Origin of the sequence: Lacrimispora sp. 38-1 (genome assembly GCF_049890855.1) — a bacterium.
In the GTDB taxonomy this organism is placed as follows: domain Bacteria; phylum Bacillota; class Clostridia; order Lachnospirales; family Lachnospiraceae; genus Lacrimispora.
On sequence record NZ_JBANEW010000095.1, the window covers coordinates 230,687 to 280,133 of the forward strand.

At 40.8% G+C, this 49,447-nt stretch carries 68 protein-coding genes and 1 other annotated feature (1 of these 69 only partly in view); of the genes, 60 read left to right on the top strand and 8 right to left on the bottom strand.

All coding sequences use genetic code 11. The features are described from left to right. A protein-coding gene (locus tag V7D18_RS24795) for a MurR/RpiR family transcriptional regulator (RefSeq protein WP_426158438.1) crosses the window boundary here: on the top strand, positions 1-691 show its 3' portion. The gene continues 164 nt to the left of window position 1, outside the view; the window shows 691 of its 855 coding nt (coding positions 165-855); its start codon lies off the left edge, out of view; it ends in the stop codon at positions 689-691. A 29-nt stretch (positions 692-720) separates the two neighbouring features. Then, on the top strand, positions 721-1,758 hold the full coding sequence (locus tag V7D18_RS24800; protein ID WP_426158440.1) for an acyltransferase family protein: 1,038 nt from the start codon (positions 721-723) through the stop codon (positions 1,756-1,758). 11 nt (positions 1,759-1,769) lie between these two features. On the opposite strand, the gene V7D18_RS24805 is transcribed toward V7D18_RS24800, so the two are convergent. After that, positions 1,770-2,639, bottom strand: coding sequence for a class I SAM-dependent methyltransferase (locus V7D18_RS24805; RefSeq protein ID WP_426158442.1), 870 nt, complete (start codon positions 2,637-2,639; stop codon positions 1,770-1,772). A gap of 566 nt (positions 2,640-3,205) precedes the next feature. Between V7D18_RS24805 and V7D18_RS24810 the strand changes: the two genes are divergently transcribed. The 42 genes from V7D18_RS24810 (at position 3,206) to V7D18_RS25015 (ending at position 29,629) form a co-directional block, all read left to right on the top strand. Beyond that, positions 3,206-4,558, top strand: a complete 1,353-nt coding sequence (locus V7D18_RS24810; protein WP_426158444.1) for a cell wall-binding protein — start codon at positions 3,206-3,208, stop codon at positions 4,556-4,558. 322 nt (positions 4,559-4,880) lie between these two features. Next, complete coding sequence (gene rpsJ / locus V7D18_RS24815; protein WP_013274341.1) at positions 4,881-5,198, top strand: 30S ribosomal protein S10; 318 nt, start codon at positions 4,881-4,883, stop codon at positions 5,196-5,198. A gap of 209 nt (positions 5,199-5,407) precedes the next feature. After that, a complete protein-coding gene (rplC, locus tag V7D18_RS24820; RefSeq protein WP_426158446.1) occupies positions 5,408-6,043 on the top strand; it encodes a 50S ribosomal protein L3 in 636 nt (211 codons plus the stop codon). 29 nt (positions 6,044-6,072) lie between these two features. Beyond that, positions 6,073-6,693, top strand: a complete 621-nt coding sequence (gene rplD / locus V7D18_RS24825) for a 50S ribosomal protein L4 (protein WP_117417308.1) — start codon at positions 6,073-6,075, stop codon at positions 6,691-6,693. Beyond that, positions 6,693-6,992: a 50S ribosomal protein L23 gene (gene rplW / locus V7D18_RS24830; RefSeq protein WP_104439456.1), complete on the top strand. Its 300-nt coding sequence runs from the start codon at positions 6,693-6,695 to the stop codon at positions 6,990-6,992. The genes rplD and rplW overlap by 1 nt, the downstream gene beginning before the upstream one ends. Before the next feature lie 121 nt (positions 6,993-7,113). Beyond that, positions 7,114-7,962, top strand: a complete 849-nt coding sequence (rplB, locus tag V7D18_RS24835; protein WP_097002542.1) for a 50S ribosomal protein L2 — start codon at positions 7,114-7,116, stop codon at positions 7,960-7,962. A gap of 19 nt (positions 7,963-7,981) precedes the next feature. Beyond that, positions 7,982-8,263 carry a 30S ribosomal protein S19 gene (rpsS, locus tag V7D18_RS24840; protein ID WP_024834874.1) on the top strand — a complete coding sequence of 94 codons (282 nt, stop codon included), beginning with the start codon at positions 7,982-7,984 and terminating at the stop codon, positions 8,261-8,263. Between the two features lie 77 nt (positions 8,264-8,340). After that, the gene (gene rplV / locus V7D18_RS24845) at positions 8,341-8,727 is read left to right on the top strand and encodes a 50S ribosomal protein L22 (RefSeq protein ID WP_097002540.1); all 387 of its coding nucleotides are present in this window, start codon (positions 8,341-8,343) and stop codon (positions 8,725-8,727) included. 11 nt (positions 8,728-8,738) lie between these two features. After that, positions 8,739-9,395, top strand: coding sequence for a 30S ribosomal protein S3 (gene rpsC, locus V7D18_RS24850; RefSeq protein ID WP_104439454.1), 657 nt, complete (start codon positions 8,739-8,741; stop codon positions 9,393-9,395). Continuing rightward, on the top strand, positions 9,395-9,820 hold the full coding sequence (gene rplP / locus V7D18_RS24855; RefSeq protein ID WP_097002538.1) for a 50S ribosomal protein L16: 426 nt from the start codon (positions 9,395-9,397) through the stop codon (positions 9,818-9,820). The genes rpsC and rplP overlap by 1 nt, the downstream gene beginning before the upstream one ends. A 2-nt stretch (positions 9,821-9,822) precedes the next feature. Further along, positions 9,823-10,029: a 50S ribosomal protein L29 gene (rpmC, locus tag V7D18_RS24860; protein ID WP_097002715.1), complete on the top strand. Its 207-nt coding sequence runs from the start codon at positions 9,823-9,825 to the stop codon at positions 10,027-10,029. A 96-nt stretch (positions 10,030-10,125) separates the two neighbouring features. Then, positions 10,126-10,380, top strand: coding sequence for a 30S ribosomal protein S17 (gene rpsQ, locus V7D18_RS24865; protein ID WP_024834879.1), 255 nt, complete (start codon positions 10,126-10,128; stop codon positions 10,378-10,380). Between the two features lie 26 nt (positions 10,381-10,406). Next, entirely contained in the window at positions 10,407-10,775 is a 369-nt protein-coding gene (gene rplN / locus V7D18_RS24870) for a 50S ribosomal protein L14 (RefSeq protein WP_097002536.1), read from the top strand. Positions 10,776-10,789: 14 nt separating this feature from the next. Then, on the top strand, positions 10,790-11,095 hold the full coding sequence (gene rplX / locus V7D18_RS24875) for a 50S ribosomal protein L24 (RefSeq protein WP_104439450.1): 306 nt from the start codon (positions 10,790-10,792) through the stop codon (positions 11,093-11,095). Positions 11,096-11,116: 21 nt separating this feature from the next. Further along, entirely contained in the window at positions 11,117-11,656 is a 540-nt protein-coding gene (gene rplE / locus V7D18_RS24880) for a 50S ribosomal protein L5 (protein ID WP_426158451.1), read from the top strand. 16 nt (positions 11,657-11,672) lie between these two features. Beyond that, positions 11,673-11,858 carry a type Z 30S ribosomal protein S14 gene (locus V7D18_RS24885; protein ID WP_002566501.1) on the top strand — a complete coding sequence of 62 codons (186 nt, stop codon included), beginning with the start codon at positions 11,673-11,675 and terminating at the stop codon, positions 11,856-11,858. A gap of 24 nt (positions 11,859-11,882) precedes the next feature. Then, positions 11,883-12,284, top strand: coding sequence for a 30S ribosomal protein S8 (gene rpsH / locus V7D18_RS24890; RefSeq protein WP_426158454.1), 402 nt, complete (start codon positions 11,883-11,885; stop codon positions 12,282-12,284). A gap of 67 nt (positions 12,285-12,351) precedes the next feature. Then, positions 12,352-12,894 carry a 50S ribosomal protein L6 gene (gene rplF, locus V7D18_RS24895; protein ID WP_426158455.1) on the top strand — a complete coding sequence of 181 codons (543 nt, stop codon included), beginning with the start codon at positions 12,352-12,354 and terminating at the stop codon, positions 12,892-12,894. A 17-nt stretch (positions 12,895-12,911) separates the two neighbouring features. Then, positions 12,912-13,280, top strand: coding sequence for a 50S ribosomal protein L18 (gene rplR, locus V7D18_RS24900; RefSeq protein ID WP_426158457.1), 369 nt, complete (start codon positions 12,912-12,914; stop codon positions 13,278-13,280). 18 nt (positions 13,281-13,298) lie between these two features. Beyond that, complete coding sequence (gene rpsE / locus V7D18_RS24905) at positions 13,299-13,808, top strand: 30S ribosomal protein S5 (protein ID WP_117417303.1); 510 nt, start codon at positions 13,299-13,301, stop codon at positions 13,806-13,808. A gap of 13 nt (positions 13,809-13,821) precedes the next feature. After that, a complete protein-coding gene (gene rpmD / locus V7D18_RS24910) occupies positions 13,822-14,004 on the top strand; it encodes a 50S ribosomal protein L30 (RefSeq protein ID WP_097002529.1) in 183 nt (60 codons plus the stop codon). Positions 14,005-14,030: 26 nt separating this feature from the next. Further along, on the top strand, positions 14,031-14,471 hold the full coding sequence (gene rplO / locus V7D18_RS24915) for a 50S ribosomal protein L15 (RefSeq protein WP_426158459.1): 441 nt from the start codon (positions 14,031-14,033) through the stop codon (positions 14,469-14,471). Position 14,472: 1 nt separating this feature from the next. Then, on the top strand, positions 14,473-15,795 hold the full coding sequence (gene secY / locus V7D18_RS24920; RefSeq protein WP_426158461.1) for a preprotein translocase subunit SecY: 1,323 nt from the start codon (positions 14,473-14,475) through the stop codon (positions 15,793-15,795). Positions 15,796-15,880: 85 nt separating this feature from the next. Beyond that, positions 15,881-16,525 (top strand): adenylate kinase, encoded by a 645-nt coding sequence (locus V7D18_RS24925; RefSeq protein ID WP_426158462.1) that lies wholly within the window; start codon positions 15,881-15,883, stop codon positions 16,523-16,525. A 3-nt stretch (positions 16,526-16,528) separates the two neighbouring features. Then, positions 16,529-17,299, top strand: coding sequence for a type I methionyl aminopeptidase (gene map / locus V7D18_RS24930; protein ID WP_426158463.1), 771 nt, complete (start codon positions 16,529-16,531; stop codon positions 17,297-17,299). A 4-nt stretch (positions 17,300-17,303) separates the two neighbouring features. After that, complete coding sequence (locus V7D18_RS24935) at positions 17,304-17,585, top strand: KOW domain-containing RNA-binding protein (RefSeq protein WP_426158465.1); 282 nt, start codon at positions 17,304-17,306, stop codon at positions 17,583-17,585. Between the two features lie 5 nt (positions 17,586-17,590). Continuing rightward, positions 17,591-17,809 carry a translation initiation factor IF-1 gene (infA, locus tag V7D18_RS24940; RefSeq protein WP_013274317.1) on the top strand — a complete coding sequence of 73 codons (219 nt, stop codon included), beginning with the start codon at positions 17,591-17,593 and terminating at the stop codon, positions 17,807-17,809. A 344-nt stretch (positions 17,810-18,153) separates the two neighbouring features. Then, positions 18,154-18,267, top strand: coding sequence for a 50S ribosomal protein L36 (rpmJ, locus tag V7D18_RS24945; protein ID WP_003497809.1), 114 nt, complete (start codon positions 18,154-18,156; stop codon positions 18,265-18,267). 27 nt (positions 18,268-18,294) lie between these two features. Beyond that, positions 18,295-18,663 carry a 30S ribosomal protein S13 gene (gene rpsM / locus V7D18_RS24950; protein WP_104439438.1) on the top strand — a complete coding sequence of 123 codons (369 nt, stop codon included), beginning with the start codon at positions 18,295-18,297 and terminating at the stop codon, positions 18,661-18,663. Between the two features lie 206 nt (positions 18,664-18,869). Beyond that, the gene (gene rpsK / locus V7D18_RS24955) at positions 18,870-19,271 is read left to right on the top strand and encodes a 30S ribosomal protein S11 (protein WP_006771855.1); all 402 of its coding nucleotides are present in this window, start codon (positions 18,870-18,872) and stop codon (positions 19,269-19,271) included. A 16-nt stretch (positions 19,272-19,287) separates the two neighbouring features. Further along, positions 19,288-19,881 carry a 30S ribosomal protein S4 gene (rpsD, locus tag V7D18_RS24960; protein ID WP_117417298.1) on the top strand — a complete coding sequence of 198 codons (594 nt, stop codon included), beginning with the start codon at positions 19,288-19,290 and terminating at the stop codon, positions 19,879-19,881. Between the two features lie 108 nt (positions 19,882-19,989). After that, positions 19,990-20,958 carry a DNA-directed RNA polymerase subunit alpha gene (locus V7D18_RS24965; protein WP_097002521.1) on the top strand — a complete coding sequence of 323 codons (969 nt, stop codon included), beginning with the start codon at positions 19,990-19,992 and terminating at the stop codon, positions 20,956-20,958. A gap of 97 nt (positions 20,959-21,055) precedes the next feature. Beyond that, the gene (locus V7D18_RS24970; RefSeq protein ID WP_117417297.1) at positions 21,056-21,592 is read left to right on the top strand and encodes a bL17 family ribosomal protein; all 537 of its coding nucleotides are present in this window, start codon (positions 21,056-21,058) and stop codon (positions 21,590-21,592) included. A gap of 194 nt (positions 21,593-21,786) precedes the next feature. Beyond that, positions 21,787-23,016: an N-acetylmuramoyl-L-alanine amidase family protein gene (locus V7D18_RS24975; RefSeq protein WP_426158471.1), complete on the top strand. Its 1,230-nt coding sequence runs from the start codon at positions 21,787-21,789 to the stop codon at positions 23,014-23,016. 21 nt (positions 23,017-23,037) lie between these two features. Further along, positions 23,038-24,060 (top strand): N-acetylmuramoyl-L-alanine amidase family protein, encoded by a 1,023-nt coding sequence (locus V7D18_RS24980; RefSeq protein WP_426158472.1) that lies wholly within the window; start codon positions 23,038-23,040, stop codon positions 24,058-24,060. Positions 24,061-24,253: 193 nt separating this feature from the next. Then, positions 24,254-25,159 (top strand): energy-coupling factor transporter ATPase, encoded by a 906-nt coding sequence (locus V7D18_RS24985; RefSeq protein ID WP_288828655.1) that lies wholly within the window; start codon positions 24,254-24,256, stop codon positions 25,157-25,159. Continuing rightward, positions 25,149-25,997 carry an energy-coupling factor transporter ATPase gene (locus V7D18_RS24990; protein WP_426158474.1) on the top strand — a complete coding sequence of 283 codons (849 nt, stop codon included), beginning with the start codon at positions 25,149-25,151 and terminating at the stop codon, positions 25,995-25,997. Before V7D18_RS24985 ends, V7D18_RS24990 begins: the two co-directional genes overlap by 11 nt. A gap of 13 nt (positions 25,998-26,010) precedes the next feature. After that, positions 26,011-26,823: an energy-coupling factor transporter transmembrane component T family protein gene (locus V7D18_RS24995; RefSeq protein ID WP_426158475.1), complete on the top strand. Its 813-nt coding sequence runs from the start codon at positions 26,011-26,013 to the stop codon at positions 26,821-26,823. Between the two features lie 16 nt (positions 26,824-26,839). Beyond that, entirely contained in the window at positions 26,840-27,880 is a 1,041-nt protein-coding gene (gene truA / locus V7D18_RS25000; protein ID WP_426158477.1) for a tRNA pseudouridine(38-40) synthase TruA, read from the top strand. Positions 27,881-28,141: 261 nt separating this feature from the next. Further along, complete coding sequence (gene rplM / locus V7D18_RS25005) at positions 28,142-28,576, top strand: 50S ribosomal protein L13 (protein ID WP_117417290.1); 435 nt, start codon at positions 28,142-28,144, stop codon at positions 28,574-28,576. A 28-nt stretch (positions 28,577-28,604) separates the two neighbouring features. Next, entirely contained in the window at positions 28,605-28,997 is a 393-nt protein-coding gene (gene rpsI, locus V7D18_RS25010; protein ID WP_104439428.1) for a 30S ribosomal protein S9, read from the top strand. Between the two features lie 314 nt (positions 28,998-29,311). After that, positions 29,312-29,629, top strand: coding sequence for a helix-turn-helix domain-containing protein (locus tag V7D18_RS25015; protein WP_426158480.1), 318 nt, complete (start codon positions 29,312-29,314; stop codon positions 29,627-29,629). Between the two features lie 319 nt (positions 29,630-29,948). On the opposite strand, the gene V7D18_RS25020 is transcribed toward V7D18_RS25015, so the two are convergent. After that, positions 29,949-30,842, bottom strand: a complete 894-nt coding sequence (locus V7D18_RS25020) for a LysR family transcriptional regulator (protein ID WP_426158481.1) — start codon at positions 30,840-30,842, stop codon at positions 29,949-29,951. Positions 30,843-30,964: 122 nt separating this feature from the next. Between V7D18_RS25020 and V7D18_RS25025 the strand changes: the two genes are divergently transcribed. From V7D18_RS25025 to V7D18_RS25040, 4 genes are all read left to right on the top strand, one after another. After that, complete coding sequence (locus tag V7D18_RS25025) at positions 30,965-31,996, top strand: homoserine dehydrogenase (protein ID WP_426158483.1); 1,032 nt, start codon at positions 30,965-30,967, stop codon at positions 31,994-31,996. A gap of 191 nt (positions 31,997-32,187) precedes the next feature. Further along, complete coding sequence (locus V7D18_RS25030) at positions 32,188-33,204, top strand: transglutaminase domain-containing protein (protein WP_426158485.1); 1,017 nt, start codon at positions 32,188-32,190, stop codon at positions 33,202-33,204. 74 nt (positions 33,205-33,278) lie between these two features. After that, entirely contained in the window at positions 33,279-34,139 is an 861-nt protein-coding gene (locus V7D18_RS25035) for an RNA polymerase sigma factor (RefSeq protein ID WP_426158487.1), read from the top strand. Beyond that, complete coding sequence (locus V7D18_RS25040; protein WP_426158489.1) at positions 34,136-34,453, top strand: hypothetical protein; 318 nt, start codon at positions 34,136-34,138, stop codon at positions 34,451-34,453. The genes V7D18_RS25035 and V7D18_RS25040 overlap by 4 nt, the downstream gene beginning before the upstream one ends. Before the next feature lie 9 nt (positions 34,454-34,462). Here the strand turns inward: V7D18_RS25040 and V7D18_RS25045 are convergent, their stop codons facing one another. Continuing rightward, complete coding sequence (locus V7D18_RS25045) at positions 34,463-35,365, bottom strand: helix-turn-helix domain-containing protein (RefSeq protein WP_426158490.1); 903 nt, start codon at positions 35,363-35,365, stop codon at positions 34,463-34,465. Positions 35,366-35,517: 152 nt separating this feature from the next. On the opposite strand from V7D18_RS25045, the gene V7D18_RS25050 reads away from it, so the two are divergent. Continuing rightward, a complete protein-coding gene (locus tag V7D18_RS25050; RefSeq protein ID WP_426158491.1) occupies positions 35,518-35,658 on the top strand; it encodes a hypothetical protein in 141 nt (46 codons plus the stop codon). A 200-nt stretch (positions 35,659-35,858) separates the two neighbouring features. Continuing rightward, positions 35,859-36,521, top strand: coding sequence for an HAD family hydrolase (locus tag V7D18_RS25055; RefSeq protein ID WP_426158493.1), 663 nt, complete (start codon positions 35,859-35,861; stop codon positions 36,519-36,521). Here V7D18_RS25055 and V7D18_RS25060 read toward each other — a convergent pair. Further along, positions 36,491-37,642, bottom strand: coding sequence for an alpha/beta hydrolase family protein (locus V7D18_RS25060; protein WP_426158495.1), 1,152 nt, complete (start codon positions 37,640-37,642; stop codon positions 36,491-36,493). The two genes, V7D18_RS25055 and V7D18_RS25060, sit on opposite strands and share 31 nt — an antisense overlap. 141 nt (positions 37,643-37,783) lie before the next feature. Between V7D18_RS25060 and V7D18_RS25065 the strand changes: the two genes are divergently transcribed. From V7D18_RS25065 to V7D18_RS25075, 3 genes are all read left to right on the top strand, one after another. After that, a complete protein-coding gene (locus V7D18_RS25065) occupies positions 37,784-38,329 on the top strand; it encodes a TetR/AcrR family transcriptional regulator (RefSeq protein WP_426158496.1) in 546 nt (181 codons plus the stop codon). A 75-nt stretch (positions 38,330-38,404) separates the two neighbouring features. Then, positions 38,405-38,989 (top strand): PadR family transcriptional regulator, encoded by a 585-nt coding sequence (locus V7D18_RS25070; protein WP_426158497.1) that lies wholly within the window; start codon positions 38,405-38,407, stop codon positions 38,987-38,989. Between the two features lie 88 nt (positions 38,990-39,077). Next, positions 39,078-39,884: a flavodoxin family protein gene (locus V7D18_RS25075; protein WP_426158499.1), complete on the top strand. Its 807-nt coding sequence runs from the start codon at positions 39,078-39,080 to the stop codon at positions 39,882-39,884. Here V7D18_RS25075 and V7D18_RS25080 read toward each other — a convergent pair. Further along, complete coding sequence (locus V7D18_RS25080) at positions 39,881-40,633, bottom strand: AraC family transcriptional regulator (protein WP_426158501.1); 753 nt, start codon at positions 40,631-40,633, stop codon at positions 39,881-39,883. The genes V7D18_RS25075 and V7D18_RS25080 overlap by 4 nt on opposite strands. A gap of 137 nt (positions 40,634-40,770) precedes the next feature. Between V7D18_RS25080 and V7D18_RS25085 the strand changes: the two genes are divergently transcribed. From V7D18_RS25085 to V7D18_RS25115, 7 genes are all read left to right on the top strand, one after another. Next, positions 40,771-41,790, top strand: a complete 1,020-nt coding sequence (locus V7D18_RS25085) for a glycoside hydrolase family 5 protein (RefSeq protein ID WP_426158503.1) — start codon at positions 40,771-40,773, stop codon at positions 41,788-41,790. 109 nt (positions 41,791-41,899) lie between these two features. Next, positions 41,900-42,152, top strand: a binding site (T-box leader). 111 nt (positions 42,153-42,263) lie between these two features. Then, positions 42,264-43,475: a tyrosine--tRNA ligase gene (gene tyrS / locus V7D18_RS25090; RefSeq protein WP_426158505.1), complete on the top strand. Its 1,212-nt coding sequence runs from the start codon at positions 42,264-42,266 to the stop codon at positions 43,473-43,475. A gap of 410 nt (positions 43,476-43,885) precedes the next feature. Beyond that, positions 43,886-44,896, top strand: a complete 1,011-nt coding sequence (gene rsgA / locus V7D18_RS25095; RefSeq protein WP_426158507.1) for a ribosome small subunit-dependent GTPase A — start codon at positions 43,886-43,888, stop codon at positions 44,894-44,896. Continuing rightward, complete coding sequence (locus tag V7D18_RS25100) at positions 44,897-45,886, top strand: GNAT family N-acetyltransferase (protein ID WP_426158509.1); 990 nt, start codon at positions 44,897-44,899, stop codon at positions 45,884-45,886. A 57-nt stretch (positions 45,887-45,943) separates the two neighbouring features. Then, complete coding sequence (locus V7D18_RS25105) at positions 45,944-46,801, top strand: AAA family ATPase (protein ID WP_426158511.1); 858 nt, start codon at positions 45,944-45,946, stop codon at positions 46,799-46,801. 39 nt (positions 46,802-46,840) lie between these two features. Continuing rightward, positions 46,841-47,299 (top strand): GNAT family N-acetyltransferase, encoded by a 459-nt coding sequence (locus V7D18_RS25110; RefSeq protein WP_426158512.1) that lies wholly within the window; start codon positions 46,841-46,843, stop codon positions 47,297-47,299. Positions 47,300-47,315: 16 nt separating this feature from the next. Then, on the top strand, positions 47,316-47,594 hold the full coding sequence (locus V7D18_RS25115) for a YciI family protein (RefSeq protein ID WP_426158513.1): 279 nt from the start codon (positions 47,316-47,318) through the stop codon (positions 47,592-47,594). A gap of 82 nt (positions 47,595-47,676) precedes the next feature. Here the strand turns inward: V7D18_RS25115 and V7D18_RS25120 are convergent, their stop codons facing one another. The 3 genes from V7D18_RS25120 to V7D18_RS25130 all read right to left on the bottom strand — a co-directional run. After that, the gene (locus V7D18_RS25120) at positions 47,677-48,564 is read right to left on the bottom strand and encodes a sigma-70 family RNA polymerase sigma factor (RefSeq protein WP_426158515.1); all 888 of its coding nucleotides are present in this window, start codon (positions 48,562-48,564) and stop codon (positions 47,677-47,679) included. 142 nt (positions 48,565-48,706) lie between these two features. Further along, the gene (locus V7D18_RS25125; RefSeq protein ID WP_426158517.1) at positions 48,707-49,282 is read right to left on the bottom strand and encodes a 50S ribosomal protein L25/general stress protein Ctc; all 576 of its coding nucleotides are present in this window, start codon (positions 49,280-49,282) and stop codon (positions 48,707-48,709) included. Then, the coding region (locus V7D18_RS25130) for a hypothetical protein (protein ID WP_426158519.1) at positions 49,264-49,447 on the bottom strand (184 nt) is incomplete at its 5' end. The genes V7D18_RS25125 and V7D18_RS25130, both read right to left, overlap by 19 nt.

Here is a 49,447-nt window from a genome sequence, read left to right on the forward strand (position 1 = left end):
CTTTTGTAAGACTTTGGAGTTGAAAGGGTATCAGGAATTTAAAATGCAGCTGTCTTTAAGTCTGCATGATGAAACCACCGGGCAGGGGCGTTTAGAGGGAGACATCAGCCTTAAGGACTCTTTTGCAGAGGTATCAAGGAAAGTACTCAATACAAATATGAGTGCACTTGAAGAGACATACTCGTTATTAAATGAGGAAAGCTTTGACCGTGTAATCCAGTGTCTTCATGAAGCAAAGAGGATTTGCTTTTTTGGAGTGGGAGCCAGTATGCTTTCTGCCATGAAGGCTGCTAATAAGTTTTTAAGGATTGAACCCAAGGTATCCTGTGTGTCTGATTCCCATATGCAGGCAATGGTAGCTTCCATGATGGGAGAAGGAGAAGTGGCTGTCATATTTTCCTATTCAGGCGCAACAAAGGATACCATTCATGTGGCAGAGCTTGCAAAGAAAGCAGGAGCTGCGACCATCTGTATCACCCGGTTTGTAAAGTCACCTCTTACCTCTTTTTCTGATGTAACTCTGCTTTGCGGAGCCAATGAAGGACCTTTGCAGGGAGGATCTACATCCTCGGAGATCAGCCAGCTTTTTTTAATTGATTTAATGTATACGGAATATTACAGAAGATATTTTGAAACCTGTAATCAGGTCAATGAGAGGGTATCTTCGTCTGTACTGGATAAAATGTGCTGATAGATATGCAGGAAAGAGAGGCGAACCCAATGGAAGAAAAATATTTTCGCAATAAGGTAATCTGGTTTACATTTCTATATAGTATTCTTGTAATCTGGGTTCATTCTTATAATGCAGTCTTATTTCTGGGAAAGACCACAATCGCTTACCGGGTGGATATGCTGGAGCGTTTCTGGGGGGACACAGTAGCCCAGATCGCAGTTCCGGGATTCTTTTTAATATCTTCCTATTTATTTTTTCGGGGATTTACAATGGAGAAGTTATGGGTCAAATGGAATTCCAGAATCCGCAGCATTCTGGTTCCTTATATTATGTGGAACCTACTTTACTATCTGGGCTATGTGATCGGCAGCCGGATTCCCTTTATTTCCAGGGTAATCGGTAAAGGAAGAATTCCTTTTAACTTTCAGGAAGCAGCGCAGGCAGTGCTCCATTATTCCTATAATTATGTATTCTGGTATTTAAATCAGCTGCTCCTTCTTGTCCTTCTTGCTCCGGTGATATACATGGCTGTAAGAAAAAAAGAAATTGGCATGTTTTTGCTTGCGGGGATTCTAGCGGTAATCTATATGGGAGGTGCACTTCCGTTTTTAAATCTGGATGCTTTGTTTTATTATACCTTCGGAGCATATGCAGCGATTCATGGAAAAGATATTGTTGAAAGATCTTTTAGCAGGAAGCATATTGCAGTGGGAGCCGTCCTTTTTCTTGCTGCCTGTCTGGCGAAGAACATAGATATTCCCGGTAATGTGAAGGGAGAGATTGCTGCCTCTACGGTTTGCTTCAGGTTCCTGATGCCTGTAAGTCTGTGGCTCATGGTTCCCGGCAGATACTTAAAAGAGGCAAATGACTGGATGAAACAGAATTTTTATCTGTATGCCACACATTTTTCTGTGGTGCGGTTAATCAATAAAACGGGAGCATTGCTGCTCCCGCCGATTCCTGCTGTAACCATTGGCCTGTATATCATTATGCCGGTTTTTTGTATTCTTTTCAGCTGCATCACCAGTTCCTTTTTAAGAAAATATCTGTCTACGGTCTGGTGCCTGTTTAATGGAGGGCGCTGATTCTGCTTATTCTAGGTGCGGTCAGCGGACCATCTTCCGGAAGCTCCGCATGGGAGAATAAGCCCGGAACTTTTCACTGGAAGTCCCACTTCGTCGGATAAAACGCTTCCGCCGAATTTCTTTGTGATCTCTGTGGAAATCATATAGGACAGTACAGACGGAGCCAGCCCGGTGGTATAGGAGTTAATAAGGAAGAATAAAGGATTATTGGACAAAAGCTGGGAACAGAGCTTTACGAATGGATAGATGGAATCTTCTATCTTCCAGATTTCCCCTTTTGGTCCTCTGCCATAAGACGGAGGATCCATAATAATCGCATCATAATGATTGCCTCTTCTGATTTCCCGTTCAACGAACTTAACACAGTCATCAACAATCCACCGGATGGAAGCGGATTCAAGGCCTGATGAGCGTGCATTTTCCCTGGCCCATCCAACCATACCCTTAGAAGCGTCCACATGGGTAACAACAGCCCCTGCCTTAGCAGATGCAAGAGTTGCTCCGCCGGTATATGCAAATAAATTCAGTACTTTTACAGGCCGTCCTGCACTCTTTATTTTATCACCGAACCAATCCCAGTTGGCAGCCTGTTCCGGAAAAAGTCCTGTATGCTTAAAGCTGAAGGGCTTTAGCTGAAATGTTAATTCTTTATAGCTGATGGTCCATTGTTCCGGCAGATGAAAGAATTCCCATTCTCCGCCTCCCTTTGCACTGCGGTGGTAATGACCGTTCATCTTTGCCCAGCCTGGTTCCTTTTTGGGAGTGGACCAGATGACCTGAGGATCCGGACGAACCAGGAGGTAATTCCCCCACCGCTCTAATTTTTCACCCTCTGAACAATCTATTACTTCATAATCTTTCCAGCCGTCTGCAATCCACATACTTGATGCCGCCTTTCTTTCTATATAAATACATAATCTATCTTCATGATTCTATGATTATACTGGATGGAGCTTTTAGCGTCAAGGTGATTCACACCTTGTCTGATGGTTCTATATATTATAGTATAATGTTAAGCAAAGAGGTGTAAGACTTATGGGCTGTTTCCGGATGGGATTTTCCTTCGGCTGTTTCGGATGCAATTACTGGTGCAACTGGCGGGGGTGTAACGGCTGCGGCTGGATCTGCAGCAACGGCTGTAACAGGCGCTGCTGTAATCGCTCAGGATGCTGCAGAAGGTGCGGATCATGCTGCGGGCGTGGAAATTGCTGCGGGAGAAATAACTGCTGCAGATAGATATTTTAAATAGATCAGAAAGGCAGGATATGCCGGTATGGCTGGTTCTAAACCCCATACCGGCATTGCTGTTTTTCTGCTAAAACAGACGTATATATAAGACGGCAATAATTTTGTAATAGAATTGAAAGATTAAAACAGTTGAATAATCTAAGATTAATTGTTAAAATAAATTATAGCAAAAAAGGAAATCCCTGTAAGGAGTGAAAATATGAAAAGAAAAGGTCTCATTGTACTGGCGGCAGCTGCCATGCTGACAGTCGGAGCGGCATCTTTGGACGCCTGGGCGGCCGAGGGGTGGTCGCAGTCAGGAAGCACCTGGGTGTATTATGATTCAAGCGGTGGTAAAGTAAGCAACACCTGGAAAAAGGGTGCGGATAATTTGTGGAGATATTTAGACAGCAATGGTGAGATGGCAGTCAATACCTGGGTTGAGAACACTTATTATATGGATTCCAACGGTATTTTGGTAACGGATAAATGGATGAAGTTTAAGGATTCCAGCAGCAATGAGTATAAGTGGTATTATTTTGGCAGCAGCGGAAAAGCGATTATGGACAACTGGTCTAAGATCGACAATAAGTGGTACTACTTTGATTCCAACGGCGAGATGCTGACGGGCTGGATTCTTGACGACATGTATTATACCGGAGCGGACGGAGTTATGAAGACGGGCTGGCAGAAGCTTTATCCGCCGGACAGCAGCGACGAAGGCCGAATCTCGCCTGGAGATACAGATGAAGGTAAATACTGGTACTATTTTAACGACAATGGCAAAAAATATGTACCTAGGGATTTCTCTGGAGATTATGGTACTTACAAGATTGATGGAATCGCATACTGTTTTGATGATAAAGGTGCGCTTCAGACCGGCTGGAAGAAGATCGGAGTTGACAATGCGGAATATGAGATCCAGAATTACAAATATTATGATCCCAATGGAAAGCTGCGGGAAGGTTGGTATTCCATAGAGCCGCCTCAGGACATAACTGGTTATGAAGAGAGTGTGGAGTGGTTTTATTTTTCCAGTACAGGAATTCCCAAAGCCGGCCCGAAAGAGGGGGAGGCAAGTACTTCCAACCTGGTAAAGATAAAGGACAAAACATATTTGTTCAATGATCTGGGTGTTCCTATTTATGGCCTTCAAAAACTTAAGATTGTTAGCAGTTCTGAGTATGCAACCTTTTATTTTGGGGATAAAAAGACCAGTAGCATGCAGAAGGGAAAAGTCAAGGTAACAGAAGCGGACGGGAACGAATGCACGTATTATTTCAGTGACAGCGGCAGAGGTTATACAGGAGTCAAAGATGGTTATCTCTATTATATGGGAAAACTTCAATGTGCAGATGAGGGTGCCAAATATGAGCCGATCGCCATTCCAACAGGCAGTACAAAAACTACTTACGTCGTGAACACGTCAGGCAAGGTATCCAAGAATACAACTGTAAAAAGTTCAGATGGTGTAAAATATAAGACAGCCAGCAATGGAACTCTTTTAAAAGTGGATGAGCAAACTCCTTCTGGGAATGAAGGAATAGAACCTTCTGAACCAGTCTGGAGGTAAACTTTAGTTATAAAAGGCGCAGAATCTGAAAAAAACAGATTTTGCGTTTTTTTTGAAAAAAGTACTTGCATTACCATGGAAAATATGGTATTCTGTTAAGGCTGTGGCATGATAGCTGTGAAACGTGAGGTTGCTGCTGAAAAGCAGGTTTTCCGTGGAGCGAATGTCAAGTTAGGAAACTGGCGACAAGTCACTGTACAATTTAAAATTCTGTTTGTTTCAAACGGAAAGTCAGTGTGGGTCTAGAATGACACACACGGGAACGTGTACAGTCACCGCTTGTCGTACTTCTACTAAGTGCGAAAAGGAGGCGACTTTTTTTATGGCAAGTCAAGTAATGAGAATCACATTAAAGGCGTATGATCATCAGTTAGTTGATCAGTCTGCAGGCAAAATCATCGACACTGTAAAAAAGACAGGATCAAAAGTGAGCGGACCGGTGCCGTTACCAACTAAGAAGGAAGTGGTAACTATCTTAAGAGCGGTTCACAAGTACAAAGATTCCAGAGAGCAGTTCGAGCAGAGAACGCATAAGAGACTCATCGATATCATTACACCAAGCCAAAAAACTGTTGATGCATTATCCAGACTGGAAATGCCGGCAGGGGTGTATATCGATATCAAGATGAAGAACAAATAATCTTCATCGTAAGAAACAATTTAGGTAAGGTCCTGAAGGGTTTTAATATAGAAGCAACACTTTTTCCTCTAAGGAATCAACATCTCCGGGAGCGGAAGCATTTACTTATAAGGCGGCCGCGGGAGTCATAGTGTTCCACGTATATTGGACTGTTCTAGGATGATTGCGAAAGCAATCCGCTGTAGAATTAACAACCAGGAGGTAAAAACATGAAGAAGGGTATTTTAGCTACCAAAGTCGGAATGACACAGATCTTCAATGAAAACGGAGTATTAACTCCAGTAACAGTTCTTCAGGCTGGTCCTTGTGTAGTAACACAGGTTAAGACAGTTGAGAATGATGGTTACAATGCAGTACAGGTTGGTTATGTTGATAAGAGAGAAAAACTCGTCACCAAACCATTAAAAGGCCATTTTGATAAGGCTGGTGTATCTTACAAGAGATTTGTAAGAGAATTTAAGTTCGAGAATGCTTCTGAGTATTCTGTAAAAGATGAAATCAAAGCAGAAGTCTTCGCTGCAGGCGATAAGATTGATGCAACCGCAATCTCCAAAGGTAAAGGTTTCCAGGGTGCTATTAAGAGACACGGACAGTCCAGAGGACCTATGGCTCACGGTTCCAAGTTCCATCGTCATGCAGGTTCCAACGGTGCATGTTCTGATCCGAGCAAGGTATTCAAGGGCAAAAAGATGCCTGGACAGATGGGTAACAAGAAGGTAACAATCCAGAACCTTGAAATTGTAAGAGTTGATGCAGAGAACAATTTGATTTTGGTTAAGGGTGCGATACCAGGACCTAAGAAGTCTTTAGTAACAATCAAGGAAACAGTAAAAGCAGCTAACTAATGCTTTTATAAGAAAGGAGGATTACACAGATGGCAAACGTATCTGTTTACAATATGGAAGGTAAAGAAGTTGGCACATTAGAGTTAAGCGATGCAGTGTTTGGTGTAGAAGTTAATGAGCACCTTGTACACATGGCAGTCGTAAGCCAGCTTGCAAATAAACGCCAGGGAACACAGAAGGCTAAAACACGCGCTGAAGTATCCGGCGGCGGTAGAAAACCGTGGAAACAGAAAGGAACCGGTCATGCCAGACAGGGTTCAACAAGATCTCCTCAGTGGACAGGCGGCGGAGTTGTATTCGCACCAACACCAAGAGATTATACAATCAGACTGAACAAGAAGGAAAAGAGACTTGCTCTTAAATCCGCACTGACCAGCAGAGTGAACGACAATAAGTTCATTGTTGTTGATGAGTTAAAGTTTGATGAAATCAAAACAAAGAAATTCCAGGCTGTATTAGATAACTTAAAGGTATCCAAGGCTCTTGTAGTTGTTGGAGACGACAGCACTAACACAGTAATGAGCGCAAGAAACATCGCTGCTGTTAAGACTGCTTTTGTTAACACAATCAATGTTTACGATATCTTAAAGTATAACACAGTTGTTGCTACCAAGACTGCTGTCGCAGCAATCGAGGAGGTGTACGCATAATGGCAGATATTAAATATTACGACGTGATTCAGAAACCAATCGTAACTGAGAAGAGCATGAACGCTATGGCTTCTAAAAAGTACACATTTTTAGTGCACACAGATGCGAATAAGACGATGATCAAGGAAGCTGTTGAGAAGATGTTCCCAGGCACCAAGGTAGCCAGCGTGAACACCATGAACTTAGACGGAAAGACCAAAAGAAGAGGAACTACCTTCGGTAAGACATCTAAGACTAAGAAAGCAATCGTTCAGTTAACAGCTGACAGCAAAGATATCGAAATTTTCGAAGGACTGTAAGATCGGAACGCTTGGCATGAAGTCATTCGGGCCCGGCGTCAACGATTTTCAGTTACCTGAGTGATGAACATTATATCACAATAAACAAGATACGCCAGGTGGCGTTGAAAGGAGATACAAAATGGGAATCAAAAAGTATAACCCATATACCCCTTCCAGAAGACAAATGACCGGATCTGATTTCAGCGAAATCACAAAGTCAACTCCTGAGAAATCCTTAATCAGCAAAACTATTAAGAAAACAGCCGGCCGTAATAACCAGGGTAAAATTACTGTCAGACATCGCGGAGGCGGCGTTAAAAGAAAATATAGAATCATTGACTTTAAGAGAAACAGCAAGGACGGCATTGCAGCAACTGTCATCGGTGTAGAATACGATCCGAACAGAACTGCTAATATCGCACTGATCAGCTATGTAGACGGAACAAAGGCTTATATTCTTGCTCCGGCTGGCTTAACAGACGGAATGACTGTTATGAGCGGCGAGACTGCAGAAGCAAGAGTCGGTAACTGCCTTCCATTAAGCAAGATCCCGGTTGGTGCTCAGGTTCATAACATTGAGCTTTACCCAGGAAAAGGCGGACAGCTGGTTCGTTCTGCTGGTAACAGCGCACAGTTAATGGCGAAAGAAGGAAAATATGCAACTCTTCGTTTACCTTCCGGCGAGATGAGAATGGTTCCGATCAACTGCAGAGCAACGATCGGTGTTGTAGGTAATGGCGATCATAACCTGATTAATATCGGTAAAGCTGGTAGAAAACGTCACATGGGATTCCGTCCTACAGTTCGTGGTTCTGTTATGAACCCCAATGACCATCCACACGGTGGTGGTGAAGGTAAGACTGGTATCGGACGTCCAGGTCCATCTACACCATGGGGCAAACCGGCACTTGGCTTAAAGACCAGAAAGAAAAACAAGCAGTCTAACAGATTAATCGTTAGAAGAAGAGATGGAAAGACCGTTAAATAAATGAAGGAGGTTAGAACCTATGGCTCGCTCACTTAAAAAAGGACCATTTGCAGATGCTCATTTACTGAAAAAAGTAGATGCTATGAACGCAGCAGGACAGAAGCAGGTAATTAAGACTTGGTCTCGCCGTTCTACAATCTTCCCGCAGATGGTTGGACATACAATTGCAGTTCATGATGGCAGAAAACACGTTCCGGTATATGTTACAGAGGATATGGTTGGACATAAACTGGGTGAATTCGTTGCTACCAGAACTTACAGAGGACATGGAAAAGACGAGAAGAAATCAGGTCGTAAGTAATAGAGAAGCAGACACCCTCCGGGTATTCTTATTTGAGGATTCCCAAAGGGCGTTAAAGTTGAAAGGAGGATTCACCAATGGCTAAGGGACATAGAAGCCAGATTAAGAGAGAGAGAAATGCCCAGAAGGACACAAGACCGTCAGCAAAGTTATCCTATGCTAGGGTTTCAGTTCAGAAGGCATGCTTTGTATTAGATGCCATCAGAGGCAAAGATGCTGTTTCAGCACTTGGTATTGTAACTTACAATCCCAGATATGCTTCTACTTTAATAGAGAAGTTATTAAAATCAGCAATTGCAAATGCTGAGAACAATAACGGTATGGACCCGGCAAAACTTTATGTAGAAGAGTGTTTTGCAAACAAGGGACCGACAATGAAGAGAGTAAAACCAAGAGCACAGGGCCGCGCTTACAGAATCGAAAAGAGAATGAGCCACATCACCATCGTGCTTAATGAAAGATAAGGAGGCAAATAATGGGACAGAAAGTTAATCCACACGGCTTAAGAGTCGGTGTTATTAAAGACTGGGACTCAAAATGGTATGCTGAAGCTGATTTCGCAGACAACTTAGTAGAAGACTATGCGATCAGAAAATTCCTGAAGAAGAAATTATACAGCGCCGGCATTTCTAATATTGAAATTGAACGTGCATCTGACCGCGTTAAAGTTGTTATTCACACAGCAAAACCTGGTGTAGTAATCGGTAAGGGTGGAGCTGAGATTGAAAAAATCAAAGCAGAAGTTCAGAAGCTTACAGATAAAAAATTATTTGTTGATATCAAAGAAATCAAGAGACCAGACAAAGACGCTCAGTTAGTTGCTGAGTCCATCGCACAGCAGTTAGAGAATCGTGTATCCTTCCGTCGTGCTATGAAGTCTACCATGGGACGTTCCATGAAGTCAGGTATCAAAGGAATTAAGACTGCAGTTGCAGGACGTCTTGGCGGCGCTGATATGGCTCGTACTGAGTTCTACAGCGAAGGAACCATTCCGTTACAGACACTCAGAGCAGATATTGACTATGGTTTCGCAGAGGCAGATACTACCTTCGGTAAGATCGGTGTGAAGGTATGGATCTACAATGGCGAAGTACTTCCAACTAAAGGAAAAAAGGAAGGGAGCGATAAATAATGTTAATGCCTAAGAGAGTTAAGCGTCGTAAACAGTTCCGTGGAAGCATGGCTGGTAAAGCTTTAAGAGGCAATACAATCAGCAATGGTGAGTTCGGTTTAGTCGCTTTAGACCCATGTTGGATCAAATCAAATCAGATCGAGGCAGCCCGTGTTGCCATGACCCGTTATATTAAGCGTGGCGGTAAAGTCTGGATCAAGATTTTCCCGGATAAGCCTGTAACAGCAAAGCCAGCAGAAACCCGAATGGGTTCCGGTAAGGGCGCTCTGGAATACTGGGTAGCAGTAGTAAAACCAGGTCGTGTATTATTCGAAATCGCTGGAGTACCTGAAGAAACAGCACGTGAAGCTTTACGTCTTGCTATGCACAAGTTACCATGCAGATGTAAAATTGCTGCTAAAGCAGATTTAGAAGGCGGTGAATGACAGTGAAAATGAATAAATATGTTGAAGAATTAAAAGGAAAATCAGTTGCCGAGCTGAATGTAGAATTAGTAGCTGCAAAGAAAGAACTTTTCAACTTAAGATTCCAGAATGCAACCAACCAGCTTGATAACACAAGCCGTATCAAAGAGGTTCGCAAAAACATTGCCAGAATTCAGACTGTTATAACTGAGAAGGCTAAATTAGCTTAAGTTGCAGCTTATTAAAAAAGCATGACACACACGAGTGTGTGTTAACTTATTGATTGGGGCCATGAAAGGCCAAAACTCGAAAGGAGAATACAGAACGTGGAAAGAAATCTTAGAAAAACCCGTACTGGTAAGGTTGTTAGCAACAAGATGGATAAGACCATTGTTGTAGCGATTGAAGACCATGTAGAACATCCTTTATACGGCAAGATCGTAAAAAGAACGTATAAATTAAAAGCGCATGATGAGAAGAATGACTGCAACATGGGCGATACAGTAAAAGTTATGGAAACAAGACCGCTGTCCAAAGACAAGAGATGGAGACTTGTGGAAATTATCGAAAAAGCGAAATAATTTATTTCCAGGAAGGAGTAACAGGCATGATTCAGCAGGAAACCAGATTAAGGGTTGCCGACAATACCGGTGCAAAAGAGCTTCTTTGTATCCGTGTTATGGGCGGATCTACAAGAAGATATGCTAATATTGGTGATGTTATCGTTGCCAGCGTAAAAGATGCAACACCTGGCGGTGTTGTGAAGAAAGGCGACGTTGTGAAAGCCGTTGTTGTGCGTACTGTAAAAGGCGCACGCCGTAAAGACGGTTCATATATCAAGTTCGATGAGAATGCTGCCGTAATTATCAAAGATGACAAGACTCCAAAAGGAACTCGTATCTTTGGACCGGTTGCCAGAGAGTTAAGAGAGAAGCAGTTCATGAAAATTGTTTCCTTAGCTCCAGAAGTATTATAAGGAGGTGTCGGACTGTGCATAAAATTAAAAGAGATGACCTTGTAAAGGTTATTGCAGGAAAAGATAGAGACAAACAGGGTAAAGTTCTTCATGTAGATACGAAGAATAACAGAGTGGTAGTAGAAGGCGTTAACATGATCACAAAGCATGTGAAACCAGGCGCTGGAAACCCACAGGGCGGTATCGTACAGAAAGAAGCTGCACTTGATATCTCCAATGTAATGCTTGTTGTTGACGGAAAAGCAACCAGAGTTGGCTTTGAAGTAAAAGACGGCAAAAAAGTTCGTGTTGCGAAAGCAACCGGAAAAGTAATTGATTAATTCGGAGAGGAGGAATAAAAATTGGCTAGATTAAAAGATACGTACCAGTCAGAGATCGTAGAAGCTATGATCAAGAAATTTGGATATAAGAACATCATGGAAGTACCGAAGTTAGATAAGATTGTCATCAATATGGGTATTGGTGAAGCAAAGGAAAATGCCAAGATTTTAGACTCTGCAGTAAGAGATTTAGAAATCATCTCCGGTCAGAAAGCAGTGTTAACAAAGTCAAAAAAATCAATTGCTAACTTCAAACTCAGAGAAGGTATGCCTATCGGATGTAAAGTTACTTTACGCGGTGAAAGAATGTATGAATTCGCTGATCGTCTGATCAACCTTGCACTTCCCCGTGTACGTGACTTTAGAGGTGTAAATCCTAACGCATTTGATGGCAGAGGAAACTATGCACTTGGTATCAAGGAGCAGCTTATTTTCCCTGAAATTGAATACGATAAAGTTGACAAGGTAAGAGGTATGGACATTATATTTGTTACTACCGCTAAGACAGACGAAGAAGCCCGTGAACTTTTGACATTATTCAACATGCCATTTGCAAAATAGTAGGAGGAATTAATCCATGGCTAAGACTTCAATGAAGATCAAACAGCAGAGACCTGCTAAATTCTCCACAAGAGAATACAATCGTTGCAGAATCTGCGGTCGTCCGCATGCTTATTTAAGAAAATACGGAATCTGCAGAATCTGCTTCCGTGAATTAGCATATAAAGGTCAGATCCCAGGCGTTAAAAAAGCAAGCTGGTAAAATAAGGAAGGAGGCAATTTCAAAATGACAATGAGCGATCCAATCGCAGATATGCTTACAAGAATCCGTAATGCAAATACTGCAAAACATGATACAGTAGATGTACCTTCATCCAAGATGAAATTAGCTATTGCTGATATCCTTGTTAAAGAGGGATACATTAAGAAATATGATATCGTAGAAGACGGTGCGTTCCAGACAATCCGGATCACATTAAAATACGGTAAAGATAAAAACGAAAAAATCATCACAGGTATCAAGAGAATTTCCAAACCTGGCTTACGTGTTTATGCAAGCAAGGAAGAAATGCCAAGAGTACTGGGCGGTCTTGGTATTGCAGTTATCTCTACAAACCAGGGCGTAATTACCGATAAGGAAGCACGCACTCAGGGTGTTGGCGGAGAAGTACTTGCATTTGTTTGGTAACTAACAAAGCATCTGAAAACAGAGGGAACGCACAGATTCCCTCCGAAAATTTAAGGAGGTAAACGGCATGTCACGTATAGGAAGAATGCCTATCGCGATTCCAGCAGGAGTAACTGTTGAAATTGCAGAAAATAATAAAGTGACTGTAAAAGGTCCTAAGGGAACTCTTGAGAGAGTATTACCCACAGAGATGACAATCAAAGAAGAAGATAGTCATATCGTTGTATCAAGACCAAACGATTTAAAGAAGATGAAATCTTTACACGGTCTTACAAGAACCTTAATCAACAACATGATCGTTGGTGTTACTGCAGGATATGAGAAAAAGCTTGAAATCAACGGTGTTGGTTACAGAGCTCAGAAGCAGGGCAAGAAGCTTGTTCTTTCCCTTGGCTATTCCCATCCGGTAGAAATGGAAGATCCAGAAGGTATTGAGTCTACCATGGAAGGTCAGAACATCATCTTCGTTAAAGGTATTGATAAAGAAAAAGTTGGCCAGTACGCTGCTGAAATCAGAGATAAGAGAAGACCTGAGCCGTATAAGGGCAAGGGTATCAAGTATGCTGACGAAGTGATCAGACGTAAAGTTGGTAAGACTGGTAAGAAATAATTAAGGAGAGTGTAAAGATGGTTAGCAAACAGTCAAAAAGCGAAATCCGCGTTAAGAAGCACAACAGATTACGTAATCGTCTTGCAGGTACTGCAGAGAGACCACGTTTAGCTGTTTTTAGAAGTAATAATCATATGTATGCTCAAATTATTGACGATACAGTTGGTAAAACTTTAGTTGCTGCTTCTTCAGTAGAAAAAGAAGTAAAGGCAGAAATAGAGAAAACTAACAACGTTGATGCTGCAGCATATGTAGGTACCGTAGTTGCCAAGAGAGCAATGGAAAAAGGTATTAAAGAAGTTGTCTTTGACAGAGGTGGATTTATATATCAGGGTAAGATTCAGGCATTAGCAGACGCAGCCAGAGAAGCTGGTCTGGAATTCTAGTAGAGAGGAGAACACAGCGTGAAACATACAATTATTGATGCAAATCAGTTAGAATTAAACGACAAGGTGGTTGCTATCAAACGTGTATCTAAAACCGTTAAGGGTGGACGTACCATGAGATTCTCTGCTTTAGTAGTCGTAGGCGATGGCAACGGCCATGTTGGTGCTGGTCTTGGCAAAGCCGGAGAAGTTCCAGAAGCAATCCGTAAAGGAAAAGAGGCTGCTGTTAAGAATATGGTTACTGTTCCGATCGATGAGAACAACAGTATCCCTCATGATCTGGTTGGTAACTTTGGAAGTGCTTCCGTACTTCTTAAGAGAGCTACCGAAGGTACAGGAGTTATCGCGGGAGGTCCTGCCCGTGCAGTTGTAGAGCTTGCAGGTATTAAGAATATCCGTACAAAATCCTTAGGTTCCAATAATAAAACGAATGTAGTATTAGCTACAATCGAAGGATTAACTCAGTTAAAGACTCCTGAGGAAGTTGCAAGGCTTCGCGGCAAATCTGTTGAAGAGATTTTAGGCTAAGGAGGATAAGAAGATGGCAGATAAATTAAAAATCACATTGGTGAAATCCCCGATCGGCGCTATACCGAAGCAGAAAGCAACCGTTTTAGCATTGGGCTTAAAGAAGCTTCACAAAACAGTTGAGATGCCGGACAATGGTGCAGTCAGAGGTATGATCGCCAACGTGCGTCATTTAGTAAAAGTTGAAGAGATTTAAGAGAAAACAGTAAGGAGGTGCAAGCGATGGATTTATCAAATTTACAGCCTGCGTTAGGTTCCAAACACAGCGATAACTTCAGAAGAGGCCGCGGTCACGGTTCAGGTAACGGTAAGACAGCAGGTAAAGGTCATAAAGGACAGAAGGCTCGTTCCGGAGCTACCAGACCAGGTTTCGAAGGTGGTCAGATGCCTTTATACAGACGTATTCCGAAGAGAGGCTTTAAAAATAGAAATACAAAAGAAATCATTGGCATTAATGTAGGCACTTTAGAAGCATTCGAAAACGGCACAGTAGTGACTGTTGAGACTTTATTAGAGAGCGGTATTGTTAAGAATCCGCGTGATGGAGTTAAGATCCTTGGAAATGGAGAATTAACCAAAAAGCTTACAGTAAAGGTAGGTGCTTTCAGCGAAGGCGCAAAAACCAAAATCGAGGCTTTAGGTGGAACCTGCGAGGTGATCTAATATGTTAAAAACACTCCGTAATGCATTCAAGATCAAGGACGTAAGAACGAAACTCATCTATACGTTCATGATGCTGGTGGTTACCAGAATTGGCTCACAGCTGCCGATTCCAGGAGTTGAAACAAGCTTTTTCAAAGATTTTTTCGCTCAGAATAATAACGATGCGTTCGGATTTTTTAACGCAGTGACAGGAAGTTCCTTTACCAACATGTCCGTATTTGCACTGAGCATTACCCCCTACATCACATCTTCCATTATCATGCAGCTCCTTACCATTGCAATTCCCAAACTTGAGGAAATGCAGCAGGACGGTGAAGATGGAAGAAAGAAGATTGCAGAATACACCCGCTACGTAACAGTTGCTCTGGCTTTAATCGAGTCCATCGCTATGGCGATCGGATTCGGAGGCCAGGGACTGTTAAAAGAATATAATGTATTAAGCGTTATCATTGCAGTAGTTACCATGACGGCAGGTAGTGCGCTCCTGATGTGGATCGGTGAGCGGATTACGGAAAACGGTGTGGGTAATGGTATCTCCATTGTCCTTTTATTTAACATCATTTCCAGCTTCCCTTCCGATGCATCTACACTTTATACCAGATTTATGTCTGGTAAATCTGTTGCAGTAGCTGCAGTAGCAGCGATCATAATTTTTGCAGTGATTGTCGCAATCGTTGTATTCGTCATCATCCTTCAGGATGGTGAAAGAAGAATTCCTGTGCAGTACTCCAAAAAGATGCAGGGACGCAAGATGGTAGGCGGACAAGCAACCAACATTCCGCTGAAGGTAAATACCGCCGGCGTTATCCCGGTTATTTTCGCTTCTTCCATCATGTCATTCCCGGTAGTGATCTCCCAGTTTTTTGGAAGCAGGATCAACTACGACAGCATTGGCGGACATATTTTAACCGCACTCAGTTCTTCCAACTGGTTTAAGCCGGAAAGACCGGTGTACACAATTGGTCTTGTGGTTTATATCGCACTTATCATCGTGTTTGCATATTTCTATACTTCAATTACATTTAATCCCCTTGAAGTCGCAAATAATATGAAAAAGTCCGGCGGTTTTATCCCGGGTATCCGCCCAGGTAAGCCAACCAGTGATTACCTTAATTCAATCTTAAACTATATCGTATTTATAGGAGCATGCGGTCTGACTATCATCTGTATTATTCCGATTATGGTTTCCGGTTTATTTAATGTAAGCCGTCTTTCCTTCGGCGGTACATCCCTGATTATTATTGTCAGCGTTGTGCTGGAGACATTAAAGGCGATTGAGTCCCAGATGCTTGTGCGTTACTATAAAGGATTTTTAAACGATTAGAAAGCAAACCAAGGGAGGCACGCCGTGGCGTGTTTTTCCTTGGGATTTGTGCTATTTAAACCTTATGTTAATGGAGGGACTGTTGATGAAAATCATCATGTTAGGTGCCCCTGGTGCCGGCAAAGGTACCCAGGCTAAAAAAATTGCTGATAAATATCAGATTCCTCATGTTTCTACCGGAGATATCTTCCGTTCCAACATAAAAGAAGGAACGCAGCTGGGACGAAAAGCAAAGGAATATATGGATCAGGGAGCTCTTGTACCGGATGAACTTACCATCGGAATGCTGATGGACCGTATACAGCAGGAAGACTGCAAAAACGGTTACGTACTGGACGGATTTCCAAGAACCATTCCCCAGGCAGAAAGCCTTCAGAAAGCCATTACTGAAATGGGACAGAAGATAGACTTTGCGATAAACGTTGACGTTCCTGATGAGAATATTATCAACAGAATGTCAGGAAGACGTGCCTGTATATCCTGCGGAGCTACATATCACATTGTATATAATCCAAGCAAGATTTCCGGAGTATGCGATGTCTGTGGTTCAGAACTTGTCTTAAGAGATGATGATAAGCCGGAAACCGTAAAAAAACGTCTGGCGGTTTACCATGATCAGACCAGACCATTGATTGATTATTATAAAGAAGCCGGCGTGCTGGTGAATGTTGATGGGACACAGGAATTAAACAAAGTGTTCTCCGATATCACTGACATCCTAGGAGCATAGTTTATGTCAGTTACGATTAAATCTGCAAGAGAAATAGAACTTATGAGAGAGGCTGGAAGAATTCTTTGCATCACTCATGAAGAACTGAAGAAGGCCTTGAAGCCAGGAATGACAACCTGGGACATTGACCATCTGGGTGAAGAGATCATAAGAAGCTATGGCTGTACGCCTTCTTTCTTAAATTATAACGGATATCCTGCTTCCATCTGCGTATCAGTCAATGATGAGGTGGTTCACGGAATTCCTGATAAGAAGTGCGTACTGAGAGAAGGAGATATTGTGAGCCTTGATGCAGGAGTGATTTATAAAGGTTATCATTCTGACGCAGCAAGAACTTACGGGATCGGCGAGATCACTCCTGAAGCGGGACAACTCATGGAAGTGACAAAACAATGTTTCTTCGAAGGGATTAAATATGCAAAATCTGGCAATCATTTAGGTGAAATATCTGCGGCAATCCAGAAATATGCAGAAAAGTTCGGGTATGGCGTTGTCCGGGATTTAGTAGGTCACGGAATCGGTTCTCATCTGCACGAGGATCCTGAAATACCGAATTTTTCCACAAGAAGACGGGGAATCAGGTTAAGACCAGGCATGACGCTGGCCATCGAACCCATGATAAACGAGGGAACACTGGAAGTGGTCTGGCTTGATGATGACTGGACCGTTGTAACAGAGGACGGAAAACTTTCCGCTCATTATGAGAATACAGTTCTGATCACAGAAGGTGAGCCGGAGATATTAAGTCTGGTTTCCGCTGTCTGCGGGGAATAGGCCGATGAATGAATACGACGGTTTATTCGTAAGATCCACGGCAGGACACGACAAAGGAGAATATTTCTTCATATTGCGTGAGGAAGGCGAATATATATATCTGGTGGACGGAAAAATAAGACGTCTTGACTGCCCCAAGAAAAAAAAGAAAAAGCATGTAATCCCCCTGTTGTGGGAGAAACAGTCACCGGGAAATAAAATCCGGGAAAATAAAAATGTCACTGATGAAGAGATCAAACATTTCATCCGATGTTTCAAAAGAGAAGATCAGGTTGTTAGGAGGTAAGCTTTATGTCAAAAGCAGATGTTATTGAAATTGAAGGCACCGTTGTGGAGAAGCTTCCCAATGCCATGTTCCAGGTTGAACTGGAAAACGGGCATCAGGTATTAGCTCACATAAGCGGAAAACTTCGCATGAACTACATTCGTATTTTACCAGGTGATAAGGTAACCATTGAGATGTCCCCTTATGATTTAAGCAAGGGAAGAATCATCTGGCGAGATAAATAAAGCGTCCGGGTCCGGCGCGTTCCACATCAGGAACGCGACACACCAGGGCAAAGGGTTAAGAAAAATATAGGAAAAAGCGCTTGCATTTTAAAATAAACAGTGTTATAATGCTATAGCGACTTTGTTGAAATACTGGGTGTATTATGCCCATGAGGGCAGCACTGGTTTTAAGATAAAAACACACTGCGGGTATACTCAGAAAGCTCTTTTGGAAAGAGACTCCTTTGACGCCGGATTTATATAAGAAGAAATCGGGTGCGGAGGATAATCTTTGCACGTAAGCGTCTTATGACGGACGCAAAGTGTTTCATGCGAAAGGGCGCATAACGGAAAGGAGAATTGCTGTGAAGGTTAGATCATCAGTCAAGCCGATTTGCGAAAAATGCAAAATCATCAAAAGAAAAGGCAGTATCAGAGTAATCTGTGAAAATCCTAAGCATAAGCAGAGACAAGGTTAAAATAATTAATGGAGGTGTACTACACACATGGCTCGTATTTCAGGTGTTGATTTACCAAGAGAAAAACGTGTTGAGATCGGTTTAACTTACATCTACGGTATCGGTAGAACCAGTTCAAACCGCATTCTTACAACTGCTGGCGTTAATCCTGACACTCGTGTTAAGGACTTAACCGATGACGAAGTAAAGAGAATTGCAGAAGTGATTACTGAATCTCAGACTGTAGAAGGTGATTTACGTAGAGAAATCGCTATGAACATCAAGAGGCTTCAGGAAATCGGATGCTATCGCGGAATCCGTCACAGAAAGAGTCTTCCGGTTCGTGGTCAGAAAACTAAGACCAACGCAAGAACTCGTAAGGGTCCAAGAAAGACTGTAGCAAACAAGAAAAAGTAGGCATTGAACACTTAGTGAGGTATCTCACGAACTTAGTGTGAAAGCCGTTCTTTGACCGTAAGGGAAAAGAACATCATTAAAAAACAACAATGCAGAATCACGTTACATGTTTTAAAAACAGGAATAACAGGATTCAGATTTCGTACCCTGCGTTACGCGGCTGCGGGCAGGGCGGAGCAACTATAAAGAAAGTAGGTTAGTTTAAAATGGCTAAAAAAGTGTCCACTACTAAAAAAGTGACAAAAAAGCGCGTAAAGAAAAACGTTGAACGCGGACAAGCACATATCCAGTCATCTTTTAATAACACAATTGTGACATTAACGGATACACAGGGTAATGCATTATCCTGGGCAAGTGCTGGTGGTCTGGGATTTAGAGGTTCAAGGAAATCTACTCCATATGCAGCTCAGATGGCGGCAGAAACTGCTACTAAAGCAGCTCTTGTACATGGTTTAAAATCAGTAGACGTTATGGTTAAAGGTCCTGGTTCAGGCCGTGAAGCAGCTATTCGTGCACTTCAGGCATGCGGTTTAGAAGTAACCAGCATCAAGGACGTAACTCCTGTACCACATAACGGATGTCGTCCACCAAAACGTAGAAGAGTCTAATTAGGAGGTAATTACAGTGGCAGTTGATAGAGTTCCTGTTCTTAAAAGATGTAGATCCCTTGGTCTTGATCCAATCTATTTAGGAATAGATAAAAAATCAAAGAGAGAATTAAAAAGAGCGAACAGAAAGATGAGTGAGTACGGCATTCAGCTGAGAGAAAAGCAGAAAGCTAAATTCATCTACGGTGTGCTTGAGAAACCTTTCCGTAACTATTATGCCAAGGCTGAAAGAATGAATGGTATGGTTGGTGAAAACCTTATGATTCTTCTTGAGAGAAGACTTGACAACGTAGTATTCCGTATGGGATTCGGAAGAACAAGAAGAGAGACCAGACAGATGGTTGACCACAAGAGCATTCTTGTTAATGGCAAATGCGTAAACATTCCTTCCTTCATCGTAAAGGTTGGAGATGTGATCGAAGTAAAAGAAAAATGCAAAACCAATGCAAGATTTAAAAGTGTTCAGGAAACAACGGCTGGCCGTATGGTTCCTGCATGGCTTGATGTTGACCATGAGAATTTACGTGGTACTGTTAAAGAGTTACCAACAAGAGATGAGATTGATGTTCCAGTGAATGAAATGCTTATCGTCGAGTTGTACTCCAAATAATTGAAAGTCTGTTGATAGAAGCTGGCTTTCGCCCGGGGGCGTTATGCTTCCGGGCAAGGTTTGAGTATAAGACCCTCGATACAAAATACCCAAAAGGAGGGGCTATTAGTGTTCGATTTTGAAAAACCAAACATTGAGATTGCTGAAATCTCAGAAGACAAAAAATATGGCAAGTTTGTAGTTGAACCGCTTGAAAGAGGTTATGGCACGACTTTAGGTAATTCCTTAAGAAGAATCATGCTTTCTTCCTTACCGGGCGCTGCAGTCAGTCAGGTAAAAATCGACGGCGTTTTGCATGAATTCAGTTCTATTCCTGGAGTTAAGGAAGATGTGACTGAGATCATTATGAACATCAAGAGCTTATCTATTAAAAACAACAGCGATACCAACGAGGCAAAGGTTGCATACATTGAGTTTGAAGGCGAAGGTGTTGTAACTGCTGCTGATATCCAGGCTGATCCCGATATCGAGATCATGAACCCGGATCAGGTTATCGCTACGCTTAGCGGCGGCACAGACAGCAAGTTCTATATGGAACTTACTATCACAAAGGGCCGTGGTTATGTGAGTGCAGACAAGAATAAGAGTGAAGATTTACCGATAGGTGTGATTGCTGTTGATTCTATTTATACACCAGTAGAGCGCGTCAACATGACGGTAGAAAACACCCGAGTTGGTCAGGTTACCGATTATGATAAGCTGACATTAGATGTATTTACAAATGGAACTCTGGCACCGGATGAAGCAGTCAGCCTGGCTGCAAAGGTACTGAGTGAGCATTTGAACTTATTCATTGATTTATCTGAGAACGCCAAGACTGCAGAAGTTATGGTGGAGAAGGAAGACAATGAGAAGGAAAAAGTTCTGGAGATGAACATTGATGAACTGGAGCTTTCTGTCCGTTCTTATAATTGTCTCAAGAGAGCCGGAATCAATACGGTAGAAGAGCTGTGCAACAGAACTTCTGAGGATATGATGAAGGTTCGAAACTTAGGCCGCAAGTCTTTAGAAGAAGTGCTGGCAAAGTTGAAGGAATTAGGCTTACAGCTGAATCCAAGCGATGATACCAATGCATAATTGATTCGCTTAAGCAGTTGATTTATGGAGATTAAGCACTGATACAGTAAGACCGAAGAAGCATGTATCCGTGTTCCACAAATGGAGGAATATTGAGATGGCAGGATATAGAAAACTGGGAAAAACTTCCAGTCAGAGAAAAGCATTAATCAGAAGCCAGGTAACCGCATTAATCTATAATGGCAAGATCGTGACAACAGAAGCAAGAGCAAAGGAAATCCGCAAAGTTGCAGAAGGTCTGATTGCTTTGGCAGTTAAGGAGAAAGATAACTTCGAGACTGTTAAAGTTACAGCTAAGGTTGCACGTAAAGATAAAGACGGCAAGAGAGTAAAAGATGTTGTAAACGGCAAGAAAGTAACTGTTTATGATGAAGTGGAAAAAGAGATCAAGAAAGATCTTCCTTCCAGACTTCATGCAAGAAGACAGATGTTAAAGGTCCTTTACGATGTAACAGAAGTTCCGTCTGAAGCTGCAGGAAGAAAGAAGAATACAAAGTCTGTTGATCTTCCAAAGAAGCTGTTTGATGAGGTTGCACCAAAGTATGTATCCCGCAACGGTGGTTACACACGTATCGTTAAGATCGGCCAGCGTAAAGGTGATGCTGCGATGGAAGTAGTTCTTGAGCTTGTATAATTAATATTAATTTCCCGGTATGGAAGCAATTCCTTATCGGGATTTTTTATTCCTCCCAATAGTTAAGAAACGCAAGAATAAAGAAAGAATATCGTAAGTTGACGGACAATTGCTTTCAGGGCTATAATGTAAATTGTAGAATATTATGGTTCAATTGTTAAAATGCGCTAAAATAAAATCGGGAGGTATTAAGTATGAAGCGTTTAAAGAGACTGGTGACTTTCGTCTCTGCATTGGGGGTATTGACGGCAAGCATACCATTTGCGACAATGGCAGCTACCGTAAAAACCATAACGTCTGTAACGATTAACGTAGGGTTGGAAGAGATTTCCAATGGAGACACTCTGCCTTCTGAAACTTCTTTTTCTACCACATCGGAAAGCGGCAATTATGTTTACACCAACAATAACAGATATGAAGTGTCAGACTTGGACTGGATTACATCTGACAGCAAGGAAATGAAAATTGGATCTGAACCGAAGATGAAGGTTACGCTGCATGCTACGAATGCTGATGAATATGCATTTAAAGGCGGCTATCAGTCGAGCAATATTACGATCAAGGGAGGCACCTATGTTTCCTCAAACCGTTCTGGTACAGATACATTATATGTAACATTTACCTTTAAACCGATCAAGGGAACCTATGATTCTCCGGAAGATGCTTACTGGAAGGATTCCGGCTACGGGAATGCCAAGTGGAGTGAGCCGGAGAATGGCTCTGGTGCTTATGATGTATATCTATATCGGGGCAGCACGATTATTAAAAAAGTTGAGAAACTGAAAGCCACCACTTATAATTTCTATCCTTATATGACCAAGGAAGGTACCTACAGCTTTAAAGTACGTACGGTACCGTACAGCAGTACTGAGGATAAACACGGAAAGAACAGTGACTGGACGGAATCTGATGAGGTATATGTACCCAAGGAAAAGGTATCAGACGGCAGCGGACAGGACAGCGGGACGGCATCCACTGGAGCAGTAGGCTGGATCAAGAATGGCAACTCCTGGAGTTACCGTTATCCCGATGGTACCTATTTAAAGAATAACTGGTCTAAAATCAGTGACAAGTGGTATCTTTTTGACGGCAATGGCACAATGCTTACCGGATGGCAGCAAAAAGGAGACAAAACCTATTTCCTGAATAATGACGGAGCAATGCTGACAGGCTGGTACAAATCCGATAATAAATGGTACTATCTAAATCCTTCCACTACAAACGGAGTTGAGGGTGCATTGATAACTGGCTGGATTTCCTACAATAACAAGTGGTATTATGCTGATTCCAAGGGCATCATGCAGGAAGGCTGGAAGCAGATCGATGGCAATTGGTTCTATTTTTATCCAGGTGATGGCTCAAAAGCAGTGAACACCACCATTAGTGGTTTTGCAGTAGATGGAGAGGGAATCTGGAGAAAGTAGGGAGAAAGGAAGTAGATATTGATGAATTGGAGAAAAGGGAAAGGAATATGGTTTCTGCTTTTATGCATGATCATGATTCTTGGAACCGGAATAACAGCATCAGCGTCAGGCAGCTTAAGGATCTACGTGGAGAATGGCAGTAAGAGTTCATGGACGGACGGAATTAATGTTCCCACTGTAAAAGTGAATTATTCGGAAGAAAGCCCTGACTGGAGCAAGAAAGAGGATCAATGGGAGCCTGGAAAGAAGGTAAAGGGGACCATTCGGGTATCCGGTTCTTATGAGAGATCGGATTGCACCGTGAAGGGTGCAAATCTGCTTTCTGTGAACAGTGAAGACGGGGAGACTGTCATCACCTTTTCCTATGTTCCGGTTGCAAAACTGGAATGCCCGGAAAAGGCAGGCTGGAGTGATGCTGCAAAAACCAAAGCCTCCTGGAAGAAGGTACCGTTCGCTTCCAGATATCAGGTGGTTCTATACCAGGAAGGCGGTATCTGGATTAAAAGCCTGACCACATCTTCCACATCAGCAGATCTTCTTCCTTATATGAGCAGTGGTTATAAATACTTCTACACAGTGAAAGCCATCTTAAAGGATTCATCGGAAGAGGATTATTTAAAAGAAGGAGATATCATTACTTCTGATGATTCTGTAGTTCAGGAACTGGGCGAGACGTTAGGTGTATGGGCAACTTACCAGGACGGTAAGAAGTACCGCGGAGAAGACGGCAACTATGTGACTGACGGCTGGAAGATGATCAGCGGTAAATGGTATTATTTTAAGCAGGATGGCTATGCTGTAACCGGCTGGCAGAAGGTTGATGAGAAATGGTACTATATGGATGCAGAAGCTGTAATGAAGACCGGCTGGCAGGAACTCAATGGAATATGGTACTACTTTAATACCGACGGGGATATGGCGATCGGATGGATTCAGCCGACTCCGGGCAAATGGTATTATCTCAACGGAGACGGAAGCCTGGCTATGAATACAACGGTAGATGGAAATTATAAGGTTAATGAATCAGGCTTATGGATACAATAAAGCAGATAGATGGTATGGATGGAAAAATCTGTACCATCTATCTGTTTTTGTGAGGAAAAACTACATTTTCACCAATTCTTGCTTTTATTCCTGTGTTTTTGCAAAAGATACTTACCGATGCTTGACTGTTATGCAATATTCAACTAAAATTATGTGGCATACGGATGTATCACTTTTTAAAGAAAGGTTTACTATGGGAATAATTAAAACGTCTAAACTGATATTTGATTATATCAGAAAAGATGAAGAAGAAAATATTGAAGAAATTAAACGTGCCATCGACGGTGTGAGCCTGGATCTGGAAAAGGGCCAGTTCATTGCGGTCCTTGGTCATAATGGATCTGGTAAATCAACCTTTGCAAAACAGCTCAATGCCATATTGCTGCCTACCGAAGGTACGGTATGGATTCAGGATTTAGATACTTCCAGGGAAGAGAATCTCTGGGAAGTCCGCAAGAAGACAGGAATGGTTTTTCAGAATCCGGATAATCAGATCATTGGAAATATTGTAGAAGAGGATGTGGGATTCGGCCCTGAGAATCTTGGTGTGCCTACAGAGGAGATCTGGAAACGGGTGGACGAGAGTTTAAAAAGCGTGGGAATGGCTGCATACCGCTTAAAGTCCCCTAACAGGCTGTCTGGTGGTCAGAAGCAGCGGGTTGCCATAGCAGGTGTAATGGCCATGAGACCTCAGTGTATCGTATTAGATGAACCTACAGCCATGTTAGATCCTAACGGACGCAAAGAGGTGGTTAAAACGGTTCATGAACTGAACCGGAAAGAGGGGATTACGGTTCTTCTTATCACCCATTACATGGAAGAGGTAACAGGTGCTGACAGAGTCATTGTTATGGATGAAGGCAGAGTGGTCATGGATGGTACGCCCCGTGAGATATTCTCTCAGGTGGAGAAGCTTAAATCCTACCGGCTGGACGTTCCCCAGGTCACAGAGCTTGCTTATGAGTTAAAACAAAAAGGCCTTGACCTGCCTGATGGGATATTGACACTGGATGAGCTGATGGAGAACCTTCTACCCCGGTTTGCAGAACGTTTTCCCGGAGAAGTGATTCTGGAGAACGGAGGAAGCCATGGCAATTAAAGCAGAGCATATCAATTATATCTATGGAAAAGGGACTGCTTTTGAGCAGCATGCATTAAAGGATGTGAACTTAGAGATACAGGATGGAGAATTCGTGGGGCTGATCGGTCATACCGGTTCCGGAAAGTCCACCTTAATCCAGCATTTAAACGGACTGCTCCGTGCAACAGATGGAAAACTATATTATAATGGAAGTAATATTTATGATGACGGCTATGACCTCAGGGCTTTGAGAAGTCATGTAGGACTTGTGTTTCAGTACCCCGAGCATCAGCTTTTTGAAATTGATGTATTTACCGATGTCTGCTTTGGGCCTAAAAATCAGGGGCTGAACAAGGAAGAAACGGCCAAACGGGCGAGAGAAGCGCTTACCATGGTAGGTCTTGATGAAAGTTACTATAAACGTTCTCCCTTTGAACTTTCCGGAGGTCAGAAAAGGCGTGTTGCAATCGCTGGCGTTCTCGCCATGAATCCGGATGTTCTGATTCTTGATGAGCCCACAGCCGGGCTGGATCCAAAAGGGAGAGATGAGATTCTGGATCAGATCAGCAGGCTTCATAAGGAACGGAACATGACTATTATTTTGGTCTCTCACAGCATGGAAGATGTGGCCCGGTATGTAGACCGGATTCTGGTCATGAATCATGGAGAAAAGGTGTTTGACGATACACCAAAGGAAGTGTTTCAGCATTATAAGGAACTGGAAGCAATGGGCCTGGCAGCTCCTGAGATCACCTATGTGGTTCAGACGCTGAAATCCCACGGTGTTCCCATTGATACCAGCATTACAACAATAGAAGAAGCCAGAGACGAGATTTTAAAGCTTCTGGGAAAATAGACAGGGAGATATTATGCTGAAAGATATTACATTAGGGCAGTATTATCCAGTGGAATCCATTCTTCATAAGCTGGATCCCCGGACAAAGCTGTTTGGGACCATGGTTTTTATCATATCCCTATTTATTGCAAATGATATCTGGGCTTATGTGATAGCTACTGTGTTTCTAGCAGCGGCCATAAAGCTCAGTAATGTACCTTTTAAGTTTATGGTCAGAGGCTTGAAGGCGATTGTATTTCTGCTTCTGATCAGCGTCAGCTTCAATCTGTTTCTGACACCCGGCAAGGCAGTTCTGGCTTTGGGATTTTTAAAGATCACAAAGGAAGGAATTATGGTGGCTGGGTTTATGGGAATCCGGCTGATTTATCTGGTAGTGGGATCTTCTATCATGACCCTCACGACCACTCCGAACCAGCTGACTGACGGTCTGGAGAAGAGTCTTGGATTCTTAAACCGTTTCCGTGTACCGGTGCATGAGGTATCCATGATGATGTCCATTGCGCTGCGCTTCATACCGATTCTGGTGGAAGAAACTGATAAGATCATGAAGGCGCAGATGGCAAGAGGTGCGGACTTTGAGACTGGGAATCTGATTCAGAAAGCGAAGAATATGATTCCTCTTCTGGTGCCTCTTTTTATCTCTGCGTTCCGCCGTGCCACAGATCTTGCCATGGCGATGGAAGCCAGATGCTACCGGGGCGGAGAAGGCCGGACGAAAATGAAGCCGCTTAAGTATGGAAACCAGGACAGAGTCACATATCTGGTGTATTTTATTTACCTTGCTGTCATCATAGGTCTCCGGATCCTGAGAGTGCAGAGCTTTTAAGAACAAAGGAGGATTTATGAAACGGGTTAAGATGATCGTTGCCTACGACGGAACCAATTACTGCGGCTGGCAGATCCAGAACAATGGAATCACCATTGAGGAGGTTTTAAACCGTACTCTGACAGACTTATTAAAGGAGCCGGTCACTGTAACAGGTGCCAGCAGGACAGATTCCGGAGTGCATTCGGAGGGAAATGTGGCAGTTTTTGATACAGAAAACCGAATGCCTGCAGACAAGATCTGTTTTGCCTTAAATCAGAGGCTGCCGGAAGACATTCGGGTGCTTCACTCGGAGGAAGTTCCGGGTAGTTACCACCCCAGGAAGCAAAACTGTGTTAAAACTTACGAGTATAAGATTATGAACCGGAAGATCGAAGTTCCGACTATGCGACTGTACAGCTATTTCTGTTACTTCCCTCTTGATGTGGAAAAGATGCGGGAGGGCGCGGCCTGTCTGATCGGAGAACATGATTTTAAAAGCTTCTGCACGGCCAGAGGGCAGGCAGAGGAAACGGTACGGACCATTTACAGTCTGGAGGTTTTAAAGACTGATGATCTTATTACAATCCGGATTAAGGGCAATGGATTTTTATATAATATGGTAAGAATTATTGCAGGAACACTGATGAAAGTGGGCATGGGAGTTTATCCTCCCGGGCATGTGGAGGAGATTTTAGACGCCAGGGACCGGAATGCAGCGGGACCGAAGGCTGCGGCGAAAGGTCTTACCCTGGTGAGCCTTGAGTATGAAAAAGAACTTGAGAAAGAAATTAAGGGTGAAAATAAGGAGTGGAGTTATACTCTGTATCAGGATCGGATTGCATCTCATAAGGAAGCAGGTCTGGTGATCCACAGATGCAGGGAAGAGGATTTTGAACGGCTTCTGATCCGTGTCGTGCATCAGGCGGTAAGAAACGGAGCTCACACTGTTTTGGTAAAGGACGAAGAACAGGAAGGCCGGATTATTACAGGCAGGGCATATGGATTTTACAGCTTTTCACCTGACGAATCAGGAAATGGATGGATGGTAACTGGAAACCAGTCTGCAAAGCCTTGATTTTAAAGGAAAAAACCCCTGCTTTTACAGGAAAAAAGGTTGACACACAGGCCAAAATGTAATATAATGTATAACTGTGACGTTAGACGAAAATGTTCAAGCCAAGCCCCGGAATGAGCATTTTGTAATATAACTTTTGGAAAGTTGTTTTCAGCTTTTCGAGAATAGGTGCCGCTTTTCGCACCGTCTATCCGGTTATGAAAACATGTTTTCGTAATATGGAAATGCTTAAAAACACCATAATTTACAGGAGGTTGTCCAATGAAGACTTTTATGGCTAGTCCAGCAACAATTGAAAGAAAATGGTACGTAGTTGACGCTACAGGATATACATTAGGACGCTTGGCTTCAGAAGTAGCTAAAGTATTAAGAGGAAAGAACAAACCGATTTACACACCACATATGGATTGCGGTGATTATGTAATCGTAGTGAACGCAAATAAGATTGAAGTTACCGGTAAGAAGTTAGATCAGAAGATTTACTACAGCCATTCTGACTATGTTGGCGGTATGAAAGAAACAACTTTAAGAGAAATGATGGCTAAAAAGCCTGAAAGAGTTATTGAATTAGCAGTTAAGGGAATGCTTCCAAAGGGACCTTTAGGAAGAAGCATGATAACAAAACTTCACGTATACGCTGGCGCAGAACATGATAACGCTGCTCAGAAACCAGAAGTTTTAGAATTCAAATTTTAATCAGAGGTGCTGAAAGGAGGAAGTTATCATGGCTAATGCAAAATTTTACGGAACAGGTAGAAGAAAAAAATCTATCGCTAGAGTATATTTAGTACCAGGTACAGGTAAGATCACCATCAATAAGAGAGACATCGATCAGTACTTCGGTCTTGAGACATTAAAGGTTGTTGTTCGTCAGCCATTAACAGCAACAGAGACAGTAGATAAGTTTGACGTTTTAGTAAACGTACACGGCGGTGGTTTCACCGGACAGGCTGGTGCAGTAAGACACGGTATCGCTAGAGCTTTACTTAAAGCAGACATCGAATTCCGTCCAGTTCTTAAAAAAGCTGGATATTTAACAAGAGATCCAAGAATGAAAGAAAGAAAGAAATACGGCTTAAAGGCAGCTCGTCGTGCGCCGCAGTTCTCAAAGAGATAATATTTGCATATTTAATAAAAATGCAAAAACCCCGAAAATGCTTATATTTTTGGGGTTTTCTTGTGTTACAGGCAGTAAAGAAGCAACCACAAAAAGCCACAAAAAACTCGCGTAGAGAACATACAGAGAACACACAGAGAAGGTAGATGCAGACGCTGCGGAAGGAAACTTACACTACATGCTTGCAAGAAACAAAAAGGAAAGACTGAAAAGTTTGAATTAGAGAAAGCCATCCAAAGAGCAAAAGTAGCAGGGTTTACCGTTTGAAAAGCGGTAAACCTAAATGATAAATATAAAAGTTAGGAGTGTTGTATATGCCATTTCAAAATGTGACGGATGTAATTTTAAATGAAGAGGCTCAAGAGTTAGAGAAAATGTGTACAGAGAACCCGGAAGTCATGAAGTCAGTCAGCGAGTTCGACAAAGAATTTGAATTAAGATTGAAACTCATTGAGGCAAGAAAAAAGGCAGGACTGACACAGAAAGAAGTGGAGGAAAGATCTGGTTTAGCGCAGCAGGCTATTAGCAGAATAGAAACAGATAACAAAATAAGCCCAAGCATTAAAAGCCTTATTAAATATGTTGATGCAATTGGGTATGAGTTAACCCTATCACCCAAGAGTAATCGGTAACATTACAGCCTTGACAATGCGCCCGTTTTGACACCCTGTACAGGTCTGTTTAACTATGTTATAATTTTTACAATTCAAAACTTTACAAATTATAGTACGGCATTTTCAGTCAAGGAGATAGCCGTACTATTTTTATGCCTGGAGGTGGTAACATTGACACTTATGAAGTATTGCAACAGTAACGGATACAACAAGTTAGTGCCGCAAGGTGTGCGTTAATTCGCAGCACATACGATGATTGAGTTCTATAAAGCTTGAGTTTATCGAAAAGCTGGTGAAAAACATCGAAGAACTTCTCTAGGCGTTTGTTTAAACTGCATCACATATTTGGTAGACTGGATTGCAGATGATGTAGAAATTCTTTCATAGCGGATGTTGGAATTTTATTCTTATGATAAAAAATTTGACAATACATATTTAAATGAAAATCCCTAATATTAACGACGGCTAGTTTTTTCGTGTATAACTCGTATTGAATAGAAAACTCTGGCAAAACAGAAAGGCATAATCCGGATTCTACAAACTTTTTTATGATTTCAGTATTTCCGATCTCTAAAAAGACATGGTAAGGGATAGCTTGTGATTGAAGTAAATTTTCAAAATAATTGCGATAGCTACAGTTTTGTTCCGTAAATATAAAAGTGCAATTTTTTAAAGAAGAAAAATGAATAGACTGATTTTTTTGTATTAAGGAATGGTTAGGTGAAGCAATGAGTTTGATTGCATTTGGAAATTCCAAAGCCTTAAGCCAATTTTTATTTGTGATTGAATCGTCAAAAGTCCAAAGTAAGTCTATTGCATTGTTATTTAATAATGATGAAAGCTCTTCATAGGTTCCTATTTTTATAATAGTATTTACCTGTGGATATTTATTATAAAACTCATGAATTAGTTTGGGTAGATAGGTTATACATAGTGATTCTAAGACTCCGATGATTAATTGCCCAGATGGGATTGGATTATCTGATAAAGAAAGCTTAGCATTTTCAACTAATAACCTAATCGAACCTGCATATTCAATAAATTCATTCCCGTGTTCTGTGAGAGATATTTTTTTCCCAATTCGGTTAAATAATGTGCAATGTAATTCATTTTCTAATTGTTTGATTTGCATTGTTATATTGGACTGAGAGTAGCCTAGTTCAATAGCTGCTTTTGAAAAACTTTTAAGTTCTGCAACTTTTAAAAATGATATGATATTACGTATTTCCATGAGGTCTCCTATCAAAATATTTGAATTATAATATTACAACTATTAATTTTACTTATTATAAATGTGATGATACTATTTCATTATGTCATAGTCAAGTACATTTATTTAGGAGGGTTTTAATAATGAAAAAAGTAGGTGTTGCTTTTATAGGGTTTGGAACTGTAGGAGAGGAAGTATTTAAATTATTAAAAGAGAGTCATTTATTGGGGGATAATAAATTTGAAATTGAGTTTGAAGTACATGCAATTTTCGTAAGAGATATTAATAAAAAAAGAATTGTTGATGTGTCAGATATACACATCACATCAAACTATCTAGACATAATTAATAATCCTGATATTCAAATTTGTATTGAGTGTATGGGAGGAGCAGCTGCTAATAAAATGGTTGAAATTGTTGAAGCAGCTATAAAAAAGGGGAAACATATTGTTATGTCAAGCAAAAAAGGATTTGCTCATAATATGAGTTATATAATTGATTTGGCAAGTTATTATAATGTTCAGTTACGTTTTGAAGCTACTGTTGGTGGGGCTATTCCGATATGTCGTACTCTAATGAGCATGTCAAGTACAGACGATATAAGTAGAATGTATGGTGTAATAAATGCTACGACCAATTATGTGTTATCTTTAATGGAAAAAGGGGATATTGATATGGATAAAGCTATAGATATTGCTAAAAAAAAGGGCATCACGGAAAATGATTCATCAGAAGATATTGATGGATGGGATGCTGCTTATAAGATGAAAATATTGACGGGAATCGGGATGAAGGTAGATATTAATTGTAGCGAAATAAATCCAGTTTCGATGAATACTTATAAAAATGAAAAGATGTTTAAGAATACAATTATTAGGCAAATTTTTTATGTAGAAAGAAATGATAATAAAATTTCATATTATATTGGACCAGTCGAACTAGAAAAAACTAATATGATGTATAATGTGAGGGATAATTACAATATTGTTTTTGTAGACAGTAGAAGCAGTGGGACAAGAGCATATTATGGAAAGGGCGCGGGTGGAAAAGAAACTGCATCAGCAATGCATGAAGATTTATTAGATATTATTAAGCATAATTATTGGTTAGAATTATCTGAAAAGGCTATATGTGAAAAATTGAATGTAAATAAAATAAATTTAGTGCTATCATAGACTTGAATTCGCTTTTGGAGTATAGGGGATAGAAAGATATGTTTTGAAACGTCCATAAGTTACGGAATATCAAAGTAAAGTAATATCAGATGAGGATATGAAAAAAATGGGAACGGACTGTAATGATGAAGCATACTGGTGGCTTGCCTTTGATTGGGAAAATTACAGATACAAAAGGGAGAAACGGTTAAATGGAACCATATTACTATAGTCAAATGAATAAGCAGCATCAAAGAATCTATCAGGTTATCAAGAGTGGCCTGGAGTCTCTTTCACAGAGTTTTGATGTACAAAGAGTCGATGGGGCCGAGCTCAGCGATATCTTTTTTAAGTTGAGGCTGGATTGCCCGGAGATATTCTATGCTTCGACATTTCAATATTCCTTCTACGATAACTCTACGTTAGTAAAGATGAAGCCGGTTTATTTATTTGATAAGAATAAAATCAGAGAGCATCAGGTGGCAATGACAGCCAGGGTGGAAAAGCTTTCCAGGGTGGTAAAAGATAAAAGTGACTGGGAAAAGGAACAATACATTCATGATTTTATCTGTGAAAATGTGACTTACGATAAGCTGAAGAAACAATATTCACATGAAATTCTGGGTCCATTGGGGCAGGGAGTAGGCGTTTGTGAAGGAATTGCAAAATCAGTGAAGATTCTTTGTGATCAGCTTTCTATTCCCTGTATTGTTGCCATTTCAGAAAATAATCCGGAAAAGAATATCAAATACCGGCATGCATGGAACGTGGTCCGAATCAATGGGGTGTGGTATCATTTGGATGCCACATTCGATAATACGTTAGGAAAAAAAGAATTAAGATATGATTATTTCAACCTTGATGATAAGAATATCTTTAAGGATCATGAGACTGTGATATACAAAGTTCCGGAGTGCGGCGATGGCAATCATTTCTTCTATAAAGAGAAGAAACTTTCATTCACCAGATTGGAAGATATAGCAAAACGCTGCCAGCAGGCAATCAAAAAAGGAAAGGTCTTAACCTTTCATTGGAGGGGAGGATATCTCACCAGGGCGGTCATGGAGGAATTACTGGAAATTATTGCAGGAGCGGGCAGGGAGAAAGGCAGACACAGTCAAATTTCTATAAACTGGCCTCAGGCAATTATTCGCGTGAAATTCATTGAAGAGCAGGTGGAAGATTCCATTAAGATGGAAGACGCTTATGAAGAAGAGAATGAAAGTTAATAAAAATATTTTGTCACAACTGCCAAGTTCTGGCTGTCTAATTATAGACACATAAAATTAAGGAGGAACAAGTCATGCAAAGCGAAATATTTCTTTTATTTGACAGGGCAGTGGAAGGGGATAAGGAGGCCCTTGAAGGACTGATTCTAAGCGTACAGGATATGATTTATAACCTGTCTCTTCGAATGCTGGGAATGCCTTGTGATGCAGAGGATGCGACGCAGGAAATTATTATTAAGGTTATTACTCAGCTCTCTGCATTTCGGAAAGAGAGTGCATTTTCCACATGGGTGTATCGCATCGCAGCCAACTATTTAATTAATTACAAAAAGTCTATGTTTGCACAGCATCAGCTCAGCTTTGAGTTTTACGGGCTGGATATTGATAATGGGTTCATTCATAACACGAATCAATTAACGCAAAACGTGGACGAGAATCTTCTGGCTGAAGAGTTAAAACATTCCTGTACCAATGTTATGCTTCAGTGCCTTGACCCGGAAAGCCGTCTGATCTATGTTCTTGGTGTTATGTTTAAGGTGGACAGTAAGATTTGCGGTGAAATTCTGGAAATTTCACCGGAAGCATACCGCCAGCGCCTGTCACGCATTCGAAAACAGGTTGGAGAGTTTTTAAGTGAATATTGTGGTTTGTCTCAGACAGGCAAATGTAATTGTAAGAAGCGGGTGGGATATGCCATACATACGAGAAGGTTAGATCCCCAGAATTTAGAGTATAGTAATATGTCCAGAGCTGATGAAAATACGATTTTAAATTTCACTCAGGCAATGGAAGAAATGGACCAGATGTCATTTGTTTTTGCACAGCTTCCAAAATACCGTTCACCAGATGTGATCCATAAATTTATTAAAGATCTTCTGGATACCTATGCAATGAGAGTTATTGCCGGAAATGCAGGGGAGGAAATAACCGTATGAAGGAATTTTTATTAACGTTACTAATTGGTATAGCGGCAGGTGTTGTTGATGTGATGCCAATGATAAAAATGAAGCTTGATAAATATTCGATTGCTTCTGCATTTGTATTTTATCTGATTCTTCCATTTATCATATTTAATATTAAATTAAATGGAATTGCATGGTGGTTAAAAGGCGGAATGGTTGGATTGGGTTTAGCATTACCAGTTATCATTCTTGCGGCCAGGGAAGATAAAAAATCAACAGTGCCGATGACCGTCATGTCAGCTGTATTGGGAACAGTGATTAATACCGCAGGTCATTATTTAATTTAAAATGGTGTTTTAGAGCCGGTTTTCCTGTATTGCAGCGCGGTACTCCGTAGGGGTGGCACCTACCAATGCCCTGAACTGTTTCGTGAAATAGCTGGGGCTGGAAAAACCACAGTCAAAAGCGATTTCTGTTATGGGGGCATCTGTGGTTGAAAGCTGTTCTGCAGCTCTAAAAAGACGCCTCCGCTGAATATACTCCATCGGGCTGTAATGCAGATACCGGCTAAAGATACGCTGACATTCTCTGGTACAGATATTTGCCGTATCTGCAATTTCTTTAACCGTCATTACACTTCTTAAATTTCCGTCAATCCATTCTAACATTTGCTTCAAACGGGATTCCTGCAGAGTTGGCATTCTGCGGGAGGGCATGGTCTGATGCTTTTCCTTTGTGTACAGCAATATTTTTGACAGCGCTTCCCGAACTTCAAATTCATATCCGTATTTCTCCTCTTTACAGGCAGTAAAGGCTGCTTCAAACTGCTGAAAAAATGCTTCATCTCCTGCCTCTTTTTGAAATTTCAGAAAATCCGGTCCTGCATCCAATAAGGGGCGGACATACATTGTGTCAAAGACACTTCCAGGGGTACCTCCTATGATGCCAGAATCAAATACAAAGGAATGATAGGTACAGGGGGAAGGTACAGCTGCGGCAAAAGAATGCAGTACTCCGGTGTTAATAAAGTACCCTTCCCCCGCTTCCGCGTGATATATATTATCTCCGATCTGAATTAGCACGCTGCCCTGCAATAAAAGAAAGACTTCTAATTCCCGGTGCCAGTGGGAAGGGATACAATCAGCAATATATTGGTGGATATCCCCTTTATTTGCATACATATTAAAAAGCTGTAAGCCTTGTTCCTGCAATTCCTTCCTGTGACAATCTGTTGAAACAAAAGTTCTGTTCCGTATCATAAAATACCCCTCTTTTGTCGCTTTTTTTATAGTATATGACGTTTCTGTGAAAGCAGCAATGGGATTTTACGCTTATAATAAAAATAAAATATACAGATAGAATCGTGGATTTCGGGTGCTGCATCTGTAAATGATAAAAAGGGAGGATTTTCATGCAGTCGGATTACAAAAGTCGCGTTCTTGATATGACAAAGGGCAGTCTGCTTCAGGCTGTTGGCAACAGCTTTACTCCGCTATGCGAAGCGCTTTACTGGGGATGGGGCGTCCGGTTTTGCCGCTTTTATGCAGTGTGATCGAACTGATAGGAAAAGTCTGGTTTTCGCTTTGGGCTGTACCTGTCTGGGGGTACATAGCCGTGTGTGTCTGCGAACCTGTCTTATGGGTGATCTGTGCTCTGGTTATTTTGACAGCTCCGATTGTTTATCGCAGAGAATTTGCTTAAGACAGCCTCCGCTTTGGTTATCATTTATTTAAAAAGAGAAAGGGAAAGATTATGATAAAAGCAGTTATTTTTGATTTGGACGGATTGATCATTGATAGTGAAGTCATTTCATATCAATTATATCAGGAGCTATTAAATAAATATGGGTATTCCTTTACCATAGAGGACTATGCGCAAAATTACAGCGGAAAAACAGAATTAGGAAATATGGAAGCGATTGTAAAGAATTATCAGCTGCCTGTTTCTATACAGGAAGGATTAGATTTTACTTTGTCAAGGGAGAAAGAGTATTTCATAAAAGGAGTTTCATTAAAATCTGGTGTCAGAGAGCTGTTGGATTATTTAAAGAAAAATAAATATAAAATTGCTTTGGCTTCCTCCAGTACCAGAGAGAGAGCTTTGTATGCTTTGATACAACATGGAATTGAAAGTTATTTTGATGAAATGGTATTTGGTACGGAAGTAGAAAAAGGTAAACCAAATCCGGATATATTTCTGAAAGCATGTGAAAAAGTAAAAATTCATCCTGAAAACTGTCTTGTCCTGGAAGATAGCGAGGCTGGAATACAGGCTTCTTATTCTGCCGGTATTCCTGTGATCTGCGTGCCTGATATGAAAAAGCCTGCGATAAAATTTCAAAAGATGACAGAGTTAATTCTGCCATCTTTACTGGAAGTGATATTTTATTTAGATAAGAAAGCTGTAACCGTATGATTCATCCAATGCAGTATTTCGTCAACCGCTAACTGATAATTTCCGGTCTGGCAGTGCTGTTCCCCTCCCTCTGCCTCTGTAAACATCCTTGTGGAAAGACTTTTTGCATGTTTGATTTTATCTGACAGGCGGTAAAACTGGTCATTGGGGATATAATGGTCCTTTTCACCGGCAAGCAGCAGTACATGGCAGGTAAGCTTATCACATACATCCTGGGGCAGGGAGTGTTTTAATAATTCTCTGTAAAAATCATAGGGCGTTTTCGTTCCTGTTATGTACATTCCCTGCATCATCGCCCAATCGGCAATCAGGCTTTTTTTTCTGAGAAATCGAAGAATCAGGTTTGCTGTTCGCTTTTTCCGGTGCATTACAAAATATCTTACCATATATTTGAGCATAGAGGGGAATATGTTAGTCATGCAGAGAAAACCATTTTCAAGAACATCAAAAGCAGCCACTGCGTTAATTCTTGGTTCAAAAGCCGCGGCTCTGACCGCCAGATATCCGCCCCAGGAGATGCCAATCATAGTACAGGATTTTACATTATAATAATCCAGTACACAGGAAGTCGGTTTTTCCCAGTCCGCCATGAATTTCAGCCCGTTTTTTAATGTTTTCCCCTGCCCTCCGCCTTCAAACAGTATTACGGTGAAGCCATTGTTTGTATAGTCAATGATGGCAGGAACAAATTCTTCAATAAAGGAATCGTAACCACCACATACTAATAAAATACTTTTTTCATTTTCGCTTTTAAAACAGATACTATGCATGTATGAATTCATAAAGGGTATTTCGTGTATTGAATAGTTTAGTTTCATTTGCCTGAATGCCAGATGAAAATATTTATAGGATTCTTCATACATATGATTTTTCTGAGGGTGATCTTCATTTAGAAAAAATTCAGCCATTCTGTAGGCATAAGCTGTACGCAAATACTGGGTAGTATTCCTGTAGTAATCAGCCAGATCCGACCACACGTTATACCATGTTGCCAGGTCTCTGATGCCCCGCGTTTTTTCAATGATTTTCTCTGCATCGCCAGCAGCATCGCCGTAAGCTAATACCCGGTTAATCTGAAAATCAAGCTGCTGAATTCCTGTTATATTCTTTATATAAGCCATTTCTTATTCCTCCTTTTTCTAATATGTTACAATTGACGCATATTACGAAACTTATTATAATGATCCGGTATGGACTTTACAATGGTATTGATTATTGTGTTACAGATTCATGGGAATCGTGACAGATTAGGGGAAAATAAAATGAATAAAATGAATTACAGAATTGCGCTGCAATCGAGAAAGATGTTGATGGATGGTTTAATTAAGCTTATGGAGACATATGATTTTTCTATGATTACCGTGACTCAGATTTGTCAGGAAGCGGGATTGTCGCGCAGAACTTTCTATCGATTATATAATACCAGGGAAGATGTTTTAGATGAATATATGAGTATGCTGGCAGAGGATTTTATTCATATGGTGGCCCACGTATCTCCTCATCACTATACTGAAGTTGCTGCTATTTATTTTGAATTCTGGAAACAGCATGGAAATTTTTTAAATCTGCTTAAAAAGAATAAAATGCTTGAAATAATTTACCGTTTATCAGGGGAAATAGCACCGGTTATCTTTCAAAAAGTGAAGCCTGATATGAAACTCGATGACTTGACACTTTCCTATTCTTTATCCTATAGTCTTGGAGGTTTAAATGGAATGCTGATCAGATGGGTGGAAGAGGGTATGAGGCTGTCATCGGAGCAGATAAAGTCAATTCTGGAGGGCACACTTCAAATTGCCGTGATTTAATTGGCAGATAAAAGACTTGATATTATCCAACGTTGGATATATAATTGATTTAACTTTACTGGTGAGGTGCTTTCGATGGTACAATTATTTATTCTTTTCTTTTTTAGTGTTAAGTCTGCACATGGCTATGAAATTCAAAGGTTTATTAGTCTGAACCGTATGTCTGAATGGAATAATATAAAATCCGGTTCGATCTACTATGCAATTAAAAAATTGGAAAAAGACGGCTACATCCGCATGATTGATAAACCGGAAGAAGGAGAAAAGAAAAAGCAGATATATGAAATAACGGAAAGAGGCAGAGACATACTTAAGAAACTGGCATTTAATGAGATGAGTAAACCTTTGCAGGGAGCAGCATCGGAAAAATTTCTTCTGTATCCCATTATTGCCAGCCTGCAAAAGGAAGAAATAATACAAGGTGTGGAAAAACATATCAGTGATTTAGAAGAGCAGAAGATTCGGATTAATGATTGGAGAAAAGAGAAGGAACAAAAAGCCTGTTCAATGGAAGTTATAACATTAGATTATATGATAACAACTGTAGACAGTCAGATAATCTGGCATAAAATGATGTTAGAAAATCTGGACAATATCATTCAGGATACAAATAAGATTGTAAAGCTGATTAAAGAAACAGATTTTATGAAATATGAATGATAAGTAATTAACCATGCACCAAAATGATAGATCGTTTTGGTGTAAAAAAATATGAATATATCCAATGTTGGATAGTAAGGAGTAAAATATGAATGTTTTGGTTATTTCGGGAAGTCCGAGAAAAAAAGACAGTTACCTCATATGCATGGAGATCAGAAATGAATTAAAGAAGTACGATTCTGAAATTGACTTTGAGTATTTACAATTGAGTGAGTCTTATATTGAGGAATGTAAGGGCTGTGGTATCTGTTTTCAAAAAAGTGAATTATTATGTCCCTGCAGAGAGGATGAGATTGGAATGATAAAAGAAAAGATGAAGAAAGCAGATGCAGTCATTATATCCAGCCCCGTTTATGCATATCAGGTTACTGGGCAGTTGAAAAAGTTTATTGATCGTTTGTCTTATCTATTTCACAGACAGGAACTATGCCAAAAACCTGTACTTATAGTGGTAACGACAGATGGCGGGGGGAGTAAACAGGTCTGCAGGTATTTGAAAATGACGGTATCCGGCTGGGCAATGGACCTGGTTGGTGATGTACAGATAATTTCACCGATGTATTTTGAAAACAGGGAACCAAAAGGGGTTTTCAAGTATAATAAGCGTACCTTTGAGAAAGGACAGAAGAAAATTAGAACCTTATCAAAAAAATTATATGAGAAAATGAGTCAACGCAATAAAAAAGCACCTACATATTATGATATAGTTCTATTTAACTGCCTGCGAAGTAAAATATATACATCAGATGCAGACCGTATGTATTGGAAAGAGAAGGGCTGGATTGATGCCCCTTACTTTTATGATGTGGATTTAAATCCGATAAAACGTGTTTTTGGAATGATAATGAAGCGGCTCATTGATACACTTGGGAAAAAAATATCTTCCAGAAGTTAGTCCACTCCTCCCATCTCTGTATTACGAAAGTTGAGATTTCGATATTTCAAAGGTGTCATGCCTGTTTTCTTATGGAAAATTTCTGTAAAATAGCTCTGATTTGGAAAAGCTAAAACAGAGGAGATTTCTGAAGGTGTATAGTCGGAATAAATCAGCATATTCCGGGCTGTCTCGATTTTCTTATCCTGAATATACTGGCTGACTGTCATACCGGCTTCTTTCTTAAAAAGACGGGATAAATAGGAAGGATTTAAATCTACAAGAGACGCAAGTGTCTCTATGGTGATCCGGGTATGCAGGTTGTCCAGGATGTAGTCAATGCATGCTGAAATATGCCTGGATGTAACTTTGTTTTTCCGCAGATTCTTCATACGTTTCGCATAGTCCAGGCACATGACAGGATGAAGCGCGGCAATATCCTCCCGTTTCGTACAGCCGTCAGCTTTTAGAATATAGAAATCACTGAGACCATAGGCGGTTGACAGTTCCATTCCTCCCTCCATACAATATCTGGCGACCATAGCGGCAGTAATAGCAAAATGGTATTTTATATTTTGAAGGGAATTGACAGAAAGAGTGCCAAGTCCTTTTTTGGATAAAAGAGACTCCTGGCAGAGCTCCTTTACTTTTGCGGTGTTGCCCGATTTTATTACTGAATAGAATTCCTGCTCAGGGGTATAAGGTGCCCGGATAAGATTGTTTTCTCTTCTCACAAATTCCTGAAAAGCAAGTTCCTTTTTAATATTCATTGTTGAGATCCTCTTTATGCGGTTATTTTCTTTTGATATTATATCATGAAAACAATATAAAAGAAAAGAAAACGATATCTTTTGCCAGTAATATCAGATAGTATAAAGCTATCAGAAAGGAAAGGCAGTGAGGCAGTATGAAACTGAAAAGAGGGCTTAATTTAGGGGGATATTTATCTCAGTGTACTCACAATATGCATCATTACAGTACATTTATCGGGAAATCGGATATTGAACAGATAGCAGCATGGGGGTTTGATCATATCCGGTTACCCATTGATTACGAGGTTTTGGAAGATAAGGAAGGCAATCGTATAGAAGAAGGGTATGAACTTGTCCGTTCTGTATGTGACTGCTGCAACGATAACAGACTGGATGTAATTCTTGATCTGCATAAGGCATATGGCTACGATTTTAATGATGCCGGAAACAGGCAGAAGAATGACTTGTTTCATAATCCATATTTGCAGGACCGTTTTGTCAGCCTGTGGAACAGCATTGCGGCAGAGTTTAAAAATCGTGATAACGTCTCCTTCGAATTGCTGAATGAGGTTGTAGAAAAGGAAAATGCATTGCTTTGGAATGATCTGATCGACAAAACGGTATCAGCAATACGGAAAATTGATTCATGTGTACCCATTATTTATGGAGGAATTCAGTGGAATAGTGCAAGTACATTAAAATTACTAAAAATACCAGAAGATAAGAATATTATCTTTACCTTTCACTTTTATGAGCCGCTTCTGTTTACCCATCAAAAGGCGCACTGGGTCAGACAGATGGACCCCCACAAGGATATTTTTTATCCCGAAAGTATGGATTATTACCGGTCACAGTCTGCCGTACTGGGAGAGCAGGGAGAGGCTGTCTTAAATTCAACGGCTGAAACTATGGGGAAACAATTCTTAGAGGAGATGGTAAAAGAAGCGGTTCTGGCAGCGGAGAAGGCAGGTACTCAGCTGTACTGCGGAGAATTCGGAGTGATTGATCAGGCACCGGTTTTGGATACGCTGGGGTGGTTTCGTGATGTACATGCTATATTTGAAAAATATCAGATCGGATGTTCCATATGGACTTATAAAGAGATGGATTTTGGACTGACTGGGAAACATTATGAGGAAATCAGGGAAGATCTGATTCAATTATGGACGAAATAACGCAAAATTATTTCTCAATCCTGGTCTTGACGAATCAAAAAAAGCATGATAATATTTGTTCAATTAAATATTTGCATTACAAAGAATTATAAAATAATTCGGAGTATAAGAAAAGGCTATGAAAAGAAAGAGTAGCATTTTCAATTCCAAACAGAAAGATGCCGGTTGATGAGAGGCTCATGGATAGAAAGTGTGAATACATCTTGGAGCTGCGCACCGAACCGATTTAAGAAGTAGGCTGCGACGGAGAGCACACCGTAATCAGGTGCAAGGGTATCGCCAGGGCCGTACCCGATGAGGTAGACAATGTGAGTTGTCTATAAACTTAAGGTGGTAACACGAGAGTAACTCTCGTCCTTTTGGAAACATGAGGACGGGAGTTTTTTTATTTGATTTAACTCAGCTCTTTGTTTTCTGGATTTCTTATAGAGCATGCAAATATTAATAATAATATTACAAGGAGAGTTTGAGTTATGTTAACACCAAAAGAACAGATGCGTATGATCTGCAAAGGGGTTCACCAGTGTGTGAATGAAGAGGAGCTGCTTGTCAGACTGGAAAAATCTTATAAGCAGGAAGAACCATTGATCATTAAGTTAGGACTTGATCCATCCGCACCGGATATTCATCTGGGGCACGCTGTAGTTTTAAGAAAGATCAGGCAGATGCAGGAGCTGGGACATCAGGCAGTTATTATCATCGGGGACTTTACAGGGAAAATAGGGGATCCGACGGGGAAATCAAAAGGCAGAGTGGCATTAACTAATGAGAAAGTGAAGGAAAATGCACTGACTTATTGTGAACAAATATTTAAAATACTGGATAAAGAGAAAACAATGGTAAGATTTAACAGTGAGTGGCTTTCAAAGCTGAATTTTGAAGATGTCATCAAACTGGCTGCGACGTCAACGGTTGCGAGAATGCTGGAACGGGATGATTTTCAAAACCGTTATAAGAATGGTGTTCCTATCGGTATCCATGAATTTTTTTACCCACTCATGCAGGCTTATGATTCTGTGGAAATAAAAGCAGATATTGAATTAGGAGGGACAGATCAGACCTTTAACATTCTGATGGCGCGCACATTACAGAAATCAATGGGGATCGAACAGCAAATTGCTTTATTTATGCCAATTCTGGAAGGACTGGATGGTGTGGAGAAAATGAGCAAAAGCTTAGGAAACTATATCGGGGTAAGTGAGCCGGCAGAAGTTATGTTTAAGAAGGTGATGGAAGTACCGGATGATTTGATAATCAGATATTATGAGCTGGCAACAGATGAACATCCGGATGAAATTGACAGGGTAAAAACGGAATTATCAAATGGAGCCAATCCGCGGGATATTAAGTTCCAATTAGCAAAAATTATTACAGGGCTTTACCACGAGGAGGAAGAGGTGCAAAGTGCCATTTCTTACTATGATATGGCGTTCAGTAAAAAAGCAATTCCAGATAATATCCCCATATTGCTTTTGGATCTGGAGAAAGATACGGTAAATGACAGTATTCCCGGTCTGATTGAACTGGGATATATTAAAAGCAAAAGTGAATTTATCCGACTGATCAGACAAGGTGGAATTCAGATCAATGGTGAGAAAATGAATGAAGATGAAATAAACAATGTCCTGTTTAACGGAGATGTCATGAAGATTGGCAAAAAAAGATTTGTAAAAATTAATAAGTAATTTTATAAGCAGACCTCCCGCCAGATTTTTGCGGGAGGTTTGAAAGTATAGATTGACGTTGCTGAAAAAATGTGCTATCTTATTTGTAATTGGAAGTGTTATTACCAAAATAACCCATTAGCGGACCTGAAAGGAGAATGTGATATGTCAGATGTATTATTTGTAAAAGAGGTAATGAATGAATAACTGAATATTGGGCATATGACAATTATGTTTAATATGCCGCCTGTAGACTCTTATATATCGCTTAACTCTGTTAAACACACGATAAGATGTGTTTTTTTTGTGCCTTTTTTTGGAAAGCCAACCGCAGTGACAGCCATAAGGGCTATTACCGCGGCATTTTTATGCCCTTTTTTAACCGTTGGCAATTTCATATGCCAACGAAAAACTGGAAGAGAGGTTGCTTTTTGAAAGAAAGAATGAAAGGTTTTATAACCGCGGTTCACAGGGAACGTTATGAAGTAAAAGTAAATGGGGAAGATTTGTATGCCAGATTAAAAGCGGGAATATATTTTATCGATCAATGCGAGGAAGAATTCCCAACCATTGGTGACAATGTGGAATTGGAGTATAACCCCCTGGGTGACTGTCTGATTATAAAGACACTGGAACGGAAATCTGCATTTTCCAGGAAAGATCCGGATGTGGGAATGGGGGAGCAGATTATCGCAGCAAATTTTGATTACGTGTTTATTTTAATGTCTCTGAACTATGATTTTAATTTAAAACGACTGGAGCGTTATTTGACCGCCTCGTGGCAAAGCGGTGGGCAGCCGGTTATTGTCCTCACAAAAGCAGACATTGCAGAAGAAACGGAAGAAAAACTGGAACTTGTAAAACAGATTGCTATGGGTACGGATATCTGCATGGTCAGTGCAGTGACAGGTGAAGGCATGGAGCAGCTAAAGCACTATCTGGAGCCTGATAAGACTACTGTATTCCTGGGATCATCTGGAGTGGGGAAGTCCACATTCACCAATTATCTGCTGGGAAGAGAGCTTATGAAAACTGGAGAAATCAGAGAAGATGATTCAAAAGGACATCATACAACTACCCACCGTCAGCTGTTTGTATTGGATAATGGGTCCAGGATTATTGATACACCGGGGATGAGGGAACTGGGAATGTGGATTGTGGACGACGGCATGGATTTCAGCTTTTCTGACATCAATGATTTAATTATGCAGTGCAGATTCAGTAACTGTACCCATAACGGGGAACCGGGGTGTGCAGTTGCTCAGGCAATGGAAGACGGTACATTGACAGAGAAAAGGTGGAAAAACTACCGGAAGATCCAAAAGGAGTCTAAGTTTCAGGCGGCAAAAGAAAGCAGGCAGCAGGCTGTTGTAAAAAAGAAGAGTAACAAAAAAAGGCAGGAGCATTATTCAAAAATGAATGAAACAGGGGGAGAATGGTAAATGAAGATTGTTAAGGCAGAAGAAGTACATGTGGAAGAAGCGCTGAAGTTAGCAACAGATGAATACAAAAGTGAGTGCAGGCAGATAAAACAATTGCCGGAGATTGACGTTACAAACCAGCTTAGAGAGTTGATTACCGGTTTATTCCGGAATAACTATGGAGTCGTTGCAATGATCGAGGGGGAAATGGCTGGATATCTTGCATTTACAGAACCCATCGAGGGATTCTTCGGAATATGCAGGGGCGCCTGTTCTCCGTTGGGCGGAAGTGCCTTTTCCGGTAATGACAGAGGAAAACTCTGCTCAAAGCTGCTGTCAGCAGCAATGGAACAATTGATGAAAGAAGCCCAGGTTACCAGTTTTGCTCTTAGCCGGTATGCTAATGATCCCTTCGTAGACCGGTCACTGGTATTAAATGGTTTCGGAATCCGGTGCAGCGATGCGGTTATGAGTTTGAATGAGTTTAAAATAAGAGAAACATCTCAGGATGATATTACTTTTACAGAGCTTATTGATGACGAAAAGAGACGTATTCTTGATTTAAGATATGGATTAGTAAAGCATTTGCTGGATTCACCGGTTTTCTATCCGACTGATATCCGCCAATATATGATGCGGTTTCCCGGAGAAAAAACGCGCGTATTTGCAGCATTAAAGGAGGATGAAGTGATTGGCTTTTTGGCAATACAGGATGAAGGAGAGAATTTTATCAGTGAAACTAATTCGATGATAAACATCTGCGGTGCATTTGTGAAAGAAGAATATCGGGGTAAGCATGTGGCGGATGATATGCTGTCTTATGTCTGCGATGTGTGTAAGAGGGAAGGGTTTCAATATCTTGGTGTGGATTGTGAGACCTTAAATCCTACTGCACTCCGCTTTTGGGGGAAATATTTTAAAAACTACACTTACAGTTATCACCGGAGGATTGATGAACGGGTCATCGGATATGAAGCATATTTGAAAAAAGAGTGGATATCTCATATTTAAAATAGTACAATAGTGGATAAAGCAGGCAGATAAAGCAGAAACAGGGGGAGTTTTATAATGATTTATTTATCACAATTTTCTTTTCCTGATATAGAAGTGGAATATAGCTTCACAATGGGAGAGAAACGAACTTGCTATGATACCTTTTATCCATTTCAGATTTTGTCAAAGAATCATTTGACAAGGCTGGATTTTGAGCCGGTTACGATTTTATATGGGGGCAATGGGTCGGGTAAGACAACCGCTTTAAATGTGATTGCAGAGAAGCTTTGCCTTACCCGTGAAGCCCTTTATAACCGGTCCAATTTTTTCAGAGACTACACGGATCTGTGTTCTTATGAAGTGGAAGAGCCGGTTACAAGAGACAGCCGGATTATAACCAGTGACGATGTCTTTGATTTCATGCTTAATATCAGGTCTTTGAATGAGGGGATCCATCAAAAGCGGGAAGAACTGTTTGATGAATACTTAGATTCAAAGTATTCCAGTTTTCAGATGAGATCTTTGGATGACTATGATCAGCTAAAGAAGGTTAACATGTCCCGCAGTAGTACCCAGTCCCGATACATCAGAAAGAACCTGATGGGGAACGTAAGGGAACACTCCAATGGGGAGAGCGCATATCTGTTTTTTTGTGAAAAGATTAAGGAAAATGGATTGTATTTACTGGACGAGCCGGAGAACAGTTTATCGCCGGGTCGGCAGCAGGAATTATTGAAATTTTTAGAAGATTCTGCACGGTTCTTTCATTGCCAGTTTGTTATAGCAACTCATTCCCCGTTTCTGCTGTCTATGAAGGGGGCAAAAATTTACGATATGGATGAGGATCCGGTTGATATAAAAAATTGGACAGAGCTTTCCAATGTGCAGGCTTATTATCAATTTTTTAAAAAGTATGAAAAAGAGTTTCAATAAGTGACAAATCACATGAAAAATATATTGGAGAGGATAGTTATGAATATATCATATAGGAAAGCACAAAAAGAAGATGCTGATTTATTAATTCAGATTTATAATGCAGCATTCTACGACGATTACATCAGGTATGGAGAATGTCCCGCTTACGGAAGGACCAGGGAACGTATGGAGGAATCCCTGAAAAAGTATCCTAAGGATATTATTTACTATGATGATATTGCTGTTGGTGTCATATCCGTAGAAGATAAGGGAAACGGAGAATATTATCTTGGCTGTCTTTGTATTATTCCTCCATACCAGGGAAAGGGGCTTGGTACTCAGGCAATTGATTATTTGCTGGGCAGTCATCCGGACTGGAATAAGATTACCTTAATTACACCGATAGATAAAGAAGAAAATGTTAGTTTCTATACAAAAAAATGCGGATTTAAAATTGATGGAAGTCAGATTGATGGAAACGTCCGGCTTGCACACTTTGTTATGGAGCGGACATAAAAAAGGAGATGGAACCATGTATGTTTATTTAATGAAAAACGAAAAACCTCTCAATGAAGAACTTATTAAGAGGCACGTAGAGCATTTGAAAAATCTGAAAAGCCAGGGGAAACTTGTACTTTGCGGACCGTTCACCGACTATCCGGGAGGAATGGTTGTTTTCCTGGCTAAGAATATGGAAGAAGCCACTGATATTGCGAAGGCAGATCCGTTTATTTCATCAGGGTGCAAGACATTCGAGATCAGAACATTGGAGCATGCAAATGAGGAAAATAATTATCTTTTAGAAGTATAAAAAGAGATGAAAAAATCAGGCAGACAGCATATTTTGCTGCCTGCTATTTCTGGCATCTGCAGTAGTGTGAATTTTACGCGGTTTACATAAAATCAATCAGAAATTTTCTGCGGTTTGGAGAGCGTAGTGTGCGTAAGGCCCGTGCTTCAATCTGCCTTATTCGTTCTCTGGTCACACCGATATGATTTCCCACTTCTTCCAGAGTATGGGGCATATATCCATTTAGACCAAATCTCATATTCATGACCATTTGCTCTCTCGGTTTTAACGATAACAATTGTTTATTAATTTCTTCTTTAAGCATAACATCGACCACACTTTCTTCAGGAGATAATATGGTTTTGTCTTCAATAAAATCACTTAAAAAGCTTGCATTATCGTCACCTATGGGAGTATCCAGTGAAATTGTTGATGCAGAATCTACCATAATCCGTTCTATTCTTTCCACAGAGAATCCTGTGATATCCGATACGTCCTGAGTTGTAAAGGAGTCCTGTTCCTGGTTCAGCTGACGCAGGGTACTATTTAACATGTTTACATCTTCTCTGTAATGAACTGGTAATCGGATTGTGCGGTCCTGCTCTGCAATTCCCCGGGTGACGGCCTGGCGAATCCACCATGTAGCGTAGGTGGAGAAACGGTATCCCAGTGTATAATCATACCGCTCAACAGCTTTCATGAGGCCAATATTTCCTTCCTGAATGAGGTCAAGCAGGGTTAGCGACTGAACATATGATTCATGCTTTTTTGCAATACTGACCACAAGCCTGAGATTCGAACAAATGAGTCTGTTTTTTGCTTTCTTGTTGCCTTGGGCGGAGAGCTGTGCAAGCTGGTATTCTTCCTCCTGGGTTAGTAAAGGTGCTTCCCCTGCCTGTAATAAATACATTTTTATGGGATCGTCTATATTTAAATCAAGTTGTTTTTCTAAAACCGCTGCATCCACATTCTGCTGTTTCATTTCTGACATTTGGTCCTCCTGTATTCATGATAGTTCCTGTACGTATCCGCTGCCTGCACCTCTTTTAATAAATAAAACACAGAGCCTCTCATGTCTTATTGCAATTTGACAATCAAGGCTCTTTTTGGAAGCACCCTTATTTTATGTATCGTTATTCAGCCGGCTGCTCCGCATCCGGTGCAGCCGCATATCTCTTTTCTGTAATTCTTAAAACAATGCTGTCTGTTTCTACCTGCAGATCAATGCGGTCACTTAAGAATTCGGGAATATCCCCCACTGTTATGATTGTTCCAACAGGCTTTCCCTCCAAATCTACAGTAACAGTATCAATCATATCTTCCGGCAAAGAAGCATATGGGATTTCCATCAGCATCTTATCCAGTACCCCGGTAACAAATTCGGCATTTTCTAAAATGACGTGTGCCAGGCTGTTTACCTTTGTCTTTGGGTCCAATGCCTGGAAATCAATATACTCAATTTTACTATCTGCGAAACATCTGCGGCTGTCCTTAATTTGTGTTATGATTGTCTGATCCTCTAATTTAAGCTGAATCTTGCTCCCCAGCCGTAGTTTACGAAGTAGTTTTTCAGCAGACTTCTCTTCCATTTGAATCGATATGGAATTAGGAAGGCTGCCTCCAAAAATGCAGCAAGGCACAATGCCTTTTCTCCGCAATTGTTTTGCCTTTAATTGTTCATTACGTTTTTCTACTGTAATAGTATCCATTGTGATCCTCCTCGTGAATTTTTTTGAATAAATTTGGCTGCTATTGAAAAAAGAAGGGCTTTCATGGTTTCATTATAGAATGAAACCAACAAAAGCCCTTCTTCAATAGACGGTTCTTTTTTATTCAAGTAATATAAGTATATCACATATGCCAGAGAAAAGCAA

Coding starts and splice junctions, on each gene's coding strand:
- V7D18_RS24800 (WP_426158440.1), top strand. CDS start 721: ATGGAAGAAAAATATTTTCGCAATAAGGTAATCTGGTTTACATTTCTA.
- V7D18_RS24805 (WP_426158442.1), bottom strand. CDS start 2,639: ATGTGGATTGCAGACGGCTGGAAAGATTATGAAGTAATAGATTGTTCA.
- V7D18_RS24810 (WP_426158444.1), top strand. CDS start 3,206: ATGAAAAGAAAAGGTCTCATTGTACTGGCGGCAGCTGCCATGCTGACA.
- rpsJ (WP_013274341.1), top strand. CDS start 4,881: ATGGCAAGTCAAGTAATGAGAATCACATTAAAGGCGTATGATCATCAG.
- rplC (WP_426158446.1), top strand. CDS start 5,408: ATGAAGAAGGGTATTTTAGCTACCAAAGTCGGAATGACACAGATCTTC.
- rplD (WP_117417308.1), top strand. CDS start 6,073: ATGGCAAACGTATCTGTTTACAATATGGAAGGTAAAGAAGTTGGCACA.
- rplW (WP_104439456.1), top strand. CDS start 6,693: ATGGCAGATATTAAATATTACGACGTGATTCAGAAACCAATCGTAACT.
- rplB (WP_097002542.1), top strand. CDS start 7,114: ATGGGAATCAAAAAGTATAACCCATATACCCCTTCCAGAAGACAAATG.
- rpsS (WP_024834874.1), top strand. CDS start 7,982: ATGGCTCGCTCACTTAAAAAAGGACCATTTGCAGATGCTCATTTACTG.
- rplV (WP_097002540.1), top strand. CDS start 8,341: ATGGCTAAGGGACATAGAAGCCAGATTAAGAGAGAGAGAAATGCCCAG.
- rpsC (WP_104439454.1), top strand. CDS start 8,739: ATGGGACAGAAAGTTAATCCACACGGCTTAAGAGTCGGTGTTATTAAA.
- rplP (WP_097002538.1), top strand. CDS start 9,395: ATGTTAATGCCTAAGAGAGTTAAGCGTCGTAAACAGTTCCGTGGAAGC.
- rplN (WP_097002536.1), top strand. CDS start 10,407: ATGATTCAGCAGGAAACCAGATTAAGGGTTGCCGACAATACCGGTGCA.
- V7D18_RS24885 (WP_002566501.1), top strand. CDS start 11,673: ATGGCTAAGACTTCAATGAAGATCAAACAGCAGAGACCTGCTAAATTC.
- rpsH (WP_426158454.1), top strand. CDS start 11,883: ATGACAATGAGCGATCCAATCGCAGATATGCTTACAAGAATCCGTAAT.
- rplF (WP_426158455.1), top strand. CDS start 12,352: ATGTCACGTATAGGAAGAATGCCTATCGCGATTCCAGCAGGAGTAACT.
- rplR (WP_426158457.1), top strand. CDS start 12,912: ATGGTTAGCAAACAGTCAAAAAGCGAAATCCGCGTTAAGAAGCACAAC.
- rpmD (WP_097002529.1), top strand. CDS start 13,822: ATGGCAGATAAATTAAAAATCACATTGGTGAAATCCCCGATCGGCGCT.
- rplO (WP_426158459.1), top strand. CDS start 14,031: ATGGATTTATCAAATTTACAGCCTGCGTTAGGTTCCAAACACAGCGAT.
- secY (WP_426158461.1), top strand. CDS start 14,473: ATGTTAAAAACACTCCGTAATGCATTCAAGATCAAGGACGTAAGAACG.
- V7D18_RS24925 (WP_426158462.1), top strand. CDS start 15,881: ATGAAAATCATCATGTTAGGTGCCCCTGGTGCCGGCAAAGGTACCCAG.
- map (WP_426158463.1), top strand. CDS start 16,529: ATGTCAGTTACGATTAAATCTGCAAGAGAAATAGAACTTATGAGAGAG.
- V7D18_RS24935 (WP_426158465.1), top strand. CDS start 17,304: ATGAATGAATACGACGGTTTATTCGTAAGATCCACGGCAGGACACGAC.
- infA (WP_013274317.1), top strand. CDS start 17,591: ATGTCAAAAGCAGATGTTATTGAAATTGAAGGCACCGTTGTGGAGAAG.
- rpsM (WP_104439438.1), top strand. CDS start 18,295: ATGGCTCGTATTTCAGGTGTTGATTTACCAAGAGAAAAACGTGTTGAG.
- rpsK (WP_006771855.1), top strand. CDS start 18,870: ATGGCTAAAAAAGTGTCCACTACTAAAAAAGTGACAAAAAAGCGCGTA.
- V7D18_RS24970 (WP_117417297.1), top strand. CDS start 21,056: ATGGCAGGATATAGAAAACTGGGAAAAACTTCCAGTCAGAGAAAAGCA.
- V7D18_RS24975 (WP_426158471.1), top strand. CDS start 21,787: ATGAAGCGTTTAAAGAGACTGGTGACTTTCGTCTCTGCATTGGGGGTA.
- V7D18_RS24980 (WP_426158472.1), top strand. CDS start 23,038: ATGAATTGGAGAAAAGGGAAAGGAATATGGTTTCTGCTTTTATGCATG.
- V7D18_RS24985 (WP_288828655.1), top strand. CDS start 24,254: ATGGGAATAATTAAAACGTCTAAACTGATATTTGATTATATCAGAAAA.
- V7D18_RS24990 (WP_426158474.1), top strand. CDS start 25,149: ATGGCAATTAAAGCAGAGCATATCAATTATATCTATGGAAAAGGGACT.
- V7D18_RS24995 (WP_426158475.1), top strand. CDS start 26,011: ATGCTGAAAGATATTACATTAGGGCAGTATTATCCAGTGGAATCCATT.
- truA (WP_426158477.1), top strand. CDS start 26,840: ATGAAACGGGTTAAGATGATCGTTGCCTACGACGGAACCAATTACTGC.
- rplM (WP_117417290.1), top strand. CDS start 28,142: ATGAAGACTTTTATGGCTAGTCCAGCAACAATTGAAAGAAAATGGTAC.
- rpsI (WP_104439428.1), top strand. CDS start 28,605: ATGGCTAATGCAAAATTTTACGGAACAGGTAGAAGAAAAAAATCTATC.
- V7D18_RS25015 (WP_426158480.1), top strand. CDS start 29,312: ATGCCATTTCAAAATGTGACGGATGTAATTTTAAATGAAGAGGCTCAA.
- V7D18_RS25020 (WP_426158481.1), bottom strand. CDS start 30,842: ATGGAAATACGTAATATCATATCATTTTTAAAAGTTGCAGAACTTAAA.
- V7D18_RS25025 (WP_426158483.1), top strand. CDS start 30,965: ATGAAAAAAGTAGGTGTTGCTTTTATAGGGTTTGGAACTGTAGGAGAG.
- V7D18_RS25030 (WP_426158485.1), top strand. CDS start 32,188: ATGGAACCATATTACTATAGTCAAATGAATAAGCAGCATCAAAGAATC.
- V7D18_RS25035 (WP_426158487.1), top strand. CDS start 33,279: ATGCAAAGCGAAATATTTCTTTTATTTGACAGGGCAGTGGAAGGGGAT.
- V7D18_RS25040 (WP_426158489.1), top strand. CDS start 34,136: ATGAAGGAATTTTTATTAACGTTACTAATTGGTATAGCGGCAGGTGTT.
- V7D18_RS25045 (WP_426158490.1), bottom strand. CDS start 35,365: ATGATACGGAACAGAACTTTTGTTTCAACAGATTGTCACAGGAAGGAA.
- V7D18_RS25050 (WP_426158491.1), top strand. CDS start 35,518: ATGCAGTCGGATTACAAAAGTCGCGTTCTTGATATGACAAAGGGCAGT.
- V7D18_RS25055 (WP_426158493.1), top strand. CDS start 35,859: ATGATAAAAGCAGTTATTTTTGATTTGGACGGATTGATCATTGATAGT.
- V7D18_RS25060 (WP_426158495.1), bottom strand. CDS start 37,642: ATGGCTTATATAAAGAATATAACAGGAATTCAGCAGCTTGATTTTCAG.
- V7D18_RS25065 (WP_426158496.1), top strand. CDS start 37,784: ATGAATAAAATGAATTACAGAATTGCGCTGCAATCGAGAAAGATGTTG.
- V7D18_RS25070 (WP_426158497.1), top strand. CDS start 38,405: ATGGTACAATTATTTATTCTTTTCTTTTTTAGTGTTAAGTCTGCACAT.
- V7D18_RS25075 (WP_426158499.1), top strand. CDS start 39,078: ATGAATGTTTTGGTTATTTCGGGAAGTCCGAGAAAAAAAGACAGTTAC.
- V7D18_RS25080 (WP_426158501.1), bottom strand. CDS start 40,633: ATGAATATTAAAAAGGAACTTGCTTTTCAGGAATTTGTGAGAAGAGAA.
- V7D18_RS25085 (WP_426158503.1), top strand. CDS start 40,771: ATGAAACTGAAAAGAGGGCTTAATTTAGGGGGATATTTATCTCAGTGT.
- tyrS (WP_426158505.1), top strand. CDS start 42,264: ATGTTAACACCAAAAGAACAGATGCGTATGATCTGCAAAGGGGTTCAC.
- V7D18_RS25100 (WP_426158509.1), top strand. CDS start 44,897: ATGAAGATTGTTAAGGCAGAAGAAGTACATGTGGAAGAAGCGCTGAAG.
- V7D18_RS25105 (WP_426158511.1), top strand. CDS start 45,944: ATGATTTATTTATCACAATTTTCTTTTCCTGATATAGAAGTGGAATAT.
- V7D18_RS25110 (WP_426158512.1), top strand. CDS start 46,841: ATGAATATATCATATAGGAAAGCACAAAAAGAAGATGCTGATTTATTA.
- V7D18_RS25115 (WP_426158513.1), top strand. CDS start 47,316: ATGTATGTTTATTTAATGAAAAACGAAAAACCTCTCAATGAAGAACTT.
- V7D18_RS25120 (WP_426158515.1), bottom strand. CDS start 48,564: ATGTCAGAAATGAAACAGCAGAATGTGGATGCAGCGGTTTTAGAAAAA.
- V7D18_RS25125 (WP_426158517.1), bottom strand. CDS start 49,282: ATGGATACTATTACAGTAGAAAAACGTAATGAACAATTAAAGGCAAAA.